This window comes from Aquimarina sp. AU119 (genome assembly GCF_900312735.1).
GTDB classification, from domain to species: Bacteria; Bacteroidota; Bacteroidia; order Flavobacteriales; family Flavobacteriaceae; genus Aquimarina; species Aquimarina algiphila.
Window position 1 is genome coordinate 1 of record NZ_OMPF01000031.1, and the last position, 57,671, is coordinate 57,671.

Consider the following 57,671-nt stretch of genomic DNA (forward strand, 5'->3'; position numbering starts at 1 on the left):
AGCAGTAGTTCTTGATTTGACTATAATTTGTAGACTATTTCCACTGAGTGAGCCTATTGATACAGTAGTTCCTGAACTGCTATTGTTATTTATGGCTCCTGAATTTTTACTAAAACGAACCTCTTGCCCTTCATTTATTTTATAATAAAGATCAATAAAGTCAAGATTTTCTCCAGTGTCTTCCATATCCCCTGTACTATACAATAGAACAGAGATGTTCACATCATTTTTTCCTTTAATATCGATTGATTCAGAGGTCCATATTCCTTTTTTATCTTTCCCTGTATTATTAACTTTAAATCGATTATCTTTTACATGAAAACCTCCTGAGCTTGGATTTTGAGTAGTCCAGGCTGTTGATCCAGAATCTGATGTTGTTCCTGTACTTAGGTTAAATTTTTCAAACCAAATATTAGTTTCGGTACCACCAGTAGAAGCTACATTTACCGATAAAGATGAAGTACATCCATTATTAGGGTTTGTTACTGTTAAGGAGTAATTTCCTGTTTGGCTTACAGTAGGGTTTTGTAATGATGAGCTGAAGTTATTAGGTCCAGTCCAGAGATAAGTAACATTTGGAGTTGTAGAATTACCTCTTAATGTTGCAGACCCAGATGAACAACTTAGTGTACCATCAACAGAAGCGGATACATTAGGTACCGTAATATCCTGTGTTACAGTAACCATTGCGTTAGCTGTATTACCACAACCATTATTTGGAGTTACTTCTAGTGTATAATCTCCAGGTTCGCTTACATTTATATTTTTTGTATTTGCTGTAAAGTTATTAGGTCCTGTCCAGGTATAATTAACATGATTATCAGAAGATCCACCAGTTATGATTACCGAATTATTGATACAAGAAAGTTCTCCGTCTACAAAAGCGGTTGCATCAACAGTGCTTATGCCAACTACTTTTACATTGTCAAAATAATAGAACTCACTAGAATGAGTGGTTCTCGATTTGACTATAATTTGTAAACTACTTCCATTAAGAGAACCTATAGAAACCTCCTTGCCAGAAGTACTATTACCATTTATAGATCCTGAATTTTTACTAAATCGAATCTTTTGACCATCATCTAACTTATAATATATATCTATAAAATCAAGACCATCTCCATTGGTTTCCATATCACCTGTACTATATAAATTAAGGGATATTTTTACATTGGTTTTATCAGAAATATCGATTGATTCAGAGGTCCATATTCCTTTATTGTCTTTTCCTGTATTATTAACTTTAAATCGATTATCCTTTACATGAAAACCTCCTGAGCTTGTATTTTGAGTAGTCCAGGCAGTGGATCCAGAATCTGATGTTGTGCCAGTACTTAGGTTAAATTCTTCTAGCCAAATTATTTCTGAAATACCTTTATTCTCTGTTATTAAAATAGAAGCTGAAGTTGATCCTGAAGAGTCTGTTACTTTAACAGTATAAGTGCCAGGAATAGAGATTACCGGATTTTGTAATGATGAACTAAAGTTATTAGGACCGGTCCAAGAATATGTAGGATTACTAACATTAGAATTAGCAGATAAAGTAAGTGAAGGATTTGTACAAGTCAGAATACCTCCATTAGTAGCCGTAGCCGATACTGAAATTGATGAATTACAAGGTCCATCTTCTTTAAAAACTGCATATTTTTCAATATGATACTTTGAAGTCTGAGAACCTCCATTATCATAATTGTATAATTTGACAATAATTTGAACGGTGGAGCCATTTAAAAAAGGGGAAATAAAATCGATTGTTCCAAAATTACCAGTGCGTTGAGCAAATAATACCTCGGGACCACCATCTATTTTATAGTACATCCTTACATATTCACTACTATTCATATCTCCTTCAGAATGAATTTTAACAGATACCTGAAAATCAGAGTAGCCTTCAGCTGAAAAAACCTCTGAATACCAAATCCCTTCTCCACCTAGGTGTTCGGCATGTATTCGATTGGACTTTACTGCAAAAAACAATGGATTATTAAGATTACTGGCATCAAGATACCATCCTGTAGCATTTGAATCAGATGTTGTTCCACTACTAAGTCCATGAAAATCTCCATTAAGTATTGGACAATCGGGACTTGCCCTCATTTGAATTGTTAATAGTAGTAAACCTATTGATAAAATATAGGATTTTAATAAAAAAAGAGTTGTGTAAATTGTTTTCATATTTTTTTGATTGGGGATTTAACGAATAGTATAATTAGATGTTGATATCATCTAAAAAATTGAAAGACATTTGATATTTTTAGATTAAAATGAAATCAATTAAATATTTAATTGATTCTGACTCATATATAGTTAGTTTCATTATATATTATTTGACGATAATGAATTCACTTCGCCTATTTTTTTGATGTTGATCTTCTGTACAAGGAACCCCATCTCCACAATCATTAAAAAGCCTTCTTTCTCCATAAGCTCTTCCTCGAATACGACGCCAATTAATGCGTCCCTTTTCTGTAATGTATTTTAGAGTAGCTCTCATTCTTCGTACACTTAAGAGTTTGTTGTACCAATAACTGGATCTACTATCAGCATGTCCATGAATTTCCATTTTCATAGTAGGATAGATATTCATTAACTCTATTACTTTTAATAAGCCTGTTTCTCCTTCTGGTCTTATTTCTTCTGAGTTGAGATTAAAATGGATTGGAGTTGGAACGACCATCATCAGTCTTAGTTTTTCTTCCTTTTTCACATCGTTTTTTGGTACTCCTTTAGCACTTAATCGATACTCAGGAATTCCATTGTCAATAAAATATTGTTTGATCACATCTGCGCGATTTTGTGGGATCTCCATACTGTCAATATCATCATCTAAATATGATTTAATATCGGTATGAACTCTAGGGTAGCGTTTCATAAGAGCTATTAATTCATCTAATTTATTTTTTGATTTAGGTACAATATTTATAGAAGTATTATCAAAATGTATGGGGTCTGCGATCAATTCAAAATTGAATGCATTTTCATATCCAATAGAGTTATCATTTATTCTTTCAAGTTCTAAAGAGTTATCATATATTTTTTCTAGCGTAATTGGTTTTTCATACACTTCGGCAAACTCTTCTTTTTCTATGATATGTTCATAAGGCTTATACCCATTTTTGGTTACCTTAATTGAATATGCATTTTTTAATTCTTCGTTAGAAGAAAAATAGTAATTCCCATTCTCAACTGAAGTTTCTTCTTGAATGATATTATTTTCCTTATCATAAATCGTTATTGTTGCATCATTAATGGCTTCATAAGTACTATTGTCTGTAATAGCACCTAATATAGTCGTCAGGAAAAAACTTTTTAAGGGTATTATTTGATGAAAACTATAAATATCATCACCTCCTTTTCCTTCATCTCTATTGGATGAGAAGTATCCTTTTTCTGTTTCAGTATTAATGATGAAAGCAAAATCGTCTTTAGGAGTATTTATTGGACTACCTACATTTATTATTTCTAATGTTGAAGTAGTTGTTTTTGTTACAAAAATGTCTAAACCTCCTAATCCTGGATGACCATCAGAAGCAAAATATAATTCGTCATACGTTGTAAAAGGAAAAGTTTCTTTTCCTTCAGTATTAATTTCGTTACCTAAATTGATAGGTGTACCAAAACTTCCGTCATCATAAATGGTAACAGAATAGAGATCAGACATACCAAACCCTCCGGGCATATCAGAAGAAAAATATAAAGTTTTTCCGTCTGGACTTATTGATGGGTGGGAGGTAGAATAGGTATTGTCATTAAAAGGTAAATCTTCGGGGAAGGTCCAATTTCCTTCAGGATCTTTGGTAGATCGATATATTTTTAATCCAATGACCTCCCTTTTATCATCGCTATCATAGTTTCGAGTGAAGTATATAGTATTCCCATCATTCGTAAATACTGGTGTAGATTCATGAAATTTGGTACTTAATTCTTTTGAGAATTTTTGTGGATCAGATAAGGTATTTGTCTCAGAATCGTATTTTGCCTGGTATAATTCCAGGAATGATTCTTCTGTCCATTTATGTATTCTCTTATTAAAAAGTAAGGTATCTCTTGATGAACTAAATACAATATAATCCTTATAGAATGCTGCTCCAAAATCAGTAAAGTTAGAATTGATAGTTGCATTTTCTATATCATACCTTCCGGATTGATATGTTATTCGTTTAAGATAATCTCTTTTTTTATTAAATAGATTAGCACGTTGATCATCATTTTTTACCATGAGGAGGCGATCCATATAAATGTCAGATGCACTATAGTTTTTTAAGGATTTTAGACATTGGGCATACCTGAATAGGTATTCTGGTTCTATTTGGTCAGGATAAGATTCTATAAATTCTTTATACCATTGTTCTGCGTTTTCTGGTTGTCCATTAAGATAATAACTATCTCCCAGGTTTTTTAAAGTTTCAGCGTTTCGATATTTTCGTTCTATTACTTTTAGGTATGCTTCCTGAGCGCTAACGTATTTATGTTGATCAAACATTTTGTTAGCAATATTTAATATTCTTTGTTGCGCTAGACCAGACCATCCCGAAAGAGATGTAATAAAAATAATAAGAGATGTGTATACTATTTTTTTCATCTATTCATTGAATTAGTTAAAAGAATCTCGGAGTTAAAAATTCATGATGAATATTTTTTAACTCAAATCGCAGTATTGCTTCATACGTTCCATTGTTGAAACGTGTTTGCCCTAGGTCAGTAACTTCGCGATCATATGCAAATCCAATCATTACCCGTTCTGAAATTTGAAAACCTGCAACAGCACTAAATGCTTTACTCCATCGATAAGAGGTTCCTACAGTAAACTTTTCATTAAACATAACATTAACAGATAGGTCAAGTTGTATAGGGCTTCCTACAGTATATTTTGTTAGCAGTGCAGGTTTAAACTTTATGAATGGTATTAATTCAAAAACATGACCAGTTATTAGATAGTAATTGATACGTTCTCTTGCAAAAACGCTTGCTTGTGTATTAATACTTGATAATGTTTTTTTGTTAAAATGTTTGGTTTCTAGTAGGTTAGGTACGCTAATTCCTGCATAGAATCGATTTGTGCGATAATATAAACCTAATCCTACATTAGGGCTGAATTTATTATCGATATCATTTTCGAGTAAAGGATCGTCAGTATTAAATCTCCTTAGTGTAGATAGATCTACATTTAATAAGGTACCTCCTGCATTTAATCCAAAACTTAATTTTCCGATATCAGATACAGAAATAGTATACGAAGCACTGGCATTAAAATTAGTTTCATTAGCCGCTCCAATAGCGTCATTTATTATAGATAATCCTATACCTAATTTTTTTCTTTCGTTTATTGGGCTATTTATTGTAAGTGTTTGGGTGTTAGGAGCGCCATCAAGTCCCAGCCATTGACTACGGTATAATCCCATAACACTTAATACTCCTCTGCTTCCTGCATAAGCAGGATTGAAGCTAACAGTGTTATACATGTATTGTGTATACTGGCTATCCTGTTGTCCATAATTTGAAAAAGGAATAAAACAAGTGATTATAAATGTAAAGAGTAATAATTTTTTCATAGGCAAGTCATTGTGTGGCCGAGGTTAGGGGAAAATAAAATACAAGTCCCTTTTATTTTTTAGTTGATATGTAGATATCCTGATTTAAAGGTTGCTGTTCCAATTGAGTTTTGGTATTGTAAGGTGAAAAAATAGGCTCCTGTTGGTAAGGCTTTCTTTTTGCCTTTGGCAATTCCTTTAAATAGGGGAGTGCCTTTTTGTTCGTAGCCCTCTGCTTCAAATACTTTAGCCCCCCAACGATTATAGATAATAATATTGTTATTTGGGTATTTTACTAATCCAGAAATTCTTAATTCATCATTCAATCCATCTCCATTTGGAGTAATGACTTCATAGATTGTCAATTCATCCTCATTTTGCAATTCGGTAATTGTAGGGTCTTCACCATCACCATCATCATCATCATCACTATTGGTGTCATCGTTTGGGTCATCAGAAAAGTCAATAATTTCTACATTCATAGGGTCTATACCCGTAACAAAAGCTTGATTCGTTACACTGCTTGTTAGAATGTCATTTTCGGTTAAATCATATATAGCTGTAAATGTAGAGTCATCTATTTCGCCTGGAGCAAGATCAATTGATTCCCCACTAAGCACAATACCAGGTAGAGGATCCGTGATCATAATGTTTGTAATTATTTCACTACCGTTATTTTCAATAACGAATGTATAAACTATTTGATCTCCTGTATTGAGTACACCGTCATTATTAGTATCTTCATATACACCGGTTTTGGATAGCGCTAAATTGGGGTTTGGGGGTACATCATCATCGGTTATAATTGCTGTAGCAGAATTGTTTATTGTGTTTATATTTCCGATACTTGGAAGCGATATTGTCGCGATGATAGTTTCCTGTGGTTCTATTTCGACATCATTAACTACAGGAATGGTTATTATGGTATCTGTATCTCCGTTTGCAATCGAGAATGTAATTACATCGGTATAATCAATCCCGTTAGTTGCAGTTCCTGTTAATACTATTGTTCCTGTAATAGTTGTTCCCGTAGCATTTGTAACTCCATTATCTAAGCTTACAGTAAAAGCTGCATTTGAAGTTCCTTCGATAGCATTTACAGGCGATCCAATAGAAATAGTGAGAGCAGCGTTATCATCATCAGTTATGGTTGCTGAGGAAGAGTTATTTACTGTATTTATGTTTCCAATACTTGGAGACGATATCGTAGCAATAATGGTTTCTTGTGGTTCTGCTTCTGTATCATTGGTTACAGGAATAGTTACAATAACATTAGTATCTCCATCGGCAATAGAAAATGAAGCAATATTGGTATAATCTATTCCATTGGTTGCAGTTCCCGTTAGTAGTAACATTCCGGTGATAGGTGCTCCCGTAGTATTCGTAACCCCACCATCTAGACTTACCGTAAAAGTTACATCTGACGTTCCTTCAACAGCATTTGTAGGTGCTCCTATAGAAATAGTGAGTGCGGCACTATCATCATCGGTTATAGTTGCAGTATCCGAAGTATTAGAGGGATTTATATTTCCAATGCTTGGAGTTGATATTGTGGCAATGATGGTTTCCTGTAATTCTACATTACTGTCATCGATTACAGGGATGGTTATGACGACACTATTATTTCCAGCAGCAATAGAGAATGTAGTTACATTGGTATAATCGATTCCATTGGTAGCTGTTCCTGTTAATGCCATTGTTCCGGTAATAGCAGAACCAGAGGTGTTGTTTATTCCTCCATCAATGCTTACAGTAAATGTAGCATCTGTGCTTCCTTCAACTGCATCTGCTGTTTTGGTAATAGAATAGGTGAGCGCTGTAGCATCATCATCTGTTATAGTAGCAGTATCTGTATTATTTGTAGTGTTTATACTTCCAATATTTGGCGCTGATATGGTAGCAATAATGGTTTCTAGTGATTCTATGTCGGTATCATTGGTTACAGGAATAGTTACTATAACATTGGTATCTCCTTCTCGAATAGAAAATGTTGCTACATTGGTATAGTCTGTTCCATTCGTTGCGGTTCCTGTAAGCGTTAATGTTCCAGTAATAACCGCTCCTGTAGTGTTTGTTATTCCTCCGTCAATACTTACTGTAAATGTTGCATCAGAAGTTCCTTCAATCGCATCAGTTGTTTTGATAATAGAATAGGTGAGTGCTGCCCCATCATCATCTGTTATAGTTGCCGTATCAGCATTATTTGTCGTATTTATGCTCCCAATACTTGGAGTTGATATGGTAGCAATAATAGTTTCTTGTGGTTCTACCTCGGTATCATTAGTTACAGGAATAGTCACTAAAACATTATCATCTCCTTCTGAAATAGAAAATGTTGTTACATTGGTATAATCTATCCCGTTGGTTGCAGTTCCGGTAAGCGTTAATACTCCGGTAATGGCTGCTCCAGTAGTGTTTACTATCCCTCCATCAATGCTTACAGTAAACGTGGCATCAGAAGTTCCTTCAATCGCATCGGTTGTTTTGGTAATAGAATAGGAAAGTGCTGCCCCATCATCATCTGCTATAGTGGCGGTATCAGCATTATTTGTAGTATTTATACTCCCAATACTTGGTACTGATATGGTAGCAATAATAGTTTCTAGTGGTTCTACTTCTGTATCATTGGTTACTGGAATAGTCACGACAGTATTGGTATCTCCATCAGCAATTGAGAACGTTGTTACATCAGTATAATCTGTTCCATTAGTTGCAGTCCCAGTAAGTGTAAGTGTTCCTGTAATAGCTGATCCAGTCTTATTTGTTACTCCACCATCTAAGCTGATTGTGAAAGCCGCATTAGAAGTTCCTTCAACAGCATTTACTGCAGAACCAATAGAAATAGCAAGTGCTGTACTATCATCATCTGTTATGGTTGCGGTATCAGAGTTATTGGTGGTATTTATGCTACCAGTACTTGGTGCCGATATGGTAGCAATGATAGTTTCTTGAAGTTCTACTTCGGTGTCATCAATGACCGGAATAGTTACAACTACATTAGTATCTCCGTCTGGAATAGAAAATGTCGTTACATTGGTATAATCTGTTCCATTGGTTGCAGTCCCTGTTAGTGTTAGTATTCCTGTAATGGCTGCCCCGGTTGTGTTGGTTATTCCTCCGTCAATGCTCACAGTAAATGTAGCATTCGAAGTCCCTTCGACTGCATCTGTTGTTTTAGTAATAGAATAGACAAGTATTGATGAACATCCTAGCATATCGCCAGTTATAGCCCATAAATTATCATTTATTAATTTCTTTCGAGCATCTCCTCCTAAACAATATGTTAATCCATCAGCTCCCAAAGGGACTCTTGATAGTGTAGTTTGACTTGCCCAGCCTATGAGGGTAGCATCATAGTTCTGTATGGATAAAGCAGAATTAGATAAGGCATCTGTCATAAATGCTATTTTACTGATATCCCAATTTCCAAGATTCTGATTGAATGCGGTAGCGCTATTAAACATATTAGAGATATTCATAACAGCACTAGTATTCCATCCTCCAATATCCTGATTGAATGTTATAGCATTATTAAACATAGAACTCATATCTGTCACCGTACTAGTATCCCAACTACTAATATTTTGATTGAATGCTGTGGCATTATTAAACATAAATTTCATGTCATCTACTTTACTCGTATTCCAGTTAACACCTGAAGTCTCTATGTTTTGATTGAAAGCAATTGCATCACTAAACATATAATCCATCTTTATGACACTACTAGTATCCCAATTACTTATATCTTGATTAAATACAGTGGCATTGTTAAACATTGCAGTCATATTTTCGACTAAACTGGTATTCCAGGTACTGATATTTCCATTAAATGCAATTGCGCCATTAAACGCATTTTGCATCTCTGTAATAGTAGATACATTCCAGTTAGAGAGATCAGCATTTACTGTAGATGCCTGTCGAAATAAATTATTAAATGAAGTAACATTGGATAAATCTGGAGCATTAATGTCATTTATTTGAAAATTGACAGCGTCCCTGAAATTAAGTTTTGAAACTGCTAAATCTCCCCATTGTTCTACAGATAAGATATTGGTCGTGTTTACAGGAACCGCTTCAAAATCAAAACTTCCAAATAATCCATCAATTCTTACTGTATGTACACCTGGTGTCGTATAGGTGTGTGTTTTATTGGGAGTAGTAACATTAGTTTCAATAGGTGTTCCGTCTCCCCAGTCAATAGAAAAATCATATTGTAGCAATCCACCATTGTTGTCATTTGGTAGTGTTATAGTTTCATTTAAAGCAGTAGTAGACCAGGTGGTGATAAACAATGAAGAACAGTTTAACCCCGCATCATTGATCGTCCATGAATTTGGAGCGTTGGTTAATACATTGTGCGCAGCATCGCTCAAACAGTATGTCAATCTATCTGCACCCAAAGTAAGTCCGGACTGTACAGTTTGACTTGCCCACCCTATTAATGTTGCATCATAATTAAGGGTTGATAGACCAGAGTTGGATAATGTATTAAACAGTGAAGCCACATTACTGATATTCCAATCTCCAATATTTTGATTGAATGCTGTAGCACTATTAAACATAAATGACATACTCAAGACACTGCTAGTATCCCATCCACTAATATCTTGATTAAATGCTCTGGCATTGGCAAACATAAATGACATAGTTCTTACCTTACTGGTAATCCAACCTCCAATATCCTGATTAAATGAATCTGCACCAGCAAACATACTACTCATGGTTGTTACTTCACTAGTAACCCAATTCCCAATATCCTGATTAAATGCGTCTGCACTGGCAAACATAAAATTCATGTTCAGAACTTTACTGGTATCCCAACCGCTAATATCTCCGTTAAATGCTGTAGCACTATTAAACATAAAGTTCATGTCGGTTACTTTACTGGTAATCCAACCTCCGATTTCCTGATTGAATGCAGTGGCACCATTAAACATACCAGTCATATTAATCACTTCATTTGTAACCCAACCCCCGATATCCTGGTTGAATGCTATAGCATTAAAGAACATGGTAGATGTATTCGTTACTTTAGCGATATTCCAACCTCCAATATTCTGATTAAATACTAAAGCACCAGAGAACATATCGATCATACTTGTCACTTCTCCAGTATTCCAGGTAGTGATATCGCCATTAAATGATGTTGCATCACGAAAGGTTTCATTCATACTAGTAATCCCAGATACATCCCAGTTAGAAAGATTTGCATTTACTGTAGATGCACCGTTAAATAGATCATCAAAAGAAGTGATCTTAGATAAATCTGGAGCATTAGTATCATTTATTTGAAACCTCGAAGCACCACTGAAACTAAGTTTTGATACGGACAAACTTCCCCACTGATCAACCGATAATAAATTATTTGCACTTGTACTTGTGGGAGTACCTGTAAAGTCAAATTCTTCGAACAGTCCATTTATCCGAACCGTATAAGTGCCGGGAGTAACATACGTATGTTGTTTACCTGGGGTAGTAACATTGTTTTCGATTACCCCATCTCCCCAGTCAATGGTAAAGTTATACCCAGAAGCGACTCCACTATTTGGTAGTGTTATAGTTTCATTTGCAGCAGTAGTTTCCCAAGTAGTGATGAAATCTTGAGCATTAATTGATAAACCAATTAAGAAAAAAAGGTAGACAACTATTTTGGATTTTATTTCTATACTAGATAGAATTCTTACATTATAAATTGTGTGAGAACCTTTATAATAATCCTTAAATTTTATGATTTTTAGGAGTAATGTTTTCATCACATATTGATAATTTAATTGGGGTTTATTAAAATAAAAATATATCCTAAGTGGATAAATTACTGGTATCGAAGAATGTCATGTTACAACTACCGTGGAGTATTTAATATTTTAATATTCAGGTTTTGTGTGTTTAAAAAAAGACAATGCATTTTCAGCACGAGTAATTAATGAATGATGTTCTAAAGAAAAATGTATAGCTACAATAACTATAGAACTCATAAGAAAGAAAGAATACATTAATTGTACTGAGCACAAAGCATTTGAAATAACTTCATGATTGGGTAGAGAAGAAAATGAAAATGTTATAAAACATTGAACTACAAATAAAATAGGGGTAATTTTATGCATATTAACTTTTTTTAAGTTCAAGAGAAAAACATGATGGTATTTTCTACTTTAAATCAATACTATTTTTAATTTCTTAAAAGACATTCTGTTAAGTCATTTGAAATTCAAATCAAGAAATAAATAAGAAGCTAATTATTGATAGATTTTCTAAATTTTGCGATTTTGTTATTTATTTCTCAATTCTCAAATCTTTAACTCTATAGAAACAAATGTAGAAGGATAAGCAATGTTTTAAGGATAAATACGGTATACAAAAGGTTACTCTTGATGAACAAAAGGTCTTAAAAAGGAAACAAAAGGTATACAAATCTGTTAATACATGTATAAAATAGCCAATAGATCAATTAAATGGCATCAGAATTGACTGAAGGAATAGTATTAGTAAAAACGTTAAAAAGACAGTATTAGTATATAGGTAGAACAAATTTATATTTCATTTTTAATTATATATGTATAATAGTTATTTAAGAAAAATTAAAACTAGAAATATAAGTATTGTCGCATCTTGTAATTAATATCTAATTACCCCACGAAAACTTTGTCCTTGTTTCTGTTATTGTCTATATTACATATGATTAATTTAATTATTATTATGAACAAGGATGCTATTTTCAAAAAAGAAACCTTTCAGGAAATTTCTAAAAAACAGATGAGAATAATACAGGGAGGTAGTTATGAAGCATGGCCAGCTAAATGGTATGTGCCATCCGATGAAAATGATGGTTAGATACATTTTACCTTATCTATTGCGATAGCAAATCCTATTTTAAAAAGAAACTTTTTTGATATTTAGACTTCTTAACTATTTTCAAGTCTAATAACATGTGCAACAGTGCCAATAAGTCTGTCATGATTTTTTACAAAAGGGTTAGTTTTATCCCAGACATAACCAGCTAATACAGCGCAGATTTGCTTTTTAATTTCAGGATTGTTAGTACCTTCAAAAAAGACTGTTTGCAAGTTTCCTGTGTACCATTCTTTAACATAACTGCTAAAAACAGTTGTACCTTCTACAATATAATCTGCATATTTTTTCTGCCAATCTACAGCTTCATTATTAAGCTCTTTTACTATGAGTTTTGCTGCAAGCAATCCAGATTCTGTAGCAAATGTCACTCCAGATGAAAACACAGGATCCAAAAACTCTGCACTATTTCCTGTAAGTGCAAAGCCTTTGCCAAATAATTTCTTTACAGATTTTGAATAATTTTTAATAATAATGGGTTCAAATAGAAAATCGACATCTTTAAATCTTTCGTGATAGTATTTAGAAAGTTTCAACATACTTTGTAATTTTTTAGTTGCATTACCTTCAAAGTTGTCTAATACTTCATTTTTACACACATAACCAATACTCGTTTTTCCGTTTGAAAATGGAATAACCCATAACCAACAATCCTTATCGATAACGTCAAAAGTAATTAAAGTTCCTTCTCTCCCTTCTGGTCTGTGAATATCTTCTACATGGGTAAATATAGAGGAATGCTTGGGTATCTTTGAAGGCTTATCTAAATCTAAAAGTCGTGGCAAAACACGACCAAAACCGCTAGAATCAATTATATATTTAGCTTTAATGACGTATTGCTCTTTTGTTTTTGTTTTTACGGTGGTTTTAGATATCCCATTTTTTTCAAACTCGACATCAACAACTTCATGTCCAAATGCAATATCGACTCCTTTCTCTTTAAGCTTGTCGGTTAATAACAAATCAAAATCGGCTCTTGGGACTTGCCAGGTCCAATTATAACCTTCTGTATGTTTTTTACTGAAATCAAATTCACAAAAAGTATCTTCTCTTATAAATCGAGCACCACTTTTTATTTCAAACCCATACTCTTTAATCGTATCTAATAATCCTACTTCTTCAAAATGGTCCATACACCTGGGTAAAAGGCTTTCACCAATTACAAAGCGCGGAAATTCGCTTTTTTCTATAACTTTAATATTGGCTTCTTTTTTATGTAAATAAGCAGCGGCCACGCATCCAGAAGGTCCCGCACCTATGATTAAAACATCAATTTCTATATCTTGCATGTACTAATGGATATAACCAATTAATTATTATATTTTTGTGAATTAGAATATTTACCATCCAATTTTAGGAAGTAAACATAACACTATTATAATAAAAACTACTGAGATTTAATCCTATATGATCACAATTAAGGGAGCATTAGACCTAAATACATTTTATAAAATAATCTTTGAAAATGAATCTGTCGCAATCGATAATCAAATAAAAGCTAATGTTAACGCTAGTTTTGAATTCTTAAAAGAATTTTCTGCAAATAAAGTAATATATGGTGTGAATACTGGTTTTGGTCCAATGGCACAGTATAAAATAAAAGATGAAGAACGCATTAATTTACAATATAACCTTATAAGAAGTCATGCGTCTGGTTCTGGAAATCTAATTCCGCAAAAATATGTAAGAGCAACCATGTTAGCACGCCTTAATACTTTGTCTTTGGGAAGATCAGGTGTTCATAGTTCTGTAATTAACTTAATGACTACGTTAATTAATAAAAATATTACACCAGTAATATATGAGCATGGTGGTGTTGGTGCAAGTGGAGATTTGGTACAATTAGCACACTTAGCTTTAACACTTATAGGTGAAGGTGAAGTTATCTATAAAGGAGAACGTGAGCTGACTAAAACTGTATTTGAAAGAGAAAATTTAAAACCAATTTCTGTAGAAATCAGAGAAGGAATAGCGTTAATGAATGGTACATCTGTAATGACTGGAATTGGTGTGGTCAATACTATTTATACCAGGAGATTACTTAATTGGATGGTTTCTATTTCGGCTTCAATAAATGAAATTGTAAAAGCATATGATGATCATTTATCATTAGAACTCAATCAATCTAAAAAACATATTGGTCAGCGAGAAATTGCTAAAATGATGCGCCAGCATTTGCAAGATAGTTCGCTAGTGAGAAAACGAGAACATCATCTTTATACAGATACAGATGAAGTCGATGTCTTTGAGGATAAAGTGCAAGAATATTATTCGCTTCGTTGTGTTCCACAAATTTTAGGGCCTGTTTTAGATACATTGAATACGGTTGAAAGAATCCTGTTCGAAGAAATAAATTCTGCCAATGATAATCCTATTATCGATTTAGAAAACAAACATGTCTATCATGGAGGTAATTTTCATGGAGATTATGTGTCCTTAGAAATGGATAAGCTAAAATTAGTAGTGACAAAAATGAGTATGCTTGCTGAGCGACAACTTAATTATTTAGTAAACCCCAAATTAAATGATATTCTGCCGGCTTTTGTAAATTTGGGTACTTTGGGACTTAATTTTGGTATGCAGGGTTCGCAATTTACTGCAACATCTACAACAGCTGAAAATCAAATGTTGTCAAATTCAATGTATGTGCATAGTATTCCTAATAATAATGACAATCAGGATATTGTAAGCATGGGAACCAATGCTGCACTTATTACTAAAAAAGTGATTGAAAATGCTTTTGAAGTTGTAGCTATAGAACTTATTACTATTATACAAGCAATAGAATACTTAGAAGTACAGAACGAAGTATCTTCAAAAACTAGAAAAATGTATGAAGATATTCGAAAAATTGTTCCTAAATTTAAAGAAGACATTATTATGTATCCTTATATTAATGAAGTGAAAAATTATATCATTAATAACGAAGTTTAAATCTATAAGATTTTTAAAAGAGAAAAATGAACTTCTTGAAGAGGCATGATACAAAAATGAGGAACTATTTAGATCGTAGACTTTAATTCAATGAGTGACCAAAAAAAATATGTATTAGTAACTGGTGGCTCTCGTGGTATTGGTAGAGCCATTTGTATACAACTTGCAAAAGACACTGACTATTCTATTTTAATTAATTACCATACCAATGAAGATGCTGCTAATGAAACACTAAACTCAATTAAAGAACTAGGTGGATCTGGTGAAATTATAAAATTTGATGTTTCTGATTTTAATGATGTGAAGCAACAATTAGACGATTGGAACAATACACATGAAAATACTATAATTGAAGTACTTGTCAATAATGCTGGTATCACTAAAGATGGCCTGTTTTTATGGATGCAACCCAACGATTGGAATTCTGTAATACAAACAAATCTCAATAGTTTTTATAACGTGACCAATCATGTATTAAAAGATATGTTGCTAAATAAATACGGTAGAATCATCAATATGGTATCTGTTTCTGGACTTAAAGGAACTGTTGGTCAGACAAACTATGCTGCATCAAAAGGGGCTATTATTGCGGCAACTAAATCATTAGCTCAAGAAATTGCAAAGAAAAATGTTACGGTTAATGCAGTTGCACCTGGATTTATTAAAACCGATATGACGATAGATTTGGATGAAAAAGAATTAAAAAGACTCATTCCGGCTAATCGCTTTGGACACCCAGAAGAAGTTGCACAATTAGTGTCATTTCTTGCATCTAAAAATTCATCTTATATCACAGGTGAAATCATTAATATTAACGGAGGGATTTATTCATAAACTAGACTGAAGAAAGAAAAATGGCTGAAGAGTGGGATGGAAAATCCAGAGGTACAGTTTTTGGGTTTAAAGTGTTTGTATTCTTTATTAAGAATTTTGGCATCAATGCTGCTTATGCTTTAATGCATTTGCCAATTCCTTATTTTTGTTTATTCTCCAGAAAAAATGTAAAAGGTCTTAGTTATTATTTTAGGAAACGACTTGGCTATTCTTGGTTAAAAAGTTCGATTAGTATTTACAAAACCTATTATGTTTTTGGTCAAACACTTATTGATAAAATTGCAATTCCTTCTGGTTTAAGAAAAGGTTACACTTTTCATTTTGATGGAGAAAACTTATTAGAAGAAGCACTATCTAAACAAAAAGGGGGCATTTTGATAAGCGCTCATGTTGGTAATTTTGAATTGGCACAATATTTTTTTAAAGAACGATTGACCGATACATCTATAAGCATTGTCATTACAGATCAAGATCATCAAGACATTAAAGAATATTTGGATCAGTATAGGCAAAGAGATGAAATACACTTTATTATTGTAAAAGACGATTTTTCTCATATTTTTGAAATTAATGCAGCGCTAGCCCAAAATAAAATAATTTGTATCGCAGGTGATCGGTATTTAAAAGATACAAAATGTATAGAAGAAGAACTGCTTGGTAAAACAGCAAGATTTCCAGTAGGACCTTTCTATCTGGGTAGTCGTCTTAATGTACCCGTTTTGTTTGTTTATGTTATGCGCGAACCAAAAAAACACTACCATTTATATGCAAGACACGTTGATGTTAAAGCTAGGGATGCGCAAGATTTATTAAGGAAGTTTACTCAAAACCTAGAATATATGGTGAGGAAATATCCTTTACAATGGTTTAATTTTTACGATTTTTGGCAAGACAAAAAAAATGGAAGAGCATAATCAATTAAAATCACCAATATCAGACTTAAAGCATATAGAAAAGTTATTGCCACATCGCAAACCAATGATTATGGTGGATACTCTGGAATATTTTTCGATAAAAAAAGGAATTTCTCGATTTTCAATTTCTGAAAACAATATATTCGTTAGTAATGGTTTTTTTTCTGAAACAGGCATCTTAGAGCATATGGCGCAAACCGCTGCTTTGTATATGGGCTATAAACAGTCTCTTGATAATATTAAAACCAAAGAAGGATTTATTGGAGCGATTAAATCGAGTCAAATTATAAGTCTTCCAAAACTAAATGATATCTTATCTACTGAAATAGAGGTTGTTTATCAAATTGCCAATATGACTATGGTGAAAATAGAATCTTCGGTAAATGGAAAAATTATTGCTGTATCAGAAATGAGCACACTACTAAAAGATGAGATAGAATGAATGAAAAAGGAGAACTTATAGCACAATATAAGGTAAGAATCAGGTTTAGTGAAACTGATGCTTTAGGTATAGTGTGGCATGGTAACTATTTAAAATATTTTGAAGATGGTCGTGAAGCTTTCGGAAGGAAATTTAATATTTCATATCTTAATGCTAAAGAAAATGGCTACGCAACACCTATTGTGAAAACCGTTACAGAACATAAATTGCCTCTTAAATATGGGGAAATTGCAACTGTGAAAACGTATTATGTAAATACGGCATCAGCAAAACTGATATTTAGATATATTATAACGAATGAGACTGATGAAATTGTGTGTACTGGCGAAACCGTTCAGGTGTTTACCAATTTAAAAGACAACACAATGTCTCTAATTCTTCCAGAGTTTTTCAAAGCTTGGAAAATACAACAAAATTTACTTGATGCGTAAAGTCTATTTATCACATAACTCTATTATATCATCATTAGGTTTTGACAGTGACACTGTTGTTAAAAAGATAAAAGATGAAGTTTCTGGAATTTCTTTAATTAATGATAAAACTCTATTTCATAACCCTTTCTATGGATCTGTAATTAACAAAACTATTTTAAAAAATAAATTTGAAGCCTTAAAAACCGAAGAGAACTATACCGTTTTAGAACAAATGATGTTATTATCATTAAGCAAGGTTATAGAAGCGTCAAATATTACTATTGATGAATCTGTTGGTTTGATTATTTCAACAACAAAAGGGAATATTGATGTACTGGATAAGACTAGCGATTTTCCAAAATCATATGCTTATCTATCACGTTTGGGAAAAGTTTTAAGGAATCACTTTCTATTCAAAACAGAACCTTTAGTAGTTTCAAATGCTTGTGTATCTGGTATATTGTCTATTTCGGTGGCAAAAAGATTGATTCATGAAAATGTATATAAACATGTTTTTCTGGTTAGTGGTGATTTAGTGTCTAAGTTTGTTTTATCAGGTTTCAATTCGTTTCAAGCATTGAGTAATTCTATTTGTAAACCGTATTCAAAAGATAGAACTGGTATTAACATTGGTGAAGCTATTGCAAGTATTTTAATCACATCAGATACAAATTATCTTACTGAAGAAAGTGTTGAAGTATTAGGAGAAGCAACTTGTAATGATGCCAATCACATTTCTGGTCCGTCTCGATCTGGCGAAGGGTTATATCGATGTGTTAGTGCTGCGATGAAAGAAGCAGCTGTAACCTCAAAAGATATAGATTATATATCCGCACATGGTACTGCCACTATATTTAATGACGAGATGGAAGCTGTAGCTTTCAATAGATTAGATTTTCAAAATGTACCTCTGAATAGTTTAAAAGGTTATTTTGGTCACACATTAGGTTCATCTGGATTAGTTGAAACCATTATAGGTATGCATAGCTTAAAACAAAATACTTTATTGTATTCAAAAGGTTTTACGAGCTTAGGTGTTTCAAAACCATTACAAATAATTGAAAAAACAAAACAACAACAATTAGATATTTTCTTAAAAACAGCTTCAGGATTTGGAGGCGCTAATACAGCACTGTTGTTAAAAAGTGTATCATAAAATATCACTCATGCCAAAAAAAGAACTAAGAGCCATTGAGGCATTGGAGGAAGCTCAAAAAATTGCTTTCGCCCCATTTGTTTTTCAATCTACAGTAAGTTTAAAAAAATTAGGTGTTTTAGATTATATTTTTGAAAAACGCGATAGTGGTGGAGTTTCAATTAATGAAATTTCTAAAAACTTATCCGTTAGCATTTATGGATTAGGAGTGTTATTAGAAATTGCAGAAAGTTCGGACATCGTTATTAAAGATGATGAACAAAAATATCAACTTACTAAAACGGGTTATTTTTTAAACTATCATAAAACGGTAGGAGTTAATCTCAATTTTACAAATGATGTTTGCTATGAAGGTCTTTTTTATCTAAATGATGCCATTAAAGAAAAGAAACCTTCTGGTTTAAAGGTTTTTGGGAAATGGGATACTATTTATGATGGTTTATCCCAATTGAGCCCAGAAGTCCAAAAATCATGGTTTGAATTCGATCACTATTATTCAGATGGTATTTTCGAGGAAGCTTTAATACGTGTATTTAAAAACCAGACAAAGACTATTTATGATATAGGAGGCAATACAGGGAAATTTGCATTGCAATGTTTTAATCATGATAGAGATGTTAATGTCCATATTTTTGATTTACCAGGACAACTCAAAAAAGCTTTGACGAATATTAAAAATAACGGTTTTAATGATCGGGTTTTTGCTCATGAGATTAATTGGTTAAAACCAAATCCCCAAATACCAAAAGGTGCTGATCTTATTTGGATGAGTCAGTTTTTAGATTGTTTCTCAGAAGATAAAATTCTTACCATACTAAAAACCTGTGCAGCTTCTATGAATGAAAACACAGAGCTTATCATCGTTGAAACATTTACAGATCGACAAAAATTTGATACGGCTCGTTTTTCATTAGAAGCTACTTCTTTATATTTCACAGCACTAGCCAATGGGACTAGTAAAATGTATTCTGCAGCAATTTTTGAAACGTTAATTAAAAAAGCTGGACTATCACTTAATGAAGATCATCAATTGGGAGAGTTTCATACCATGATGGTTTGCTCAAAAACACTATAGAATTTGAATTCTAAATTCAACATAAACGCATATAGTCATATTAGAAACGATAAAATTTCTCTAAATGGAGACATCGTTTTTGAAGATGAAACCAAAGATTTTTCAGCTTTTATAAAAAGTGCATATAAATCACAAGGTATGGATTATCCAAAATTCTTTAAAATGGATAATTTAAGTAAATTGGCTTTTATTGCAGCAGATCTCATTCTGCAAAGCATAAGTAATTCAGAAGAGAATATTGCCATCATACTATCTAATAAAGCATCTAGTTTAGATACAGACAGAAAGTATCAGGAATCTATTTCAGACAGTAATAATTATTTTCCGAGCCCTTCAGTTTTTGTCTATACATTACCTAATATTTGTATAGGTGAAATTTGTATAAAACATCAGTTATTTTCTGAAAATAGTTTTTTTATATTTGACAACTTTAACCCACACCATTTATGGATACAAACCGAACACCTTTTAAAAACAAAAAAGGCGAATAAAGTACTTTGTGGTTGGGTTGATTTTGATGATTCTAGTTATGATGCTTTTCTATATTTAGTAGAAGAACACGGTGATTTAAATCATACTATTAAAGACATAAAACAACTATATCTATGCCAGTAAAAGAATTGAGAGAAGAATTGAAAGAGAAAATTATAGAACAATTAAACCTTGAAGAATTCTCTGTGAGTGATATTGATGATGATGCAGCTCTTTTTGGCGATGGACTAGGTTTAGATTCTATCGATGCATTAGAACTTATTGTAATGCTTGATAAAGATTATGGTATTCAACTAACGGATCCTAAAGAAGGCAAAGAAGTTTTTAAATCCATCACAGTTTTAGCTGACTATATTGCAGAACGAACAAACAAATAAAAATATCGTACCACGTGTTGTTGTTACAGGAATGGGAATTATTTCTGCAATTGGTAATTCTGTGGAAGCCAATAAAAAAGTGTTATTAGCTTCAAAAAGTGGTATTGGTCCTATTTCAAAAATTAATACCATTCATGCCGAACGGATAAAAGTTGGTGAGGTTATTTTTTCTAATGATGAATTAGTATCTCAATTACAATTACCAGAAGATAATAATTTTACCAGGACCGCTTTATTAGGTTTGTTTGCAGCTAAAGAAGCAGTAGAAAATGCTGAAATTTTAGATATTAATAGTTATAAAACAGGGCTGATTTCTTCCACTACTGTTGGTGGAATGGACAAAACCGAACAGCACTTAAAACAATTTAGTTCATCTTCTGAAAGTCAGAAATATATTTCTAGCCATCATACAGGTGATAGTACCAAAAAAATTGCTAAGTACCTTGGAGTTAACGAGTTTTCAACCACAATGAGTACAGCTTGCTCTTCGGCTACAAATGCCATAATGTTAGGAGCACGACTTATAAAAGCGGGCAAATTAGAACGTGTTATTGTTGGTGGAACTGATGCGCTTGCAAAATTCACAATCAATGGTTTTAAAACCTTAATGATTTTGTCAGAGGATGTTTGTCAACCTTTTGATGAACACAGAAAAGGACTTAATTTAGGCGAAGGTGCTGCTTATCTTGTATTAGAGTCTGAAAAGATTGCAAAAAAAGAAGGTAAATCCATTATGGCTTACATTTCGGGTTATGCCAATGCTAATGATGCGTTTCATCAAACGGCTTCATCTGAAAATGGTCAAGGAGCCTATTTAGCGATGCAAAAAGCCCTGAATTTAGCTCAATTAAAACCAAAACAGATTGATTATATAAATGCCCATGGAACAGCCACACCAAATAATGACCTATCAGAAAGTATTGCGATAAAACGTGTTTTTGGAAACGATATACCTGACTTTAGTTCTACAAAAGGATATACAGGTCATACTTTAGCAGCTGCAGGTGCTGTTGAAGCTGTGTATTCTGTATTAGCGTTGCAAGAGCAAACCGCATTTCCTAACCTTAATTTTAAGTCCAAAATCAATGAAACAGGTTTGATACCCGTTACAGAAATTAAGAAAAAACCAATTCATCATGTGTTATCAAATTCTTTTGGTTTTGGTGGTAACTGTTCTGCATTAATCTTATCAAAAGAATGAGAGATTGTTATATACATAGCGCAGTTTCAATTTCTGCTCAAAATACATTTTCTAATGAAGATTTTTTATTAGATGTCATTAAATACAATGCAAAAAAAATACAAGCTGTCTATCCAAATTACAAAGATTTTATTTCACCAGTGGTTACGAGACGAATGCAGACAGGAGTGAAAATGGGAGTTGTCGCAGCAAACAAAGCTTTACAGATCGCCAAATTAAATGAGCCTGATGCCATTATTACAGGCACAGGAATGGGCTGTATTACAGATACAGAAAAATTCTTAAATAGTATTATTGACAATGATGAAACTTATTTAACACCAACATCTTTTATACAATCTACACATAATACTGTTGGTGCTCAAATTGCATTAGGTCTTAAATGTAACAACTATAACAATACCTATACTCATGGAAGTTTATCATTTGAATCTGCTTTAATAGATGCGCAATTACTGCTTCAAGAACAGGAAGCAAGACATGTTTTAGTAGGTGGTATTGATGAATTGGGTACTGAGTTTGTTGATTATGTTCAGATGATAGAAGCTAACAAAAGCAAAGGTATTGGTGTACCTTTTAGTGAAGGGGCTACATTTACTGTTTTATCTACTGAAAAGAAAGAAAACGCAATTAAATTACAAGATATCATTACAATATCCGAAGCGTCAAAAGAAGAACTAATTCTAAAATTAGAAGATTTTCTAGCTCTAAATAATATGGATGTTAAAGCTATTGATGCCATAATTCTAGGAGATAATGGGGATATGTATGATGATTATTATGAACATATAACCATTTCTTTATTTTCTAATGCTTCACAAATAAAGTATAAACACTTATCTGGAGAATTTTATACAGCTTCTGCTTTTGCCTTTTGGTTAGGAATTAATGTACTCCAAAAACAACATATTCCTGCGGAAGTTTTGAAAAATTCAGGAGAAAATAAATCCATTAAAACGCTATTGCTTTATAACCAATGTAAAGGTAAAGATCATAGTTTTATTTTACTGAAAACATGATGAAATTTAGGATTATAACGACTCTTTCGATTGTGGCAATACTTGGGTTGTTGGCTAGTAATTTATATTTTAGTAGCTCCTGGCTTTGGATTTTGTTACCTATTACGATTTGGTTGTTAGTTACAGCAATAGGTTCATTTATAATGAGCTACAATTATTTCTTAACTTCGTTTATATCTAGTAATTCTATAATATCAAAGAAAATAGCACTCACATTTGATGATGGTCCACATCCGGAGCTTACGTATTCTATTCTAGATGTTTTAGATCGTTTTAATGCTAAAGCTACTTTTTTCTGTATAGGAAAACAGATTGAAAAATACCCTGAAGTTTTAAAAGAAATTGTAAAAAGAGGACATGCTATAGGAAATCATTCGTACTCACACAGTAATTTTATAGATTTTTCGTCTCAACGAAAATGGTTAGAAGAAATTCGAAAAACAGATTCGATTATTAAAAAGAGTATAGGTGAATCTTCAAATCTTTTCAGACCGCCTTTTGGCGTAACAACACCTAACCTTGCTAAAGCAATAAAAGAAACCAAACATCATGTTATAGGGTGGGATAATAGATCGTTTGATACAGTATTAAAAAACAAAACCTTAGTTTTAAAACGAATTGTAAAACATATTTCGCCTGGTGGTATTATTTTGTTTCATGATACACAACCAAATACAGTATACGTTTTGGAACGTTTATTGATTCATCTAAAACAACATCAGTTTGAAGCCGTAACCATAAATAATTTACTGGATGAAATGTAAATGTTACTTTATATTATTTTTGTTTTTTTCTAACCTCATATCAATTAATGCTCAAGTTGAACTGAGTACGAATGAGCAAAAAATATTTAAATCAAAAGTAATTGCAAAGGCAAATAGTACGCAAAGTATGTTGAGTGATTTTGTACAAAAAAAACATCTTAGTATTATGGATAATGCTATTGTTTCTGAAGGGAAATTAGCATTTAAATCACAAAAGTTAGTGAAGTGGGAGTACACAAAACCTTATAAAAATATTGCAATTTTTAAAGATGACAAGCTCTACGTAACCAACGACGGTAAAAAAGAAACACTTAATTTAAAATCTAATAAACTTTTTAAAAGTCTAAATTCACTCGTCGTTAACAGTATAAAAGGAGATATGTTTGATAATGAACAATTTGATATTTCTTATTTTAAAACAGACACAGATTATTTAATACATTTTCTTCCGAGGGAAAAAAAAATAAGACGATTTGTTACTGAGTTTCAATTAAAATTTTCTAAAACAACCACAGAAGTCGAAGAGATTAAGTTAATAGAACCTAATGATGATTACACAACGATCACTTTTAGAAACAAGCAATTAAATACTAAAATTTCTGATGAGACTTTTAAACATTAAATATTATGCTGTTAGATGATTTTTATGAAGTTTTAGATTTACAAAGGAAAGACAACCAAACTCTTATAGCTTCGGTGAAAATTAATAAGGCGCATCACATTTTTGAAGGACATTTTCCTGAAAATCCTGTAACACCTGGTGTTGCAATGCTTCAGATATTAAAAAATTGTCTTGAAACTCATATGGAAGAATCACTTTTTATGCAGCACTTATCTCATGTGAAATTTTTAACTTTAGTAAATCCAAATATTGAAAATATTTTAGATTTCACAATAGAGATTACCCCTCAAGCAGAAGGATTCAAGATAAAAAACTACACTTCTTTTAGAGACGGTCGTTCTGTTTTAAAATGTAATGCTACTTTTGTGAAATATCCAAGACCATAGAGCAAGAGTAAATATATAAGATGCCAGAAGGAACTATTCAATCTAAAATGGAACAGCTAAAATGCTGTGTGATCATTCCGACTTATAACAATGATAAAACTTTAAAACGTATTATCGATGGTATCTTAAACTACACAAAGGATATTATTGTCGTAAATGATGGTTCTACAGACCGTACTTTAGCCATTCTTAATGAATATCCTAATATTGAGCAAATACATAAACCTGAAAATACAGGAAAAGGAACAGCCTTAAAAGCTGGTTTTAAACGCGCTGTATTTTTGGGGTTTGATTATGCTATTACCTTAGATACAGATGGGCAACATTTCCCAAAGGATATCCCATATTTTGTTGATGCTCTTATAGCTTCGGATAATAAAAATATACTGATTATTGGCGATCGTAATATGAATGAAGCCGATGTTTTTGCAAAAAGTGCAAAAGGTAATCGGGTATCTACGTTTTGGATGTATGCAGCCACTGGCTTAAGATTAAATGACTCGCAATCTGGTTTTAGGTTATATCCCATTAAGGAAATGGATGTGATAAAGTTTATGAAATCAACCAAAAAATTTGAATTTGAAATTGAAGCCATTGTCAAATCTTATTGGAGCGGAACAGAGATAAGACATGTACCGATTAATGTTTTATACGATCCTGTGGAGCGTGTGTCACACTTTAGACCTTTTATGGATATTTCTCGTATGGTTATACTATACACTTGGTTTCTCTTAGTTCGTTTATTCTATATTACACCTCGAAATTTATTTCGTAGATTTAAAAAAAAAGGCATAAAACGATTTTTAGTTGAAGATGTATTTAAACATCAAGATTCACCAAAAAAGAAAGCCTTATCCATTGCTTTAGGAATTTTTATTGGCTTGTCTCCACTTTGGGGTTTTCATACTATAATTGTACTTTTTTTGGCTGTTTTATTTCGACTTAATAAAGTTATAGCTTTTGCTTTTTCTAATGTAAGTTTAGCACCTTTTGTTCCTTTTGTTGTATTTTTAAGTTTACAGGTTGGTGATTTGGTACTGGGAACTGATACCAATTATTCTATAGAAGTTATTAGAGAAAATTTTGATGTTGCACAGCACTTAAAAACATATCTTGTTGGTAGCTTCACATTTTCTTCTGTAAGTGCCATAGTATTGGGTTTATTAAGTTATTTATTGCTTTCAATTACAAACAAAAAAACAGCAAATGGGTAACCTATTCTGGAAGATATATAGATCCATAGCTCATAAAAGGATTTATTACGGGATTATTAGCATAGTGTTAATGGGTATTTTGTCATGGATTGCTTCTGGGATAAAATTCGATGAAGATATATCAAAATTAATTCCTGCAAACAAAGAAAATGAGAAGCTACAAAAGGTCTTGAAAAATGTCAACTTCTCGGATAAAATCATTGTAAATATTAGTTTAGAGGACAACGGAGAATTTGAAGACCTGGTTGATTATGCCATAGCATTTACAGATAGTATTTCTAATAATTATAATAAATATATTACTAGTATTAAAGGTAAAATTGAAGAGGAAGATGCTCTAGAAACTATTGATTTTGTCTATAACAATTTACCGTTCTTTTTATCTGAAAGTGATTATGAAACGATAGCGTCTAAAATTGATAAGGATTCGATTGAAACCATTACAAAAGCTAATTATGAAACTCTTGTTTCACCTTCTGGTTTTATTGCCAAAAGTTTTATTGTTAAAGATCCATTAGGAGTATCCTTTATGGGACTAAAACAACTTAACGAGTTAGGCTTGGCGGATGATTTTAAGCTTAAAGACGGTTTTTTGGTTCATAAAGATGAAAAACATATTTTACTTTTTATTTCTCCAAAATTTGACACAGGAAACACTGCTGAAAATCAACCTTTTTCTGATACTATATACCGGTTACAAAAAGACTTAAATAGCGATTATAAAAACAAAGTGAGGAGTACTTATTTTGGAGGTCCATTAATTGCAGTAGCAAATGCTGAACAAATAAAAACAGACATTCAATTCACTGTGAGTATTGCATTGTCAATTTTACTGCTGCTATTTATATTCTTTTATAAAAAACTAAGTATTCCTCTAATATTATTTGTTCCAACAATATTTGGAGCTTTATTGGCAATCGCTATTCTTAGTCTTATAAGAACCGAAATTTCAGCAATCTCATTAGGTATAGGTGCTGTGCTTTTGGGCGTTACAATAGATTATTCGCTTCATATACTTACACATATTCGAAGTCACGGAACAACAAAATCATTATATACGAGTATTAGTAAACCAATTATAATGAGTAGCCTAACAACGGCTTTAGCATTTTTGTGTTTATTGTTTATAGAGTCTCAGGCATTGCAAGATTTAGGGATTTTTGCGGCTATCAGTGTTATTGGATCTTCAGTTTTTGCGCTAATTTTTATACCACAAACGTATAAACCTAAAGCAAGTGGAAATAATATTAAATCCACATTTATTGATACTATTGCAAATTATAATTTTAATAAGAATAAAACTTTAATTGCTGTGCTTTGCATTCTTTTGGTTTTAAGTCTCTTTACTTTTAACAAAGTGGTATTTAATAAAGATTTATCGCAACTTAATTATACATCACCAGAGTTAGATAATGCAGAATTACAATTAGACAATTTAATAAATATTTCATCTAAATCTCTTTATATTGTAGCTTTTGGTAATACTATGGAAGCGGTATTACAAACCAATGACAACATGCATCGTAGGTTGTCAAAATTTAAATCTGAAGATGCTGTCTTAGATTTTAATTCTATTGGAGCTTTAGTAAGTTCATCAAAAAGGCAAAACAAGCAAATTCAAGATTGGGAAGATTTCTGGGGCAACAATAAAAAAATAAAACTTAAAGAATACCTAATTGAAAGTGGAAATGCTTTTGGTTTTAAAAGTACCAGTTTTAATGAGTTTTATGAGCTTTTAGATAAGAAATTTAATTCTCTTAAAATTGTAGATTACTCAAAAATAACCTCTATTCCTATAGATGATTTTATTTCTGTTAATGATGATTTTATTACAGTAACTTCTATTGTCAAAATTAATAAAGATCAAATTTCCTTAGTTAAAGATGCTTTTAATTCAGATGAAAATATAATAGTCTTTGATAGGCAAAATGTTAATGAGGAGCTATTAGGTGGGTTAAAGAACGAATTTAATAATCTTATTGGATATAGTTTTACCCTTATTGTATTACTTTTATTAACCTTTTACAAAAATATAAAACTTACATTGATTACAATACTTCCGATTCTAGCTACTTGGCTATTAACGCTTGGTTTAATGGGGTTATTTGGACTTGAATTTAATATATTTAGTATTATAATTTCAACATTCATTTTTGGATTAGGTGTTGATTATAGTATTTTTATGACCAACGGTTTATTAAGACAATCACAATATGATATTAAGACTCTAGCTACGTTTAAAGCTTCAGTTATTTTATCTGTTATTACAACATTATTAGGTGTTGGCGTCTTGATATTTGCAAAACATCCTGCGTTAAGCTCTTTGGCTTTAGTTTCCGTAATAGGTATTATATCAGCAATGCTGATATCATTTACAATCCAGCCATTTTTATATAAATTCTTTATTAGAAATTCTACAAAAGAGATGACTAATGAGGAAAATTAAAATCGTATCAATATCAAGAAACGGGATGTTATTAAAAAAAAGTAATGTAAATTATATTCAAAATTTGGTTGAAGATCGAATTGTGATGTGGTGCTTTACAATAATATACGTATGGTAAATCGTCTTAATACATGGTGTGTAAAGCAGTTTCAAGTCCTTAAAAGACTCTTGATGAAGGGGATGGTGATTTGGTTATTTAGTATTGTAATATTTACTTCTTGTGGTATAAAAAAGTCTTTAAATGATCTCCCAGACATTTCGAACTATACTTCCACTATTCCAGAAAAAGTTAATGTCAATGATTCAACATCTTATACTGGCAATAGCTTTCTTACCAAAAATAAACAAGGACTTTGGGAATTGTATGTAGAAGGTGACCCGTTAGAACGAGGATTACTCATAGGAAGTCTTACTAAAGAACTTATGTATAAACAAGAAGCTGTATTTTTTGATAAAATCAGTGAACTTGTACCTTCAGAAGGTAAACAAAAATTTTTACGAAAGTTTCTTTCCTGGTACAATCGTAAAATGTATAAACATATTACCAACGAGTATAAAAGTGAAATATACGGAGTCTCACAGTATGCATCAACAGATTTTAATAGTATTGCTCCGCCTTATTTACGTTCGTTATATTTACATGGAGCGCATGATATTGGCCATGCATTACAAGATTTAGCTTTAGTAGGTTGTACGTCTTTTGCTGCCTGGGGAAACAAAACAGAAGATGGTAAACTACTTATTGGTCGTAATTTTGACTTTTATGCCGGTGATGCCTTTGCCGAAAATAAAATCATAGCCTTTGTTAATCCAACAACAGGGTACAAATTTGTTTCTGTAACTTGGGGAGGAATGATTGGTGTTGTTTCTGGTATGAATGATCAAGGTTTAACAGTTACCATCAATGCGGGTAAATCTAAAATTCCGTTAGTAGCAAAAACACCGATTTCTATTCTAACGCGGGAAATTTTGCAATATGCATCCAATATAGAGGAAGCCATTGCCATTGCAAAAAAACGTGAAGTATTTGTTTCTGAATCTATTCTTGTTGGAAGTGCAAAAGATAAAAAAGCTATGCTAATTGAAGTATCACCTAAGAATTTTGGTGTTTATGAAGTTGAAAATACAAATCAATTAATTTGTTCTAATCATTTTCAAAGTGATGCTTATGAAGATGATCGAAGAAACAAAAAAACGATCGAAGAAAGCCATACGCAATATAGATTCGAGAGAATGCAAGAACTGTTAACGGAAGCTGATAAAATAAGTCCTACTGAAGCTTTTGCAATTTTAAGAGATAAAAATGGTAAAGGCAACAAAACCATCGGTTATGGTAATGAAAAAGCACTTAACCAATTATTGGCACATCATGGTATTGTGTTTCAACCAGAAGATTTAAAAGTTTGGATCTCTTCTAATCCGTATCAATTGGGTGAGTTTGTAGCTTATGATCTGAATGATGTTTTTAGTAATAGAATGGGAAATCCATCTAAAATTTCAGTTTCCAAGGAAAAAGATAATATCGATAAAGATCCTTTTTTACTATCAGAAGATTATCATAATTATGAAAAATATCGAGTACTGGAACGTAAAGTAGAACAAGCTATCGAAGATCAAATAAAACTTGATGCAGAAGATTTAGAGAGGCTTGTAATTTTGAATCCAGAATATTGGAAAGCACACAAACTTGCAGGCGATTATTACTATCAAAATCGGAATTATCCTAAAGCATTAAAGGCCTTCAGTGTAGCATCTACCAAAGAAATCACAACACTTCCTGATGCTCAATATATTTCAAAATATATAAAAAAATCTCAACGAAAATTAAAATGATGATTCCAGATATTGAGAAACAATCTATTTTAAAAATTAAAGCTTTTCAAGAAGAAAAACTTAAAGAAGCTTTGCATTATGTGAATCAGAAATCCCCATTTTATAAACGACTATTCAAATCTCATCATATTTCTATTGCTAACATTAATTCGATTGAAGATTTAACACAAATACCACCAACCACAAAGGATGATTTACAATCATATAATGATGATTTTTTTTGTGTTCCTAAAACTGAAATTATTGATTATGTGACTACGTCAGGGACTTTAGGAGATCCAGTTACTATTGCCTTAACCAATAAAGATTTAGACAGGTTAGCATATAACGAAGCTATTTCGTTTAGATGTTCAGGAGTGACAAAAGATGATATTTTACAACTAATGACTACTGTTGATAAACGGTTTATGGCAGGTATGGCATATTTTTTAGGAGCCAGACAATTAGGAGCTGGTATTATTCGTGTTGGTGCTGGGACTCCTGAACTTCAATGGGATTCTATATTAAAATTTAAACCAACTTATCTTATTGTTGTGCCTTCGTTTTTATTAAAATTAATCGAGTATGCTAATTTAAACGGAATTAATATTAATACTTCTGGAATCAAAGGAGCAATATGCATTGGAGAGCCTATTAGGAATGATGATTTTTCTTTAAATGTTTTAGGACAGAAAATAAGTGAGTCTTGGGATATTGATATGTACTCAACTTATGCTTCATCCGAAATGCATACAGCGTTTACAGAATGTGAATATCAAAATGGAGGACATCACCATCCAGAACTAATTATTGTTGAAATTTTGGACGAAGAAAACCAACCAGTAAACAATGGTGATATTGGTGAACTGACTATTACCACCCTCGGTATTGAAGCCATGCCTTTAGTTCGTTTTAAAACAGGAGATATGCTAAGAGCACATTATGAACCCTGTAAATGTGGCAGAACTACATTACGTTTGGGGCCAGTAAACGGGCGAAAAAAACAGATGATAAAATACAAAGGGACAACGTTATATCCACCAGCAATACAAAACATAATGAATTATTTTGAAGATGTGGAGAGTTTTATTATAGAAATTTCCCACAATCAAGTTGGTACTGATGAAATTTTAATCAAGCTTGCTAGTAAAGGTTTAATCCCAGATTTACTGCAGCAAATAAAAAATCATTTTAAAGCAAAGCTTAGAGTAACACCACGTATTGAATTTTGTGATAAAGATGATATTGACAAATTAAGATTCCCTAAACTGAGTAGAAAACCCGTTCTGGTGATCGATAAACGTAATTTGGATACATAGATTACGGTATATTCTGCAGAGAATAATGGTTCCTCTTCTTTAAACTGGGTGATAATGCCTTTGTAGAACTATATGAGAGCTTAAGGTGGGTAACCAAGTTAGCAATTTGGTTTTTAATAATATAATTACTTCCCGATACGATATGTGAAAACCCTTATAAATAAAAGGGTAGGGGAGTTGTAGATGTACTAATGGAGGGAGTTTTTGCTTGCTTTTGGATCTACTTTTCTTCATAAAACTAAGTAAATCTAAACGGATTTAGCGATTTGCTTTTTTCTTATACTCATTCGGCGTAAAGCCTTCTAAACCTTTAAAAACTCTAAAAAAAGTAGACTTTGATTTAAAACCACATTCTTTAGCGAGTCCAACTAAATCATAGTGAGAAAATTTTTCATTTTGCAGTAGTTGCTTAAATTCACTTACTCTAAGACCATTTATATAATCCTTAAAAACACCTTTATTAGTGATTTTGAAATAGTCTATAAGTTCTTTGGTACTGACTTTAAAAATAGAAGCACAAGAGCTAATGTTTAAACTTGGATCTTTATATAGTTTTTCTTCTTTAAAATAGTATTCCATTAGTTTGTCTAACTCTTTTTTATTCCTAAGTGTGTTTTCATTAATGGAAACATTTTTTGGGAGAAATAATCGTCTAAAAATTGTTAATTCACTTAAAGCATAAATAAAAAGAATATATGTAAGAGGGTATAGATAGAGATATATTCCAATCGAAATTTTATTCACTAAAAGAAAAGCAATGGAGTCATCTGGTACTTCTAATTGTTTAAAAATACTTCTAAGCGCATCCCAAATAGGAATTTGTAATAAAAAAAAGTACAATGAATAAAATAGAATCATTACTTTTTTATATGCTTTTGGAATGAGTTTTTTTCGTGTTTTAGTTTTTAATTCTTTTTTTGTCAAAAAGAAATATGACAAAAAAATGATGAAAATACCTGCTGAGAAAAGATGTGTTATTGTATGATTTGTTCCGGAGAATTTATCAATTAAAAAAAAGCGAAATAGTATCAATGTGATATAGTATACCGCAGGAATTGCTATACATTTTATGATATATCTATAGGTTAATTTTTCGCTATAAGATTTGTAATATAATAAAAGCAGTGAACCTACAAAAATTGGTTTTCCAGGTCCAATTAATAAGAACAATATCAGGTTATCTTGCCAATAACCATAAAATACTTTTTTGAAAAACCACAAACCAAGGGTTAAACATAATAGTGCTAAAATCTTCTTAGTAAGATTTGATGTATCAATCAAATGCAACACAGCAACAACTATTAGTTGTAAACCTAATATAAACTTAATCCCAACAAGTAAATTTTCGATAACTATAATTTTTCTGATTGATAATACAAAAATATTAATATCTAAGCTTTCATATCTAACCTAATAATTTTTGTTGCGAGAAACAGTATCAATATAGTCCCAAAATTTATTCTGATACTTATTTGCTGTCGTATTAATAAAATTTTATAGTGACATTTACTGTTAAGATACGGTTTAATGAATTCTAAATTCAAACTTAAAAAACAATTTATGTATAAAATTACACCACTTACATTCCTATTATTTTTTATTCCTTGTATCTCTTTGGCTCAAGAATACCCTATACATATTATGGAAGAAGGGCATATAGTTGTACAAGTACAACTATCGGATAGTATTATGGGTAATTTTATTCTAGATACGGGAGCAGGTGTTAACGTATTATCTGGTAAAATGTTTAAAAAAATAGCTTCTCAAGCTGTCAAAAAAGGATATTTTACAGGATTCAGACATGATGGTGATCGATTAGATGGTGAGATTTATGAAATTCCATACTTGGCTATTGGAAAGGTTAAACAAACACATTCTATAGTAGGTGTTTATCCACCATTGGATGCTATGGGGATTGACGGCCTCTTATCTTTGAAATTCTTCGAGAATAAGGCATTTTCTATTGACTTTAAGAATCATAAAATTGCTTTTGTAGAAGTAGAAATGGCTAAATCATTAGCAAAGAAACATACAACAATTCCAATAGAGTTGTATAAACATACCAATGTGATGTTAGATATTTTTATACCTATTACTTTAAACGACAATACTACTGTTTTAGCAGAATTTGATACTGGTAGCGGTTATGATGCCTACATGTTAAATCCAGGTTACATAGATGATTTAAAGTTAAACAAAACAGAACTGAGCACTCAGAAATATAAAACACAATTATCTAGTGAAGAACGAATAGATTCAATCTATACATTAAATTCAATTTCTGTAGGAAAAGGTAATAAAGAAGTCAAGAAAAATGAGGTTACTGTAATTTTTAGAAAAGGTATGATTTACAATGCACTTATTGGTAGCGGATTGTTTAAAAATAACACAATTACAATTGATATCCCCAATAGAACATTTATTATACAAAAGTGAATTTTAATCACCTAATTGGTAAACCATGACAACAGAATCATTAACATTACAATACTTTAACTCATGGCAAGATGTTGTCAATTTTGATGAAACAGCTACTTGCCTTCATGATCATGTAAAAATAGATCTAGGCTTTTTTAAAACCGATAATAAAATTGAATTTATTGAAATGATGTCAAATAATCCTGTTCCTTGGAAAGATGTGAACCTAATCTTTTCGAAATATACAGAGGATTTTGCCTGTATTATATATGAGGGTATTAATACTCAAAACAATATTAAAATGCGAGTTTCAGAAGCTTTGGAAATTAAAGATGATAAGATTATAGCGATTCATTCAGTGATATCTCAATTGCCTTAACGTAAAAGAACTAAATGACGATGGTAAATTTATTAGAATGGTAATATTTACTATTAGTGAAAACTTTAATAGGGTTTGAAGCTATTACATTACTCAATTATTTAAAAAACAAAAATAAGAATGAAGAGAAATAAAATGTATCATTTGATATTTATAATAGTCCTGATATCTTGTAATGATCTAGAAGAGGCTATCGATGCTTCAGCTATATTGAATAAAAGTATTGCTGCTCATGATAAAAATAAGAACTGGAATACGACTAGTATTGAAATTCAAATACAAGAACCTAGAATTTCCAATCCTAAAAGATATTCAATCTTAAAACTGAATAATAGGAGTGGTACGTTTGAGCTTTCGAGAAACAGGGAAGGGCATATTGTTAAATATAGTATTAATGAAAAAGGTGAGAATTCAGTTTTGCTAGATGATAACGAAGTAATAGATTCATTAATAATCAAAAAATACGGATTAGATACTAGTCGCAATAGTAATTATAGAAGGTTCTATTCAATGATGTATGGCTTACCTATGTCCATACCAGAGTATCTAAAGACCATAAATGATGGTGGTGAAGTCATTTTTAACAAAGAAGCTTGTTATAAAATTGTGATTGAATTAAAAGAACCAATTATAACAAAATTTTGGAATGTTTATATCTCCAAAAAGAGTAACTACGTAGTAGGTGTTGAAATTTTTCATGAAGATGATAAAGAAAAAGGGGAAAGGATGTATTTTGAAAATTTGATTGAAATTAATGAAATGAAATTACCCAGAATAAGACATTGGCTTGATTTAAAGAACAACGATTACGGAGGTAGTGATATTATAATTAAAGAAATTAATTAGGAATACCAATAGAGAAAATCTTAGCTTGTGTTTTTTTGTAGGGTTTTATTTCACTTAGTATATTGAAAAGTAGAACGGAGAACGTTTATATTTAAAAGGACTCTTAAATACAGAAACAGGTATATTAAAAGAAATAAAATGAAGGGAAAGAAATGGTTATAACCATTTCTTTCCCTTCATTTTATCAAACAAGAAACTAATGTCATTTTCAGATCCCATCGTTACTCGTGCCCAATTCGGTTTGGTTGGCCAACCGCCTGCAAGTAAAACTTTGTTCTTCCACATAAGTTCTTTGTATGCTTTAAAGTTTTTAACATCAAAGTATATAAAGTTGGCTTCACTTCGAATATATTTGAGTCCAAACTTATCTAGTTCTTTATAAAATGTATTCCGTATTTCTATATTGTTATTTCTTGATGTTTCCACGAAGACATCATCTTTTAATGAAGTAATTGCGGATGCAACGCTAAGTGAATTAGGCATATTCCCTGGAAAGCCTAAAGTGAACTTTTTCTCCATTTCTGCTATAAGTGAATCTGGTCCCAACATAAAACCAATTCGTAAACCAGCTAAACCATATATTTTAGAAAAAGTACGTGTAACAAGGACATTTTTTCCTTCAGCAATAAGAGGTGCCATTGATTTACTTCTCCAGGAATTCATATAATGAATGTAGGCTTCATCAATAAGTACAGTAGTCTTATCAGATACAAGCCTACAGAATGATTTTAATTTTTCAGTTTTCACAACAGTTCCAGTAGGATTATTGGGGTTACAGAGCGTTAATAGACTTGTTTCAGAAGTAATTCTAGCTTCCATTTCGGTTAAATTCATTCTGAAATTTGAATCTACTTCAACTGGCGTGACTTTTGCTCCAATCTTTTTGGCAAAAAGACCAACCACATCAAAAGTTGGGCTGGGAACAATTATTTGCTCTCCTTTACTACCAAAATGAGTTGCTGCCCATAGTAAAGGTTCGAAAGATCCATGGCCTAATAGTACGTTCTCAGGCTTTAACCCCTCTTGCTTTGCTATTAATTGTTTTAAAGTTTTTGCATCATATTCATAGAAAGTTGCGTATCGATTGCTACGGAATATAACTTGCTTGATTATATGTTCTACATTTTTGCTCGGACCAAGGTGATTTTCATTATAAAGTAACCTTCTCACATCATTTTTTTCGCTATTGTAATCTGTCTCGTAATGGTCTCTATTAATTTCAGAAAAAGCATTCAAAGGGAATAGACTTAAAGCTGCAGATGTTGCCAAAGATTTTTTTAGCCATTGTCTTCTATTTGTTGTATCCATAATTTTAAAGTTTTTCTAAATCAACTAAAAATTAAGTATACTTTCTATCGAATTCATGAATCCGATAGCGATTTCATACTAAGAAATTACTCAGTAACGTTTTTTAATCTGTATTCCGATGGTGTAGATTTTGTATATAACTTGAATGCTACATTAAAAGAAGAAAGACTATTGAAACCTGAATCTAAAGCAATAGCCAAAATTTTTGTATTCGGATGACTGGTATTTAGTAGTTCTTTTGCCTTTTTTATTCTATATTCATTAATGAAACTCGAAAAATTCTTGTTAGCATGTCTATTTATAATCATTGAAATATCTCTGGAAGATAAATTAAGCCTTGTGGATAATGATGTTAATTTAAAATTAGGATTTAAATAAAGATCATTTTCTTCTATTAACTGTCTTATTTGATTTAGGTATTTCTTACCATCTTCAATAGTAATATTGGAGTTAAGATATTTTTCTTGATAATTGTTATCAAATATTTCTTTTCTATCGAAAGCTAAAAAAAAGACAATAAACATTAAAATAGAGAAGGCAATTATGCCGGCAGAATATACAGGGATTAGTTTAATAAATATTAATCCATAAACCAACCATATTAGACAAAGAGCCAAAACCAATAGCGTATACCATTCTTTTGCTTTTTTGTTAACTACGATGTTTCTTTTCTGTGAAATAAATAGACTTGCTATTACGTAGGAAAATGAATGCACTAAGATGAAACTATAACTTAATTTCCAAAAATTGTTACTGGTATCATTAGGGATATAATCACAAAAGATCACATAAATAAAACTAGGAATAAAATGGAATATTACTGATTTTAATCTAATTTTAGTTTTTATGAAGAGAGAATACCCATAGATATATAATAAAGGACCAACTGCTAAATTCGCGGCTAGGCCAAGATTCTTAATGAAAATAGGTAACTCAATATAATTATAGAAAACAGATTTGGTAATCCTTAAAGTTAGCACGATAAGTAATGTTCCTAATATTGTATTCTGGACTTTTTTAGTTTTAAATAAATATATTCCAAAGAAGAGGCTTATTCCAAGCCCAACACCGCTTATAATTGCAATTAATAGTTTGATAATCATTTTTTTTATAAAAAAATCGTAAAGATAAATCTACTAGATTATAATAATTGAATTTTTATTTTCTACTTCATTTCATAAAAATTAGACAAAACCCTACCAAAAGCATACCAAAGGGAAATCTACTTCCCAATACAATAAGTAACTTTTCTTTATTTATAAGGCTTTAAGTGGTTTGAGGTACAAATAAGACACAAAAAATAATTTGTTAATAAAATTTGATACGGAATTTAGTAAAAATTCGAGCAAAGTATCTGAATAATTATTTTAATGGTTCAAAAGGGAGTTTTTTTATTCAATTTATGATGCAATTATGAGCCCATTATATAAAATATACCTGCTCCCAAACCTCCCTCTGCTTTAACAATTTTAAAAAAGGTAGTATAGTGGTTTGATAATCTGTCATATTGGTTTTGGGAATTTTTTAATATAGTTAACTTGCCATGCCGTTAATAAAGGTTTCTACAAAATCGGTTATTCGACTAAGTATTCTATCGCCTAATTTTTTCCGTTGTAATAAACTTGGTTTCTCGCCTTCAAGAAGCTCTAGAACTTCATCCCTAAGTGGTGTTTTTTCAGCAAAAAGATAGTCTTCAATTAACTTTTCAGTTTTCTCGGAAGAGAGCTTTTCTTCATCTACTAATTTATCAAATGCCTTTTGTTGTTCCTTATTCCAGTATTTTTCAAACTCAGATACTACTTCTTCAGAGCCTTCAATTATTGGTAAATTTTCTTCAATGAATTTTTCTATCAATTCGCGTTTACTTCGTAATGTAGTCTCGGTATTTAGTAGATTAAAAATTTCCTTTTCTGCTTTGGTTGTATCTTTTTGTTTATCAGCTTTAAGCTTTATTAAAAGTTGAATGATGTAAGTAACATTAATTTCATCACGGTGAATCAATTCTAATTCAAAATCAACATCTTCTAAAATAGAGACCTTCTCTTTTTGATTATTACTTTTTACTTTGTCATATAAATCGAGGTATTTGCTTTTATAATCTTCAAATTCTTGTTCCGACATTTGTAAGCTTTCCCAATTAAAGTCAGAAAACGCTGAAAGAATATTTTTAATGCGCATTAGATCACGAAATGCCTTAATAAAGTTTAATTCATCTTCTTCAGTTACTAAATCATTTACACTGTCAACCGTAGGTACATAATTTTTTAATTGTTCAAAAGCTTTGTCAAATTTAGAAGCATATTCTTCATAAGGTTGCATTACAATTATTTCAATAGCTTCTTTATTGCTAAAGAGTGTAATTGCTTCATCTGTTCTATTTTTTAGATTTCTGAATACTACTATATTACCTTGCGATTTTTGCTCGTTCAAGATTCTATTTGTTCTTGAGTAGGCTTGTATGAGACCGTGATATTGAAGATTCTTGTCTACATAAAGTGTGTTCAAAGTTTTACTATCAAAACCAGTGAGAAACATATTAACTACTAGAAGAATATCAATTTTACGTTCCTTAACTTTTTTCGAGATATCGTTGTAATAATTGTAGAAATCTTGACTGGTTTTGGTACTGTATTTTACATCAAAAAGTTGATTGTAATCTTCAATGTATTCATCTAGCTTTTCTCTGGTGTGTTTGCTTTTTTGATATTGCGGACTGTCCTCTGCTACGACATTCAAGTCGAAACTGTCAAAATCTTGTTCAAAGTTGACAAATCCATTTGCATCTTTGTCAGGTTTATTAGCACCGTAACTGAAAATGGTCGCAATTTTTAAGTTATGTTCACCTGCCTCTTTTTTTCTTTTAAGTATGTCATAGTACTTAATTAGAGTAGGGACACTATTAACACAAAACATAGCTGTAAACTCTTTATTGTGTGTTTTACGATTGTGATTGGCAATGATGTAATTGGTGATTTTCTCCAACCGTTTTTCATCTTCCATCAACTCCTTAGTGTCAATATCCTCAACTTCAATGTCTATTTCTGTTACAGAATCTTTTCTTTTATATCTGCCAACGTATTCAACTGAGAATTTTAAAACGTTTTCATCTTTAATCGCATCAGTAATTACATACTTATGCAAACATTCATCAAATAGGTCTTTAGTTGTTCTGGCTATAGCTTCACTTTTATTCGCATTTTCTTTTAATATTGGTGTTCCCGTAAAACCAAACATCTGATTGTTGCTGAAGAACTCTTTTATGCGCTTATGTGTGTCTCCAAACTGACTTCTGTGGCATTCATCAAAAATGAAAACGATTTTTTTGTCTTTCAAGTCAGCCATTTTCGCCTCATACTTTAATTTAGTAATAGCCGTATTCAGTTTTTGAATGGTGGTAACAATCAGTTTGGAATTTTTAGATACACCTTTTTTGTCTTTATAAGTTCCAGTGAATTGTTGAACCAGGTTTTTAGTATTGTCTGTTCCGTCAATGCAACCTTCACTAAAGCTGTTAAATTCTTTAGTGGTTTGATAATCTAGATCTTTTCTATCTACTACAAACACGACTTTATGAACTTCTGGAAGTTTCATAATTACCTGACTTGCTTTAAAACTGGTTAGGGTTTTTCCTGAGCCTGTGGTATGCCAGATATATCCGTTTTTGGTGGAGTTCTTTACGCGATCGATAATAGCTTCTACAGCATAATATTGGTAAGGGCGCAATACCATTGGAATTTTTTGAGCCTCATTTAGTACAATGTATTTGCAGATCATTTTACTGAGATGACACTTTTCTAGGAACGAATCGGTGAATCCATTAAGTATATTGGTTTCTCTATTGTTTTCCCTATCTGTCCAGAAGAAGGTTTGCTTGAAACTTTGGTTTCTATTATTGGCATAATATTTTGTATTTCTACCGTTACTAACAACAAATATTTGAACGTATTGAAATAAAGCATTACCAGAACCAAAAGAATGACGTTGATAACGGTTGATTTGGTTGAATGCTTCTTTTAGCTCTAGACCACTTCGTTTGAGCTCTATTTGAACTAAGGGCATACCGTTAATCAGAAGCGTTACATCATAGCGATTTTTGTATTTACCTTCTTGTGTTATTTGATTAGTTACTTGGTATTGATTACGACACCAATATTCTGTATTTAGGAATTCAAAATAAAGGTTGTCTCCATTGTCTCGTACAATATGTTGTTTTTCTCTCAGTATTTTACTTTTTTCAAATACAGTTCCTTTGCTAAGGATATTCAACACTTTATCAAATTCAGTTGCAGAAAAAGTAATGTTGTTGTGTTTTTCTAATTGAGATTTTAGGTTTCGCAATAAGTCTTTTTCACTATTGATTACGGTAAATTCATATCCCAATTTTTGAAGTTGAGCAATCAACTGTTGTTCTAATATTTGTTCAGATTGTTTACTCATGTTCTTCTAATTCTAATGTTTCTAGATAATCTTGTAGTTCTTGCTCATAAGCAACTATATCTTGTTCAAACAATGCTTTACTGTAGCTTAAAAAGCCAAAATCATTTTCGGTATCTAATTTTTCATTGAATTCAGGGTTATCTTCATATGCTAACTCTTTTACAGCTTTTACTTTGGAAAAACAATGCAAAACATAATGAAGCATATTGTCAGTAATATTCATCACTAAGTTTGAAAACTGGGAATCGCTGAAATAATCTTTAGGGGATAGCTTACCATGAGAAATATCACCTCTTCTATTTCTTAACTCTCCAATAGAAACAATGAGTTTATTTATTTTATTGACAAAGTCTATTTCTATGTCCTCATTAAATTCTGCTAATTTATTCATAGATTTTCTAACTAAAGGGTGAAAATCCATTTTGTCTGCTATTGCTGAGTCATAGGTGCTGTCAACCTGATTCCAAATAAATTTAGAAATCCCCTCTAATAGTGCCTTGCAACTTTCAATAGCGATATCGGGATTATCATTTACATTATTTTCTATTTTATCAATGATAATATTGTAATAATCAATGTTGCTATATTCAGATTCTAATTGCTCTAAGATGTCTTTAGTTTGCCTCATAGCTTAACAAAACATTTTTTGTAATAATCCTTTTTTCCATTGCTCCGTATCATTCAACTTTTCATCTATTAATCCTATTTTTTTGTCAATAGAAGATAGAATGCCAGCTATTTTGGCTTGCTCATCTTTTTCTAAAGGAAGAGGAATTTCAATTCTTGAAAAATTTTCATAAAATAAATAACTACGCACTCCTCCTTCAGTATTTCTTTGAACAGACTTATTAAAATCAAAAGTTTGGAGGTAATGGTTTAAATATTCATCTTCCAATTCATCTGTAGTTTGAAAGCAAACGTAAAGAGAACTAATAATAATATTTTCTAATTCACCACTATAACCAATTGAGCCAACATTTATTCTAGCTGGGTTATATGCAAAAGTGTTTTTTTGAATAATCTTGTACATTGAGATGTCATAACCTCTATTATTGCTATTAACACCTTCAAATTGGTCAGATTGAGGTAGGAAACCTTCTTTGTTGTTAATAGAGTATACAGGGTAATCAATATTGTCTTTATTTTTCTTTCCTGTTTTATTGGTAATTTTTCCAAGCTTCGTGTTTTCCCAATCAGGAAAATCCTTTCCATTCTTATCTTTAAATCGTGTTTCCTGAGAAAATAATTTTTGAGCAACTCCTTTTTTGTATTCTTCTAGTAGTTCTTTTTTGTTTTTAAGAGCTTTTATTTTTTCGTCAATTGTAGAGAAGAAATAAGCTATTTTGGATTGTTCTTCTTTATCTGATGGAAATTTTAAACTGATTTTTGAAAGTCTTGTAGGTGAAATACTCAAAACTTTTGTTCCTTGAGATTCCTTTTGAATTTGGGTTCTAACAAATTCAGATTGATATAAATAACCTCCAAAGCCAATGCTTAGTTTTTGCAAATCTGGTCTAGCCAGAATTGTATGAAGCCCAGACAATAACTTTTCGTTATTAATATTGATTATTTCAATTGCTTTACCAACATCATTAATATCTTCAGAAGCGTCCGCAAAAATCATATCTCCATCTTTACAATAGTTTTCTTTCGAAATTCTTTCAATAGAAATGGTGGGCTTAATGAATGGAACAGATTCTTTAGTCAGGTCTATAAGTGTTGGAAATTTTTTATGAATATCTCCGTAATGAATATTTTTTACTTCTCCGTCATCATTAGTTAGATTGTCTCTAGAAAATGAGTTAGTAACCTTAAATGAGTATGTATTCCCCATTGTGTCATCATTCCAGTCTTTATTAAATTCAGGAAAACGTAAATGCGGTATGTTTTTTTGGTTTGCCATTTCTAAAAAGGTGCTGTGATTTTTAGGTCTTTGCAGAATTGCTCTATTGTTTTATCAATATCAACCATAGAATCATCCACTGTCTTAATGCTTTTGGCAACCGCTTCAATATCAATATCAGGTTCTTTCTCAAAAGTATCAACATACCTTGGTATGTTTAAGTTGTAATCGTTTTTAGCAATTTCTTTTAAAGTAGCTCTATAACTGTATTTTTCAAGCTCTGTCCTATTGCGATAGGTATCAACAATCTTTTTGATGTGCTCATCTTGGAGTAAGTTTTGGTTTTTAGCTTTGTCATATTCATTGCTTGCATCAATAAATAAAACATCATCAGGATTTTCTCTACATTTTTTAAAAATCAAAATGCAAGTTGGGATGCTCGTTCCATAGAATATGTTAGCAGGTAAACCAATTACAGCATCCAAGTAATTTTTATTTTCAATTAAATACCTCCTAATGTGTTGCTCTGCCGAACCTCTAAATAATACACCATGTGGTAAAATAATACCCATTGTTCCGTTTTCAGCTAAGTGGTGAATCATGTGTTGCACAAAGGCAAAATCTGCTTTACTACTAGGAGCTAGTTTGCCATATTGGCTGAAACGGTCATCACTTGTAAATAATGGATTAGCACTCCACTTTGCAGAGAATGGAGGATTAGCTACAATAGCTTCAAACTCCATATCAACGTGCTGTGGTCGCTCAAGTGTGTCTTCTTGCTTAATATCAAATTCACGGTAATGCACACCGTGCAAAATCATATTCATTCGTGCCAAGTTATATGTGGTACGGTTCATTTCTTGTCCGTAAAAATCCCCCACATCATCTACTTCCTTTGCCACACGAAGTAATAGAGAACCTGATCCGCAAGTTGGATCATAAACAGACTTTAGTTTCTGTTTACCTGTTGTTACAATCTTTGCCAAAATCATAGAAACTTCCTGAGGTGTATAAAATTCACCTGCCTTTTTACCAGCATTACTTGCGAATTGCCCAATCAAATACTCATAGGCATCTCCTAGTACATCTAGTTCAGTATGTTCTAATTTGAAATCAATTTTATCAAGGTGAGTTAAAACTTTGGCAATAATGGTATTTCGAGCTTCAGGAGTTTTACCCAATTTGGTACTGTTCAAATCCATATCTTCAAAGAGATTGTCAAAATCTTCCTCACTATCAGTACCCATAGTACTCAATTGAATATTGAGTAATATTTTTTGTACGTCCTCTAATATGAAGCCTGTTTTTTCTTCATCAAAATGATCATCTTCATTGTTTTCTCCTTTACCTCTTACAGCTACTTCAGAAAACAATTCTTCAGGTTTTAAGAAGTAACCTAGTTGTTCTAATGCTTCTTCTTTGATGGCCTTTAAATATTCATCAAAATCAGGTATTGAAGGATTTATTTCTCGAAACTCTATTTTGTCTTGTTTCAATATTTCGTTGGCGAAAATTTCCATCTTTTCACTTAAGTACTTATAGAAAATGAATCCTAAAATATAATCGCGAAATTCATCCGCATTCATTTTGCCTCTAAGTGTATCAGCAATATTCCAAAGCTGCTTTTTTAATTCTTTTTTATGATCTTCCGACATTCTTTATTTCAATTCGTTTATTATATTTTTAAGTAGTACATCAAAATCCAAAGATTCTCCATGTATCATACTATTTTGCATTTCTTTGTAATCAGATTTGTAATTTTCTAAGTGCTCTTCAGGGGGAATAATGTTGAGGTTATGCATAGTTAAACCTTCGTAATCTATTGTTTTCATAGGGGTTAATACACTCCTGTGAACAATGATACTTTTAAAAAGAGATGTGTTTTTCAAAGCAGCCTGCCCGTATTCGGAATTTAGTATTTGCCCTAAATCATAAAAATGTCTTGACATACGTAAGTGCCTTATTTTTTCTGGAGGTTTTTGAAATTCTTCATGAAGCAGAATAAGTTTTTCCAAAAATGTCTTTTGGGGATTAGTTGCATTTACAACAAATTCTTCTTCCGAAAAATCTGCTTCATGATAATGTTCATCAATTATTGATTTAATAGCAACTTCTTGATTAGGTTCAATTAATGATCTTGCACTAACTTCAATCAATACTCTTGTTGGTAAATAGGGTAAATCACCAAATAGTGATTGATAGTTCACTTTAATAGTTTCTGGATCTTGATCGGACACCTGTGTGTTTTCTACGAGAATTTCAAATAAATTTTCACCTACACCATATGTTATTAATTGCTGCTTTAACAATTCGGATAGATCTTTAGATACAAAAGAGTGACAGGCTCTTCTTAATTTTCGAATTTGTCCTTTTGATAAATCTCCTTCAAATCCTAAATATTGTCTGTCAATACCTAAATCAATGTCTTCAGAAAATCGTTGGATTAAATTAAAGGCTTTACTTAAAGAGGTTCCTCCTTTGAAGATTAAATGATTAGCTAAATCCGAAGTAAATACCATACGTAGCATTAGTGTAACCCAAGCATCTTTTTCTATGGCTTGTGGAGGTAAATTGGTTTTTACACCGATTTGAGTAAACATTTCTGTTTGCTCTTCTTTTGATAATGCTAACCAGTTATTCATTTATCTACTATTATTTTTTTAATCCAAATAGGTGCATTATTTAGATTTTTATAAACTATTTCTTGTTCTTTACTTTTTTCTATTATCGTCTGTATTTTATCAAGCTGTTCTGTAGTAACATGTTTTTCTCCAATTTCTTTTAATGCCTGAATTATAAGATTGGTCAATCTATGCTCAATGCTTAAGTTTTTGGGATTTGTCTTTTTAAACTGAATAGTTTGATTCCCAACTTTTATATTTCTGGGAGAACCATCTGTTAAGAACACTACTTTTAATGGTATTTGAGTTGATAACCCCAATAAATTTAGAGCTGTAGAACCCGTAGCTATTATTCGTGCTTTATCGCGTTTAGCAATAGCCTTGGCTATTTGTTCAGCATGCGGATAAATGATGCCTAAGCGCTTGTGCATTTTGGGTAAAAAGTATATTCCTTTTGCAATACGCTTTATTCTATCATCCTTGGTTAAGCGTTGTAATGATTTACGAATTGCTTCGTAATTTCCAGATTCGCTAAAATCTGAAATAAAGAATATTTCTCCTGGTTTAATTTTTTTTTGTATGGTACTAAAATCCATCATTGTCCCAAAAATAGATAAAAATCGGGACAAATATAATTAAAATACATCAATAATTGTCCCGAAAATAGTAATTATTTGGGACAACACTATAGGATAGCTAACCATCCTGAATTTTTAATTTTATTATGGAATTACTTTTTCAATTGTAATTTGAGAAGTTTTTTCTGAAGCCATCTTTATTTGATACGCATAAACCAATGAAACCACAGAAAGGAAAATGGCCACAATGAAAGTTATAACTGCCCATTTGGGATATACCCCTGCTATTTGGAAGAGGGATTCCATTCGATTGTAAAACCGTTCCTGTTGTTCCTTTTGGTTATCCAGTTGCTTGCTATGTTCCTTTAAAACGGTTTTGATTTCCTTTAGGTCGATAGAAATCTTTACATCTTTTATATTCTCGTTGATAGCTTCTAATCTGTTGACATCATCACGGAAAGCCTCCATTTCGGAAGTCAAAAGTTCCATATATTCCTTAATCTTTGTCATCTTTTAATGTTTAAATTCCTAGCCCTGCATCAATAGTGTGTTTAATGACTTTTTTAGTGATTTTTTTGATAATACTCATAGCCAACCTTGGAGCAACTGGTACTGCTTTGTCCAAGATTTTCACGGGTGCAATGCTCTTTACTTTGGATTGTCCATATAATTTCTGACCAATATTGCCTCCAGTCATGCTTCGGTGTACCTCACTGCCTTTTAAGTTATAACCATTGAACTCAAACCGAAATCCTTGGAGCTTTCCTCCTTTATTGATACTGGAAATTACTTTAACCCCATTGGTTTCCATGGATTTCATATAATCGCTAAAATTCTTCGGAGCAAATTGTTTTATTGTCAGCTCGTGTCTTCGTCTGATTTCCTGTCTAACGTCATTTAATAAAAACTCTTTTTCCATTTGTACCTGTCTTACGGTTGTTAGCTGTAATTGTTCGGCAACCTTTTCTGCTGCTTGTTGGCTGCGTTTACCAATAAAACTATCGTTATACGCCACTCCCTTATAATCGATTCGGTTTACATACAAATGGATATGGGTATGCTCCTTGTCCCTATGGACAAAGGCAATGGCCTGTCTTTGTTCCAGCTTCATTTGTTCCATAAACTTTTGACATATTTTTTCAAGTTCTTTCTGCTTTAAACGTTGCCCGTCTTCTACTGTAGGACTAAGAACAAAGGAAAGTGTGTTCTTTTGGCAATGGTAATTTTGTTCCTGAAGCATTTTAAATTCCTGGGTTATTTCTTCTGGATTATTACCAATCAATTCTTGTTTAAAAACCACTTCGGCATTCTTTTCCTGATTCCATCCATAAGCCATGGAGGCTTTGGTATGTGAAATAGACATGCCTTTTCCTATCATGACGTGAACTTTTTAAGGTGTTCTCTTATTTCATCTGCCAACCAATATACCTTTTCTGTTAGGTGTGGATTCCTCTTGCGGTACATGTTTCCAATAGCTTTAAAATTGTTATGGAATTTTATCAGGGTTCTGTAAATGATAATTTCATCTTCGGTCAAACGTTCGGTTATCTTTCTGTCAAATGCTATCCTTCTAAAATATTCACTGACGGTCAATCCACATCGTTTTGCCCGATTCTTTAAAAGCTTCTTTTCAAGGGACGTACATCTGAATTTAATCAGTTCTGTTTTCCCTTTAAACACTCTCTTTTTTCCATTGCGACCATCGGGAGCAATCGAGAATGTGTCCACAGACACACATCTCGAATTCGTTTGTGGCGAATCTTTTCCCGTTAGCTCAATAGATAAGGAATCTCTATCATTTAATAGCTCTGGAGTAAGTTCTATTTTGTTTTTATCGGTTTCGGATTTTCGCTCTACCCAATCAAAATCTTCATCTTCCAATCTCATAACATTAATTTTTCATTAGCATCCTTATATCCTTCGTAGGTTGCCCTGTAATCCGTGGATTTGGAATGTGATTCTAATAGATATTCTGTTGCTCTATCGCCCGAAGTATCATTATCTAAATAAAGTTTTACCGATTTATAATTTCCAAGAAAAGGCATAATACGTTTTATAAATGCCACAGAATTGAGAATTATCACATCATTGTCTTTTAGCCCTTCTTCTAGTAAAGCTTCCAGAGAAAGTAAATCGAACATGCCTTCAACTACAATGAGGTTTTGATGTCCTTTATTGAAATGGCTATAGGTTTTTGGGGAGGTAGATGTTTTGTAATATTTATTGCGAAGTTCCCATCCTCCCAATTGATTCTTTAAACCTATGGCAAAAAATGTTCTTCCTTTGTTCCTATACCAAACTTCCTTACAATATCTTTTTGCAACTGAAATCGGAATTTTTCTTGATTTCAGATAGTTGAGTAATGCTTGATGTTGGATGGTTTGTACCTTTTGAATTTCTAGCCTGACTGTTTCCTTTTCAAAAATTCGCTGCTGTTGAAAAGAAAAACCACTTGTTTCATTGGATAGAAATACCAAGGCCTCCTTTACGGAACATTGGTTTAATTTAACTATTAAATCAATAGTATTGCCTCCTTCAAAAGTTCCAAAGTCTATCCAATAGTTATCTCTCAAAGAGACTTTAAAAGAGGCTTGGGCTTCTGACCTGAAAGGACTTAGAAACCAAGCTTCTTTTCCCGATTTCCGATTGGGAAAGTGCCCTAGTTTTGCCAGTGTCTCCACCAGGCAAATACTACGGGCTTTTTCGCAATTCAATATTTCTTTTTTCATCTGCTTTACTTTTTATATTTTTTTGATGAAATGATGACAATATTTATAAACCCCTCTTAAATAATGGGCTTAACAGCATCATCGTTTTTTCATCGTTTCATCAGTTCTTATTTTATCTATCATATGTCTATCATCACTTTTTATTTTGATGAAAAAATGATGACAATTTGATGATAACCATAGCCCTTATAAAATCTGGCTTTAGGTTATCCCATCATCAAATCATCAAAATTTTGAACAAGAAAATCCTTTTGAATAGTGAAATACCGTCCTTTTGCATCTTCCATGTTGATTTCTCCATTACTCCAAATGGTAATCTTTTGATAGCTATTGGAGTTCTTTTGATTCTCTAATTTCCAATCTCTTTTCAGTAATCTTCTCAGTTGGGTTAGGTCAGTTTTAACCCTAGTCTTATTTAATATGTGTAAGGCATCGATTGGACATAGGTTAACGGAATTCAACTCAAACTTATCCATCGCACTCAATAGAATACTGGCTAGTTCTTTTTCAACCCTATTACGGTTATGCCTGACCAATCGATTTAGAGCTGGAGTATAAACCTGTTCAGGTGTAAACCACATTCGTGTCAACTGGCTTGTTTTTAGCTTCCGATTCAATAGGAAATAAAGAAATGCGGGAATTTCTTGAATAAGTTGCTCTAAAAAATCTGTTTCCTCGTTTTTTACAGGTAGAATTTTGCGAATCCAAAATCGGGTTTCATTAGCATCAATTTTGATAAAATTATCTTCATTGTTGCTACATAGAATGAACTTACCAAAGAACTCAACTTCTCTTTTATCTTTTCCTTTAGCCTCTAGTTTGTTTCGATTATTGGTACTTAGATACTTAATACGTTCGGTAAGTTCTTCTTTATTGAAAAGGACTTCATCAATACAGATTAAAAGTTTATTGGCCCAATCTGCGTTGAACTGGCTTCCAAAGCTATCGTTGGTCAAATAAGTTAAATTGTTCTCAAAAACCTCCTTTAACCATTTTAAAAAAGAGCTTTTTCCAGTGCTTCTTTCTTTAGAAACTAAACAGAGAATGGGTAGAATCTGTGTTGGCTTTTGATACAAGAGCTGAAGATAATCCAAACCTAATTCCTTTTGGTTCCCGAATATGTGAGTTATAAAAGATAGTGTCTTTTCAATAGTTCCCGTCTTAGGGATGTTCCTTAAAGGCGAATAGATATTATAGAAACTGCAATATTCCTTTTGGAAATCAATGTGATTGGGAATGCATGTGAATCCATCATATTTAGGCACTTTACTTAAATAGTCTTTTCCATGGTCTTGTTTTATAATATGCTCGTTCCAGGAAACAAGCAGTTCGTTAAAATGCCCGGATATGGTCGGTGCCTTGACCAGTTTGTAATAGGTAGTACCAACCCTTATATATGGTATTGTTTTCATATTAGTGTGATTTGTAAGCCCGTATCAAAACGGCTTAATGAGACAAATGGGTTGGGTTTTATCCTTTCTTCAGGACATATTTCAATGCCTCGTTCTTTATTTCACACTTTGATTTCCGGTTGTTCCGTAGCAACCATTCATTTAGGCGATTAATATCAAAGAATATCATTTTGCCATTGGGCTTGCTATGGGGGATGATTCCAGCAGAAGTTAATTTGTATAAATAGCTTCTTGAGATACCTGTATAGTCACAAGCTTCTTCAAGTGTAAGTACTTTTTTTGCACCTAATAGTAAGCTCTCAATTCTATCGAGCTTCTCTTCAATTTTTATATTGTCCATCTTATCCGATTTATAGATTAATAATGAACAAAGCGCTTTGTTTCTTTTTGTAGAATTCTAGAAATAAAAGTATAAATAAGGGAAATATGAAACTATTAGGTGTTAAGTTTTTTATTCACAAATAATTGATAATCAGTTATTTATTTTGATTTATATACAAATGAAATCAAATTTTATGGACTTCATTAAATCAGATTTCAAAACATATGTTTTGGTATTGAAAAATATGGAGTGGAATTAGTGAAATTCTGAGTTATTAACAATTAAAAACCAAAAAATGGCTTATAACTCTTTGATTCAAATCTTAAATCTGATTTTTGGAGGAGTCTAAAAGGAATCCGTGTTCTTTATTCGAGGCTATCTAATTCTAATTTTGGAACTAGGTTGGCTGCCTCTTTCATTTTCTTATCAATGATTTTAGCATAAATCTCCGTAGTTCTTATTTCTTTATGTCCAAGGCGTTTAGAAACTGTGTAGATGTCAGCTCCATTTTCCAAAAGTAAGACCGCATTGGTATGTCTAGCGGAGTGGAAGGTGATGTGTTTGGTAATACCTGCAAACATACACCAACGAAGCAACTGAAGATTCATGTGCGCGCTGTAATGTAGATTTCTAAAAACCCTATCTTTCGGCTCTTCCCTTTCTCCAAGAAGGTTTCTGGCTTGTTTTGAAATATATAGATATTCAACACCTTCTGTTTTCTTTTGTTGAAATACAATTCGAAAAATAGAGTTACTCGCTTCATCTTTCCCTTCATCTCGAACTTCAGACCAAACCAATTTATTGATATCAGACCATCGTATGCCAGTAAGTGTGGAAAAGAGAAAGGCTCGTTTTAAAATTGGGAATTTGCATGGGGTTTTAGACAGCCTTTGAAGCTCATCTGAAGTTAAATATTCTCTAGTTGATTCTCCCATGGCAAAGCCTTTTACTTTCTTAATTAGATTTTCTTTTAGATAACCTTCTTCAAAGGCTGCATTAAGACAGGCTTTGAATTTATTAAAATAGGTGTGCTTGGTATTTTGGGATAGATTCTTTTTACTTTTAGTTACAGCTACAGTATCTAAGTACTTTTTAAACCCTTTAATAAAATCGATATCAACATCATTAAAGGTAATATGATTGGGGCAATACCTTTCTAAATGCTTCTGTGCCGCATCCCAATTATCATAATTTCCTTTTGTTTGATAACGTTCCTCTTTCTTCATTTCGTAAAAATCCAATAGGGTAGTTCTTCCTCTATGATTGTTTTGAATTCTATACTTGCCCTGGTAGATTTCCGATTTTCGAATTGCCAAGATTTGCTCAGCAAGTTCAAGCTGTTCTCGATTTTTTTTCTTTTCAGAAGAGGAATTTGGATTGCTTATTAAATAAAGTTGAAGATATTCATAATCCCTGAGGTGTTTAACTTTTCCATTTACAAGGGTTTGTGTGCCTTTATAATATTCTATATATAGACTTAGTTTTCCTGTTTTTAGTTTCTTCTTTCTTAAGTGTACTTTTATCATGACGACACATTTTTTTGTGTCCCGTCAATATCGAGACACACATGAGACACAATAAAAATATGGAAATCACATAATCAAGGGAAAGTAAAACTCCAAGAGTTATTAACAACAATTTGATTTACAGTCAATTGTATTCAAATGATATCAAATAAAATTACTATCTATTTGCCGATACAGAAATTAGCAAAAATATTACCTAATAAATCATCGCTGGTAATTTCTCCTGTGATTTCACCAAAATGATATAAAGCTTGTCTGATATCTATAGCCATTAGATCTCCAGAAAGTCCAGAATCTATACCGTACTGTACTTTTTGAATTTCTTCTAATGCTTTTAATAAAGCATCATAATGTCTAGAGTTAGTCACTATAGTCTCATTATTACGTAAAGCACCTGTATTGACAAAATCTAAAAGCTTATTTTGTAATTCTTCGACCCCGGTATTTTGCTTAGCCGAAAGTAAATGGATATTCTCGATTTCTGAGGTCAAATGGTTGATTTGATTATTCTCTAATTTATCGACTTTATTAGCGACTATGATTAGCGGTTTTTGAGGATATTTATTCTTTATCTTCCCAATTTCAGTTTTTAATTGCTGAAGACTTTCTGGGTTTAATTGTGAACTATCCACTAAATATATCACTACTTGTGCTTGTTCAATCTTTTCAAATGTCTTTTTAATACCGATACTCTCTACTACATCTTTGGTATCTCTTATTCCCGCTGTATCTATAAATCTAAAACCGATTCCTCCAATATTAATTTCATCTTCAATAGTGTCACGAGTTGTTCCTGCGATATCAGAAACAATAGCTCTTTCCTCATTGAGTAAAGCATTGAGTAATGTTGACTTACCGACATTAGGCTCTCCTACAATGGCTACAGGAATTCCATTTTTAATAACATTCCCAACTGCAAAGGAGTCAATAAGCCTTTTTAAAACGTTAGTGATTCTTGAGATAAGATCTTTAAACTGTGTACGATCGGCAAATTCTACATCTTCTTCTGCAAAATCTAACTCTAGTTCTATAAGTGATGCAAAATTAAGAAGTTCATCCCGCAGTTTTTTAATTTCATTACTAAAACCACCTCGCATTTGTTGCATAGCAATTTGATGAGAAGCTTCAGAATCTGACGCAATGAGATCAGCAACGGCTTCTGCCTGGGATAAATCTAATTTGCCATTAATGAAGGCACGTAAAGTAAACTCTCCTGGATTTGCAATTCGGCACCCTTTACGCAGTAATAATTGAATGATCTCCTGTTGGATATAGGTAGAACCATGACAAGAAATTTCGATAGTAGGTTCGCCTGTATACGAATTTGTTCCTTTAAAAATAGAAACTAATACTTCATCCAAAATTTTATCTCCATCAATAATATGCCCTAAATGAATAGTATGACTTTTTTGAGAGCTTAATTCTTTTCTACTAATAGAGTGAAACAGAGGAGAACATATCGTAATTGCTTCTTTCCCTGAAACACGTATAATAGCTATAGCCCCCGCTCCAGAAGGAGTAGCTAATGCAACTATGGTATCTTGTGCGATCATATGTTTTACGTATCGAAAAGCAAAAATAGACATTAATAAATGTATTTTAAATTTTGCCTGTCAAAGTTTTTTGAGGAGTTGTTTTTCTTTTCTATCTTGTGAGAGGATATGAAGATGTACTTTGACAGTACTTCTTATTTTATTCGATTCGGAAAATAAAAAGAATAAGAGAAAACCACTGGTTTTCTTTTGATTAAAAAGAGTTGACCAGTTAGTGGAATACAGGTTTGCAGTAGTTAATTTGACTGCAAAAATCTATGTACTAACTAAATTTAATGTCTAACCCATATATTTTTAATCTTAATCTTATTCTTATGAAAAACACAAACTCAATAAATTTTAATAAACCATTTTTCTTGCATAAGCTGGGTGTTCTGGTTTGCATGATTTTTATGCTCTCACCCTTAATAAATTGGGCGCAAACAGATGAACTCCCCAGACATTATGAACCCTACAATATGAGAATACAATCAGAGGGTGTTCAAAGTAAAAGCAGTTCTCAGGTTATTACACGAACTATTTCAGAAAAAGGGGCAATCTGGTTACGTTTATTTTTAAAGGATGTAAATCTTGGAAAAAATAGTACACTTAGTATTACTTCTGCATTAGATGGTGCTACACAAACATTAACGTCAACGACCATTAAAGATTGGAAAAATACAACGGCTTATTTTAATGGAGATGAGGTTACATTGAAGCTAACAGTAGCTCCCGGAGAAAAGTCGATTGGTTTCAATATTGTAGAAGTAGGAGTAGGGGAAAATGACCCTGGAGCAAAATCTCAATGTGGATCTGCAGATGATAGAGTAGATTCTAATGATGATGCAATTGGACGAATAGTTCCTATTGGTTGTACAGGATGGATTATCACCAATGGTAGATTAGTTACTGCAGGACATTGTGTTAGTAGTAGAGCGCAGCTTATCGAATTTAATGTGCCAAAATCTAATCCAGATCGTACTATTGTACATCCAGGTCCAGAGGATCAATATCCTATAGGTAATTTTGTTACTAATTATGTTAGAGGTAGGCCAGAAACAGATTGGGCCGTATTTACGGCTAGCGCAAATTCTCAAACGGGACAGACTCCTATTCAGGCACAAGGGAAATCATTTAATGTTGTACAGAGTAATCCAGGTAATACTATTACAATTACCGGATTTGGTACAGATACAGGTATAGATAATCAGACACAGCAAATTCATACAGGTCCGTTATCTTCTGTGAATAATACCTTTGTAAGGTATAGAACTGATACCACTGGTGGTAATTCGGGAAGTCCAATAATTGATGCAGCAACAGGAAACGCAGTTGGTGTTCATGCTTATGGAGGATGTACAGGATCCGGAGGTTCTAATTTTGGAGAAAGAGCTACAATACCTGATTTTTGGGATGCTATGGGGTTAGGAGGAACTACTCCTCCAGGAGGTTGTACTACCATAGATTTTGATGATTTTCAAATTAACTCATTCTCAAATCAAGATAGTTCGGGTAACTTTTCAGTGCAAAATAACGGAGCATCGTTGTCATTGCAGAATAATACATGGAAGTATATTGCTTTAAACTATAATGTAACAGCAAATACAGTACTCGAATTTGAATTTAGTGGTTCATCTCAAGGTGAAATTCATGGAATTGGTTTTGAAAATGATAATTCGCTAACTTCTTCAAGGTACTTTAGAGTTTATGGTACACAAAACTATGGAGTTGGTAATTTTGATAATTATCCAGGTTCGGGAACCAGAACGTACCAAATTCCGGTAGGTAATTTTTATACAGGGAGTATGGATAGATTGGTGTTTATTAATGATAATGATGCCGGAAGCGGAAATACATCTATATTCAGTAATGTAAAAGTGTATGAAGGATCTTGTGGACAATCGGCTACAGCAGAAAACTTAATTGCCGAATTAGAATCTGCTACCCCGATACTTGGAGATGAGAACGAAGGAAGTTTATCAGGATTAAAATTATCACCTAATCCAGCTCAGGATGTTTTTACATTGTATGTTAATGAATACGCCAAAGGAAGAATTAATGCTACAATATATACTATTTTAGGAAGTGAAAAAGCTCAAATAGAACTACAACCCGGTGTTAATACCGTTTCGACACGTAGCTTATCCTTAGGAGTAGGTATTTATTTAGTTAAAATTGATGGGAGTGATGGAGAATCTAAAACTCAAAAATTGATTGTTAATTAAACATAATTTATTATAGACATTAAATTAGTAGTTACTAAACACCTCGATCTTTCTCGAGGTGTTTTTTTTATTAAAAGATATAGTGATATAATTTTTGATAAACTAGCTGTAACAAAATGCTATTTTTTTCGTCATATTAATATAAGTTGCTAATATTTTTAGCAATTATTACATCATCAATCAACCAAAAAAAACAAAAGAACCATGAGAGACGACAAATCAGTATTAGTCATTACACATTTATCACAATTATTAGACCTTGTTACGGGGTTTGGAGGGTTTATAGTGCCTCTTATATTATGGTTAACTCAACGAGAAAGGGTACTAGCTATGGATGAGCACGGGAAATCAATTATGAATTTTCAGATAAGCATGTTTATCTACGCACTTATTTGTATTCCACTAACATTTTTGTTTGGACTTGGAGCTTTAGGACTGGTAGTAATTGGAGTATTATGTTTTATATTTCCTATTATTAATGCTGTAAAGGCTGATAAAGGAGAACGCCCATCTTATCCATTTTCAATACAAATTATTAAATAATAAAAAAAGCGGATGATTTTAATACATCATCCGCTTTTTTTAATTACTTTTTTTTGATTCAATTAATCTCTGCCATAAACATTTACTCCATGTTCATGAACATCTAATCCATCAATTTCTTCTTTTTCAGAAACTCGTAATCCTATAGTTTTCTTTAAGATGAACAATACAATAAAACTAGCTAACACAGCCCATCCTATCATGGATAATGAACCCAAAGTTTGAACACCTAATTGCTTAAATCCTCCTCCATATAATAATCCTCCGGCAAACTCATCTCCTGGTATAGCAAATACACCTACTAATACAGTTCCTAAGAAACCACAAACACCGTGTACAGATATTGCTCCCACCGGGTCATCAATTTTTAACTTTTTATCAATAAATTCTATAGATAATACCACTACGATTCCAGAAATTAATCCAATAGCAAGTGCTCCCCATGCGTTAACATTACCACAACCTGCAGTAATACCTACCAAACCAGCTAGGGCTCCGTTAAGTGTCATAGAGATGTCTGGTTTACCGTACTTGATCCAGGTAAAGAACAATGCAGTAATAGCTCCCAAAGCAGCTGCTAAGTTGGTATTGATAATAACACTACCGACAGCTACAGAATTAGAGCCGCCAAAAGCTAATTGAGAACCTCCATTAAATCCAAACCATCCTAACCATAGAATGAATACACCAAGTGCACCTAATACCAAGTTATGTCCTTGAACAACATTAACCTTACCGTCTGCATATTTTCCAATTCTTGGTCCAACTAATTTTGCAGCAACCAGTCCAGCAAATCCACCTACAGCATGTACGATTGTTGATCCGGCAAAATCAATAAAACCAAGGTTGTTAAGCCAAGCTTTATCATCAAAAGGCCATAACCAACTACCTGATATAGGATAAATAATGGTGGTTAGAATAGCTGAGAAAATTAAATATGTCGAAAATTTTGTTCTTCCTGCTATTGCTCCTGAAACTATGGTTGCGGCAGTTGCACAGAATACGGTTTGAAAAAATAAGTTATGCCAATCTTCTTTATTAAAGAAAGCTAAATCTGAAGGATCTCTCATGAAACCTCCAAGGATAGTATCTCCACCATACATGATAGAATATCCAACTACCCAAAACATTAAAGAACCAATGGCAAGATCC

Annotated in this window: 48 protein-coding genes (1 of these 48 running past the window's edge); 24 read left to right on the forward strand and 24 right to left on the reverse strand. The window is 32.2% G+C overall.

The genetic code is table 11. The features are described from left to right. The 5 genes from DK442_RS24250 to DK442_RS24270 all read right to left on the reverse strand — a co-directional run. The coding region (locus tag DK442_RS24250) for a hypothetical protein (RefSeq protein WP_200825169.1) at positions 1-2,175 on the reverse strand (2,175 nt) is incomplete at its 3' end. Positions 2,176-2,323: 148 nt separating this feature from the next. Continuing rightward, a complete protein-coding gene (locus DK442_RS24255) occupies positions 2,324-4,582 on the reverse strand; it encodes an OmpA family protein (RefSeq protein WP_109438509.1) in 2,259 nt (752 codons plus the stop codon). A 16-nt stretch (positions 4,583-4,598) separates the two neighbouring features. Further along, positions 4,599-5,552, reverse strand: a complete 954-nt coding sequence (locus DK442_RS24260; RefSeq protein WP_109438510.1) for a type IX secretion system membrane protein PorP/SprF — start codon at positions 5,550-5,552, stop codon at positions 4,599-4,601. Positions 5,553-5,611: 59 nt separating this feature from the next. Continuing rightward, positions 5,612-11,284: a BspA family leucine-rich repeat surface protein gene (locus DK442_RS24265; protein WP_109438511.1), complete on the reverse strand. Its 5,673-nt coding sequence runs from the start codon at positions 11,282-11,284 to the stop codon at positions 5,612-5,614. Between the two features lie 111 nt (positions 11,285-11,395). Next, the gene (locus DK442_RS24270; RefSeq protein WP_109438512.1) at positions 11,396-11,635 is read right to left on the reverse strand and encodes a hypothetical protein; all 240 of its coding nucleotides are present in this window, start codon (positions 11,633-11,635) and stop codon (positions 11,396-11,398) included. Positions 11,636-12,206: 571 nt separating this feature from the next. Here DK442_RS24270 and DK442_RS28375 point away from each other — a divergent pair. Then, entirely contained in the window at positions 12,207-12,362 is a 156-nt protein-coding gene (locus DK442_RS28375) for a hypothetical protein (protein WP_160114336.1), read from the forward strand. 71 nt (positions 12,363-12,433) lie between these two features. On the opposite strand, the gene DK442_RS24275 is transcribed toward DK442_RS28375, so the two are convergent. Further along, on the reverse strand, positions 12,434-13,669 hold the full coding sequence (locus DK442_RS24275) for an NAD(P)/FAD-dependent oxidoreductase (protein ID WP_109438513.1): 1,236 nt from the start codon (positions 13,667-13,669) through the stop codon (positions 12,434-12,436). A 118-nt stretch (positions 13,670-13,787) separates the two neighbouring features. Between DK442_RS24275 and hutH the strand changes: the two genes are divergently transcribed. The 18 genes from hutH (at position 13,788) to DK442_RS24365 (ending at position 31,800) form a co-directional block, all read left to right on the forward strand. Further along, positions 13,788-15,314, forward strand: coding sequence for a histidine ammonia-lyase (gene hutH / locus DK442_RS24280; protein WP_109438514.1), 1,527 nt, complete (start codon positions 13,788-13,790; stop codon positions 15,312-15,314). Between the two features lie 90 nt (positions 15,315-15,404). Continuing rightward, positions 15,405-16,148 carry a 3-oxoacyl-ACP reductase FabG gene (gene fabG, locus DK442_RS24285; protein ID WP_109438515.1) on the forward strand — a complete coding sequence of 248 codons (744 nt, stop codon included), beginning with the start codon at positions 15,405-15,407 and terminating at the stop codon, positions 16,146-16,148. A gap of 20 nt (positions 16,149-16,168) precedes the next feature. Continuing rightward, positions 16,169-17,062 (forward strand): lysophospholipid acyltransferase family protein, encoded by an 894-nt coding sequence (locus tag DK442_RS24290; RefSeq protein WP_109438516.1) that lies wholly within the window; start codon positions 16,169-16,171, stop codon positions 17,060-17,062. Continuing rightward, positions 17,049-17,504: a hypothetical protein gene (locus DK442_RS24295; protein ID WP_109438517.1), complete on the forward strand. Its 456-nt coding sequence runs from the start codon at positions 17,049-17,051 to the stop codon at positions 17,502-17,504. Before DK442_RS24290 ends, DK442_RS24295 begins: the two co-directional genes overlap by 14 nt. Further along, on the forward strand, positions 17,501-17,935 hold the full coding sequence (locus DK442_RS24300) for a thioesterase family protein (RefSeq protein ID WP_109438518.1): 435 nt from the start codon (positions 17,501-17,503) through the stop codon (positions 17,933-17,935). The genes DK442_RS24295 and DK442_RS24300 overlap by 4 nt, the downstream gene beginning before the upstream one ends. Further along, positions 17,928-19,073: a beta-ketoacyl synthase gene (locus DK442_RS24305; protein ID WP_109438519.1), complete on the forward strand. Its 1,146-nt coding sequence runs from the start codon at positions 17,928-17,930 to the stop codon at positions 19,071-19,073. Before DK442_RS24300 ends, DK442_RS24305 begins: the two co-directional genes overlap by 8 nt. A gap of 10 nt (positions 19,074-19,083) precedes the next feature. Next, complete coding sequence (locus DK442_RS24310) at positions 19,084-20,148, forward strand: methyltransferase (RefSeq protein ID WP_109438520.1); 1,065 nt, start codon at positions 19,084-19,086, stop codon at positions 20,146-20,148. Between the two features lie 3 nt (positions 20,149-20,151). Then, the gene (locus tag DK442_RS24315; protein ID WP_109438521.1) at positions 20,152-20,763 is read left to right on the forward strand and encodes a 3-oxoacyl-ACP synthase; all 612 of its coding nucleotides are present in this window, start codon (positions 20,152-20,154) and stop codon (positions 20,761-20,763) included. After that, a complete protein-coding gene (locus DK442_RS24320) occupies positions 20,754-21,017 on the forward strand; it encodes a phosphopantetheine-binding protein (RefSeq protein WP_109438522.1) in 264 nt (87 codons plus the stop codon). Before DK442_RS24315 ends, DK442_RS24320 begins: the two co-directional genes overlap by 10 nt. Next, entirely contained in the window at positions 20,995-22,218 is a 1,224-nt protein-coding gene (locus DK442_RS24325; RefSeq protein WP_370444681.1) for a beta-ketoacyl synthase, read from the forward strand. Before DK442_RS24320 ends, DK442_RS24325 begins: the two co-directional genes overlap by 23 nt. Beyond that, positions 22,215-23,237 carry a beta-ketoacyl synthase chain length factor gene (locus DK442_RS24330; protein WP_109438523.1) on the forward strand — a complete coding sequence of 341 codons (1,023 nt, stop codon included), beginning with the start codon at positions 22,215-22,217 and terminating at the stop codon, positions 23,235-23,237. The genes DK442_RS24325 and DK442_RS24330 overlap by 4 nt, the downstream gene beginning before the upstream one ends. Continuing rightward, positions 23,234-24,001: a polysaccharide deacetylase family protein gene (locus DK442_RS24335; protein WP_109438524.1), complete on the forward strand. Its 768-nt coding sequence runs from the start codon at positions 23,234-23,236 to the stop codon at positions 23,999-24,001. The genes DK442_RS24330 and DK442_RS24335 overlap by 4 nt, the downstream gene beginning before the upstream one ends. Then, complete coding sequence (locus DK442_RS24340; RefSeq protein ID WP_109438525.1) at positions 23,991-24,623, forward strand: outer membrane lipoprotein carrier protein LolA; 633 nt, start codon at positions 23,991-23,993, stop codon at positions 24,621-24,623. The genes DK442_RS24335 and DK442_RS24340 overlap by 11 nt, the downstream gene beginning before the upstream one ends. A 5-nt stretch (positions 24,624-24,628) precedes the next feature. Beyond that, positions 24,629-25,009 (forward strand): 3-hydroxyacyl-ACP dehydratase, encoded by a 381-nt coding sequence (locus DK442_RS24345; RefSeq protein WP_109438526.1) that lies wholly within the window; start codon positions 24,629-24,631, stop codon positions 25,007-25,009. A 20-nt stretch (positions 25,010-25,029) separates the two neighbouring features. Then, positions 25,030-26,223: a DUF2062 domain-containing protein gene (locus tag DK442_RS24350; protein ID WP_109438527.1), complete on the forward strand. Its 1,194-nt coding sequence runs from the start codon at positions 25,030-25,032 to the stop codon at positions 26,221-26,223. Continuing rightward, complete coding sequence (locus DK442_RS24355; protein ID WP_109438528.1) at positions 26,216-28,669, forward strand: MMPL family transporter; 2,454 nt, start codon at positions 26,216-26,218, stop codon at positions 28,667-28,669. Before DK442_RS24350 ends, DK442_RS24355 begins: the two co-directional genes overlap by 8 nt. Positions 28,670-28,840: 171 nt before the next feature. Then, positions 28,841-30,502: a C45 family peptidase gene (locus tag DK442_RS24360; protein WP_109438529.1), complete on the forward strand. Its 1,662-nt coding sequence runs from the start codon at positions 28,841-28,843 to the stop codon at positions 30,500-30,502. After that, positions 30,502-31,800 carry a phenylacetate--CoA ligase family protein gene (locus tag DK442_RS24365; protein WP_109438587.1) on the forward strand — a complete coding sequence of 433 codons (1,299 nt, stop codon included), beginning with the start codon at positions 30,502-30,504 and terminating at the stop codon, positions 31,798-31,800. The genes DK442_RS24360 and DK442_RS24365 overlap by 1 nt, the downstream gene beginning before the upstream one ends. A gap of 258 nt (positions 31,801-32,058) precedes the next feature. Here DK442_RS24365 and DK442_RS24370 read toward each other — a convergent pair whose 3' ends face one another. Beyond that, on the reverse strand, positions 32,059-33,090 hold the full coding sequence (locus DK442_RS24370) for an AraC family transcriptional regulator (protein WP_160114337.1): 1,032 nt from the start codon (positions 33,088-33,090) through the stop codon (positions 32,059-32,061). 270 nt (positions 33,091-33,360) lie between these two features. Between DK442_RS24370 and DK442_RS24375 the strand changes: the two genes are divergently transcribed. The 3 genes from DK442_RS24375 to DK442_RS24385 all read left to right on the forward strand — a co-directional run bounded on the left by DK442_RS24375 (position 33,361) and on the right by DK442_RS24385 (position 35,443). Continuing rightward, positions 33,361-34,236 carry a hypothetical protein gene (locus DK442_RS24375; RefSeq protein WP_160114338.1) on the forward strand — a complete coding sequence of 292 codons (876 nt, stop codon included), beginning with the start codon at positions 33,361-33,363 and terminating at the stop codon, positions 34,234-34,236. Positions 34,237-34,261: 25 nt separating this feature from the next. Further along, on the forward strand, positions 34,262-34,597 hold the full coding sequence (locus DK442_RS24380; RefSeq protein ID WP_109438532.1) for a hypothetical protein: 336 nt from the start codon (positions 34,262-34,264) through the stop codon (positions 34,595-34,597). A 120-nt stretch (positions 34,598-34,717) separates the two neighbouring features. Next, positions 34,718-35,443 (forward strand): DUF6503 family protein, encoded by a 726-nt coding sequence (locus DK442_RS24385; protein ID WP_109438533.1) that lies wholly within the window; start codon positions 34,718-34,720, stop codon positions 35,441-35,443. 156 nt (positions 35,444-35,599) lie between these two features. Here DK442_RS24385 and DK442_RS24390 read toward each other — a convergent pair whose 3' ends face one another. From DK442_RS24390 to mnmE, 16 genes are all read right to left on the reverse strand, one after another. Further along, positions 35,600-36,751: a histidinol-phosphate transaminase gene (locus DK442_RS24390; protein ID WP_109438534.1), complete on the reverse strand. Its 1,152-nt coding sequence runs from the start codon at positions 36,749-36,751 to the stop codon at positions 35,600-35,602. A gap of 86 nt (positions 36,752-36,837) precedes the next feature. Continuing rightward, positions 36,838-37,854, reverse strand: a complete 1,017-nt coding sequence (locus tag DK442_RS24395; protein WP_109438535.1) for an AraC family transcriptional regulator — start codon at positions 37,852-37,854, stop codon at positions 36,838-36,840. Between the two features lie 430 nt (positions 37,855-38,284). Next, complete coding sequence (locus tag DK442_RS24400) at positions 38,285-41,188, reverse strand: type I restriction endonuclease subunit R (protein ID WP_109438536.1); 2,904 nt, start codon at positions 41,186-41,188, stop codon at positions 38,285-38,287. After that, on the reverse strand, positions 41,181-41,816 hold the full coding sequence (locus DK442_RS24405; RefSeq protein ID WP_109438537.1) for an abortive infection family protein: 636 nt from the start codon (positions 41,814-41,816) through the stop codon (positions 41,181-41,183). The genes DK442_RS24400 and DK442_RS24405 overlap by 8 nt, the downstream gene beginning before the upstream one ends. A gap of 3 nt (positions 41,817-41,819) precedes the next feature. After that, positions 41,820-43,091, reverse strand: coding sequence for a restriction endonuclease subunit S (locus DK442_RS24410; RefSeq protein ID WP_109438538.1), 1,272 nt, complete (start codon positions 43,089-43,091; stop codon positions 41,820-41,822). 2 nt (positions 43,092-43,093) lie between these two features. Continuing rightward, positions 43,094-44,686, reverse strand: coding sequence for a type I restriction-modification system subunit M (locus DK442_RS24415; RefSeq protein ID WP_109438539.1), 1,593 nt, complete (start codon positions 44,684-44,686; stop codon positions 43,094-43,096). A 3-nt stretch (positions 44,687-44,689) separates the two neighbouring features. Continuing rightward, positions 44,690-45,673: a nucleotidyl transferase AbiEii/AbiGii toxin family protein gene (locus tag DK442_RS24420; protein WP_109438540.1), complete on the reverse strand. Its 984-nt coding sequence runs from the start codon at positions 45,671-45,673 to the stop codon at positions 44,690-44,692. Continuing rightward, positions 45,670-46,251, reverse strand: coding sequence for a DUF6088 family protein (locus tag DK442_RS24425; RefSeq protein WP_109438541.1), 582 nt, complete (start codon positions 46,249-46,251; stop codon positions 45,670-45,672). Before DK442_RS24425 ends, DK442_RS24420 begins: the two co-directional genes overlap by 4 nt. 123 nt (positions 46,252-46,374) lie before the next feature. Next, entirely contained in the window at positions 46,375-46,740 is a 366-nt protein-coding gene (locus DK442_RS24430) for a DUF6730 family protein (protein WP_109438542.1), read from the reverse strand. A 10-nt stretch (positions 46,741-46,750) separates the two neighbouring features. Further along, positions 46,751-47,608 (reverse strand): relaxase/mobilization nuclease domain-containing protein, encoded by an 858-nt coding sequence (locus DK442_RS24435; protein ID WP_109438543.1) that lies wholly within the window; start codon positions 47,606-47,608, stop codon positions 46,751-46,753. Continuing rightward, positions 47,605-48,117 carry a mobilization protein MbpA gene (gene mbpA, locus DK442_RS28710; protein WP_235011028.1) on the reverse strand — a complete coding sequence of 171 codons (513 nt, stop codon included), beginning with the start codon at positions 48,115-48,117 and terminating at the stop codon, positions 47,605-47,607. The genes DK442_RS24435 and mbpA overlap by 4 nt, the downstream gene beginning before the upstream one ends. After that, positions 48,114-48,959: a toprim domain-containing protein gene (locus tag DK442_RS24445; RefSeq protein ID WP_109438544.1), complete on the reverse strand. Its 846-nt coding sequence runs from the start codon at positions 48,957-48,959 to the stop codon at positions 48,114-48,116. The genes mbpA and DK442_RS24445 overlap by 4 nt, the downstream gene beginning before the upstream one ends. A 206-nt stretch (positions 48,960-49,165) precedes the next feature. After that, complete coding sequence (locus tag DK442_RS24450) at positions 49,166-50,371, reverse strand: primase-helicase family protein (protein WP_109438545.1); 1,206 nt, start codon at positions 50,369-50,371, stop codon at positions 49,166-49,168. A 58-nt stretch (positions 50,372-50,429) separates the two neighbouring features. Continuing rightward, positions 50,430-50,711: an AlpA family transcriptional regulator gene (locus DK442_RS24455; protein ID WP_109438546.1), complete on the reverse strand. Its 282-nt coding sequence runs from the start codon at positions 50,709-50,711 to the stop codon at positions 50,430-50,432. Between the two features lie 347 nt (positions 50,712-51,058). After that, positions 51,059-52,216 carry a site-specific integrase gene (locus DK442_RS24460; RefSeq protein ID WP_109438589.1) on the reverse strand — a complete coding sequence of 386 codons (1,158 nt, stop codon included), beginning with the start codon at positions 52,214-52,216 and terminating at the stop codon, positions 51,059-51,061. Between the two features lie 164 nt (positions 52,217-52,380). Then, positions 52,381-53,772: a tRNA uridine-5-carboxymethylaminomethyl(34) synthesis GTPase MnmE gene (gene mnmE / locus DK442_RS24465; RefSeq protein ID WP_109438590.1), complete on the reverse strand. Its 1,392-nt coding sequence runs from the start codon at positions 53,770-53,772 to the stop codon at positions 52,381-52,383. A 458-nt stretch (positions 53,773-54,230) separates the two neighbouring features. On the opposite strand from mnmE, the gene DK442_RS24470 reads away from it, so the two are divergent. Together DK442_RS24470 and DK442_RS24475 are read left to right on the forward strand one after the other, a co-directional pair. Beyond that, positions 54,231-55,976, forward strand: coding sequence for a trypsin-like peptidase domain-containing protein (locus DK442_RS24470; RefSeq protein WP_160114339.1), 1,746 nt, complete (start codon positions 54,231-54,233; stop codon positions 55,974-55,976). A gap of 204 nt (positions 55,977-56,180) precedes the next feature. Beyond that, positions 56,181-56,519 carry a DUF4870 domain-containing protein gene (locus DK442_RS24475; protein WP_109438548.1) on the forward strand — a complete coding sequence of 113 codons (339 nt, stop codon included), beginning with the start codon at positions 56,181-56,183 and terminating at the stop codon, positions 56,517-56,519. 62 nt (positions 56,520-56,581) lie between these two features. On the opposite strand, the gene DK442_RS24480 is transcribed toward DK442_RS24475, so the two are convergent. Then, positions 56,582-57,671, reverse strand: the 3' portion of a protein-coding gene (locus DK442_RS24480) for an ammonium transporter (RefSeq protein WP_109438549.1). Its footprint extends 194 nt past the window's final position; only the last 1,090 of its 1,284 coding nucleotides appear in the window; its start codon lies off the right edge, out of view; its stop codon occupies positions 56,582-56,584.

Coding starts and splice junctions, on each gene's coding strand:
- DK442_RS24455 (WP_109438546.1), bottom strand. CDS start 50,711: ATGGACAATATAAAAATTGAAGAGAAGCTCGATAGAATTGAGAGCTTA.
- fabG (WP_109438515.1), top strand. CDS start 15,405: ATGAGTGACCAAAAAAAATATGTATTAGTAACTGGTGGCTCTCGTGGT.
- DK442_RS24335 (WP_109438524.1), top strand. CDS start 23,234: ATGATGAAATTTAGGATTATAACGACTCTTTCGATTGTGGCAATACTT.
- DK442_RS24430 (WP_109438542.1), bottom strand. CDS start 46,740: ATGACAAAGATTAAGGAATATATGGAACTTTTGACTTCCGAAATGGAG.
- DK442_RS24410 (WP_109438538.1), bottom strand. CDS start 43,091: ATGGCAAACCAAAAAAACATACCGCATTTACGTTTTCCTGAATTTAAT.
- DK442_RS24355 (WP_109438528.1), top strand. CDS start 26,216: ATGGGTAACCTATTCTGGAAGATATATAGATCCATAGCTCATAAAAGG.
- DK442_RS28375 (WP_160114336.1), top strand. CDS start 12,207: ATGATTAATTTAATTATTATTATGAACAAGGATGCTATTTTCAAAAAA.
- DK442_RS24300 (WP_109438518.1), top strand. CDS start 17,501: ATGAATGAAAAAGGAGAACTTATAGCACAATATAAGGTAAGAATCAGG.
- DK442_RS24320 (WP_109438522.1), top strand. CDS start 20,754: ATGCCAGTAAAAGAATTGAGAGAAGAATTGAAAGAGAAAATTATAGAA.
- DK442_RS24270 (WP_109438512.1), bottom strand. CDS start 11,635: ATGCATAAAATTACCCCTATTTTATTTGTAGTTCAATGTTTTATAACA.
- DK442_RS24405 (WP_109438537.1), bottom strand. CDS start 41,816: ATGAGGCAAACTAAAGACATCTTAGAGCAATTAGAATCTGAATATAGC.
- hutH (WP_109438514.1), top strand. CDS start 13,788: ATGATCACAATTAAGGGAGCATTAGACCTAAATACATTTTATAAAATA.
- DK442_RS24425 (WP_109438541.1), bottom strand. CDS start 46,251: ATGATGGATTTTAGTACCATACAAAAAAAAATTAAACCAGGAGAAATA.
- DK442_RS24385 (WP_109438533.1), top strand. CDS start 34,718: ATGAAGAGAAATAAAATGTATCATTTGATATTTATAATAGTCCTGATA.
- DK442_RS24395 (WP_109438535.1), bottom strand. CDS start 37,854: ATGATTATCAAACTATTAATTGCAATTATAAGCGGTGTTGGGCTTGGA.
- DK442_RS24345 (WP_109438526.1), top strand. CDS start 24,629: ATGCTGTTAGATGATTTTTATGAAGTTTTAGATTTACAAAGGAAAGAC.
- DK442_RS24390 (WP_109438534.1), bottom strand. CDS start 36,751: ATGGATACAACAAATAGAAGACAATGGCTAAAAAAATCTTTGGCAACA.
- DK442_RS24445 (WP_109438544.1), bottom strand. CDS start 48,959: ATGAAAAAAGAAATATTGAATTGCGAAAAAGCCCGTAGTATTTGCCTG.
- DK442_RS24435 (WP_109438543.1), bottom strand. CDS start 47,608: ATGATAGGAAAAGGCATGTCTATTTCACATACCAAAGCCTCCATGGCT.
- DK442_RS24305 (WP_109438519.1), top strand. CDS start 17,928: ATGCGTAAAGTCTATTTATCACATAACTCTATTATATCATCATTAGGT.
- DK442_RS24365 (WP_109438587.1), top strand. CDS start 30,502: ATGATTCCAGATATTGAGAAACAATCTATTTTAAAAATTAAAGCTTTT.
- DK442_RS24375 (WP_160114338.1), top strand. CDS start 33,361: ATGTATAAAATTACACCACTTACATTCCTATTATTTTTTATTCCTTGT.
- DK442_RS24260 (WP_109438510.1), bottom strand. CDS start 5,552: ATGAAAAAATTATTACTCTTTACATTTATAATCACTTGTTTTATTCCT.
- mbpA (WP_235011028.1), bottom strand. CDS start 48,117: ATGAGATTGGAAGATGAAGATTTTGATTGGGTAGAGCGAAAATCCGAA.
- DK442_RS24330 (WP_109438523.1), top strand. CDS start 22,215: ATGAGAGATTGTTATATACATAGCGCAGTTTCAATTTCTGCTCAAAAT.
- DK442_RS24415 (WP_109438539.1), bottom strand. CDS start 44,686: ATGTCGGAAGATCATAAAAAAGAATTAAAAAAGCAGCTTTGGAATATT.
- DK442_RS24275 (WP_109438513.1), bottom strand. CDS start 13,669: ATGCAAGATATAGAAATTGATGTTTTAATCATAGGTGCGGGACCTTCT.
- DK442_RS24470 (WP_160114339.1), top strand. CDS start 54,231: ATGAGAATACAATCAGAGGGTGTTCAAAGTAAAAGCAGTTCTCAGGTT.
- DK442_RS24290 (WP_109438516.1), top strand. CDS start 16,169: ATGGCTGAAGAGTGGGATGGAAAATCCAGAGGTACAGTTTTTGGGTTT.
- DK442_RS24400 (WP_109438536.1), bottom strand. CDS start 41,188: ATGAGTAAACAATCTGAACAAATATTAGAACAACAGTTGATTGCTCAA.
- DK442_RS24295 (WP_109438517.1), top strand. CDS start 17,049: ATGGAAGAGCATAATCAATTAAAATCACCAATATCAGACTTAAAGCAT.
- DK442_RS24265 (WP_109438511.1), bottom strand. CDS start 11,284: ATGAAAACATTACTCCTAAAAATCATAAAATTTAAGGATTATTATAAA.
- DK442_RS24310 (WP_109438520.1), top strand. CDS start 19,084: ATGCCAAAAAAAGAACTAAGAGCCATTGAGGCATTGGAGGAAGCTCAA.
- DK442_RS24255 (WP_109438509.1), bottom strand. CDS start 4,582: ATGAAAAAAATAGTATACACATCTCTTATTATTTTTATTACATCTCTT.
- DK442_RS24420 (WP_109438540.1), bottom strand. CDS start 45,673: ATGAATAACTGGTTAGCATTATCAAAAGAAGAGCAAACAGAAATGTTT.
- DK442_RS24350 (WP_109438527.1), top strand. CDS start 25,030: ATGCCAGAAGGAACTATTCAATCTAAAATGGAACAGCTAAAATGCTGT.
- DK442_RS24380 (WP_109438532.1), top strand. CDS start 34,262: ATGACAACAGAATCATTAACATTACAATACTTTAACTCATGGCAAGAT.
- DK442_RS24475 (WP_109438548.1), top strand. CDS start 56,181: ATGAGAGACGACAAATCAGTATTAGTCATTACACATTTATCACAATTA.
- DK442_RS24340 (WP_109438525.1), top strand. CDS start 23,991: ATGAAATGTAAATGTTACTTTATATTATTTTTGTTTTTTTCTAACCTC.
- mnmE (WP_109438590.1), bottom strand. CDS start 53,772: ATGATCGCACAAGATACCATAGTTGCATTAGCTACTCCTTCTGGAGCG.
- DK442_RS24360 (WP_109438529.1), top strand. CDS start 28,841: ATGAAGGGGATGGTGATTTGGTTATTTAGTATTGTAATATTTACTTCT.
- DK442_RS24450 (WP_109438545.1), bottom strand. CDS start 50,371: ATGAAAACAATACCATATATAAGGGTTGGTACTACCTATTACAAACTG.